53 protein-coding genes (2 of these 53 only partly in view) are annotated in these 57,465 nt (G+C 58.9%); 27 read left to right on the plus strand and 26 right to left on the minus strand.

Translation table 11 applies throughout. The features are described from left to right. A protein-coding gene (locus GRI41_RS09770; protein ID WP_160604835.1) for a DUF2306 domain-containing protein crosses the window boundary here: on the plus strand, positions 1-38 show its end. The gene continues 523 nt to the left of window position 1, outside the view; only the last 38 of its 561 coding nucleotides appear in the window; its start codon lies off the left edge, out of view; the stop codon is at positions 36-38. Between the two features lie 9 nt (positions 39-47). Here GRI41_RS09770 and purT read toward each other — a convergent pair whose 3' ends face one another. The 4 genes from purT to GRI41_RS09790 form a co-directional block, all read right to left on the minus strand. Next, the gene (purT, locus tag GRI41_RS09775; RefSeq protein WP_160604836.1) at positions 48-1,220 is read right to left on the minus strand and encodes a formate-dependent phosphoribosylglycinamide formyltransferase; all 1,173 of its coding nucleotides are present in this window, start codon (positions 1,218-1,220) and stop codon (positions 48-50) included. 10 nt (positions 1,221-1,230) lie between these two features. After that, entirely contained in the window at positions 1,231-3,009 is a 1,779-nt protein-coding gene (locus tag GRI41_RS09780) for a hypothetical protein (protein WP_160604837.1), read from the minus strand. Positions 3,010-3,089: 80 nt separating this feature from the next. Further along, positions 3,090-4,301: a cation:proton antiporter gene (locus GRI41_RS09785; RefSeq protein ID WP_202388787.1), complete on the minus strand. Its 1,212-nt coding sequence runs from the start codon at positions 4,299-4,301 to the stop codon at positions 3,090-3,092. A 21-nt stretch (positions 4,302-4,322) separates the two neighbouring features. Next, entirely contained in the window at positions 4,323-5,603 is a 1,281-nt protein-coding gene (locus GRI41_RS09790) for an aspartate kinase (protein WP_160604838.1), read from the minus strand. A 64-nt stretch (positions 5,604-5,667) separates the two neighbouring features. Between GRI41_RS09790 and ubiG the strand changes: the two genes are divergently transcribed. Continuing rightward, positions 5,668-6,438, plus strand: coding sequence for a bifunctional 2-polyprenyl-6-hydroxyphenol methylase/3-demethylubiquinol 3-O-methyltransferase UbiG (ubiG, locus tag GRI41_RS09795; protein WP_160604839.1), 771 nt, complete (start codon positions 5,668-5,670; stop codon positions 6,436-6,438). Here the strand turns inward: ubiG and GRI41_RS09800 are convergent. The 8 genes from GRI41_RS09800 to GRI41_RS09835 all read right to left on the minus strand — a co-directional run bounded on the left by GRI41_RS09800 (position 6,426) and on the right by GRI41_RS09835 (position 10,824). Then, positions 6,426-7,442, minus strand: a complete 1,017-nt coding sequence (locus GRI41_RS09800) for a glycerophosphodiester phosphodiesterase (protein ID WP_235901190.1) — start codon at positions 7,440-7,442, stop codon at positions 6,426-6,428. The two genes, ubiG and GRI41_RS09800, sit on opposite strands and share 13 nt — an antisense overlap. Before the next feature lie 26 nt (positions 7,443-7,468). Beyond that, complete coding sequence (locus GRI41_RS09805) at positions 7,469-7,816, minus strand: ArsC family reductase (RefSeq protein ID WP_160604841.1); 348 nt, start codon at positions 7,814-7,816, stop codon at positions 7,469-7,471. Positions 7,817-7,825: 9 nt separating this feature from the next. Beyond that, complete coding sequence (gene ruvC, locus GRI41_RS09810) at positions 7,826-8,299, minus strand: crossover junction endodeoxyribonuclease RuvC (RefSeq protein ID WP_160604842.1); 474 nt, start codon at positions 8,297-8,299, stop codon at positions 7,826-7,828. A gap of 125 nt (positions 8,300-8,424) precedes the next feature. After that, positions 8,425-9,177, minus strand: a complete 753-nt coding sequence (locus tag GRI41_RS09815) for a YebC/PmpR family DNA-binding transcriptional regulator (RefSeq protein WP_160604843.1) — start codon at positions 9,175-9,177, stop codon at positions 8,425-8,427. Positions 9,178-9,233: 56 nt separating this feature from the next. Continuing rightward, entirely contained in the window at positions 9,234-9,629 is a 396-nt protein-coding gene (locus GRI41_RS09820) for a hypothetical protein (protein ID WP_160604844.1), read from the minus strand. A 27-nt stretch (positions 9,630-9,656) separates the two neighbouring features. Continuing rightward, complete coding sequence (locus GRI41_RS09825; RefSeq protein ID WP_202388788.1) at positions 9,657-10,004, minus strand: heavy metal-binding domain-containing protein; 348 nt, start codon at positions 10,002-10,004, stop codon at positions 9,657-9,659. A 51-nt stretch (positions 10,005-10,055) separates the two neighbouring features. Next, entirely contained in the window at positions 10,056-10,292 is a 237-nt protein-coding gene (locus GRI41_RS09830) for a DUF2312 domain-containing protein (protein ID WP_160604845.1), read from the minus strand. 220 nt (positions 10,293-10,512) lie between these two features. Then, positions 10,513-10,824 (minus strand): DUF1244 domain-containing protein, encoded by a 312-nt coding sequence (locus GRI41_RS09835; protein WP_160604846.1) that lies wholly within the window; start codon positions 10,822-10,824, stop codon positions 10,513-10,515. 48 nt (positions 10,825-10,872) lie between these two features. Here GRI41_RS09835 and pyk point away from each other — a divergent pair, with 48 nt between their 5' ends. Beyond that, positions 10,873-12,345, plus strand: a complete 1,473-nt coding sequence (pyk, locus tag GRI41_RS09840) for a pyruvate kinase (protein WP_160604847.1) — start codon at positions 10,873-10,875, stop codon at positions 12,343-12,345. Positions 12,346-12,441: 96 nt separating this feature from the next. Here pyk and gltX read toward each other — a convergent pair whose 3' ends face one another. Then, the gene (gltX, locus tag GRI41_RS09845) at positions 12,442-13,800 is read right to left on the minus strand and encodes a glutamate--tRNA ligase (RefSeq protein WP_160604848.1); all 1,359 of its coding nucleotides are present in this window, start codon (positions 13,798-13,800) and stop codon (positions 12,442-12,444) included. Positions 13,801-13,881: 81 nt separating this feature from the next. Here gltX and GRI41_RS09850 point away from each other — a divergent pair, with 81 nt between their 5' ends. After that, complete coding sequence (locus GRI41_RS09850; protein ID WP_160604849.1) at positions 13,882-15,015, plus strand: serine hydrolase domain-containing protein; 1,134 nt, start codon at positions 13,882-13,884, stop codon at positions 15,013-15,015. Positions 15,016-15,059: 44 nt separating this feature from the next. Here the strand turns inward: GRI41_RS09850 and GRI41_RS09855 are convergent, their stop codons facing one another. From GRI41_RS09855 to rpoB, 5 genes are all read right to left on the minus strand, one after another. Further along, complete coding sequence (locus GRI41_RS09855; protein ID WP_160604850.1) at positions 15,060-15,518, minus strand: hypothetical protein; 459 nt, start codon at positions 15,516-15,518, stop codon at positions 15,060-15,062. Positions 15,519-15,686: 168 nt separating this feature from the next. Continuing rightward, positions 15,687-16,145: a hypothetical protein gene (locus GRI41_RS09860; protein ID WP_160604851.1), complete on the minus strand. Its 459-nt coding sequence runs from the start codon at positions 16,143-16,145 to the stop codon at positions 15,687-15,689. 403 nt (positions 16,146-16,548) lie between these two features. Continuing rightward, positions 16,549-17,268, minus strand: coding sequence for a hypothetical protein (locus GRI41_RS09865; RefSeq protein ID WP_160604852.1), 720 nt, complete (start codon positions 17,266-17,268; stop codon positions 16,549-16,551). Positions 17,269-17,384: 116 nt separating this feature from the next. Further along, positions 17,385-21,689 carry a DNA-directed RNA polymerase subunit beta' gene (gene rpoC, locus GRI41_RS09870; protein ID WP_160604853.1) on the minus strand — a complete coding sequence of 1,435 codons (4,305 nt, stop codon included), beginning with the start codon at positions 21,687-21,689 and terminating at the stop codon, positions 17,385-17,387. A gap of 54 nt (positions 21,690-21,743) precedes the next feature. Next, positions 21,744-25,946 (minus strand): DNA-directed RNA polymerase subunit beta, encoded by a 4,203-nt coding sequence (rpoB, locus tag GRI41_RS09875; RefSeq protein WP_160604854.1) that lies wholly within the window; start codon positions 25,944-25,946, stop codon positions 21,744-21,746. Positions 25,947-26,323: 377 nt separating this feature from the next. Here rpoB and GRI41_RS09880 point away from each other — a divergent pair, with 377 nt between their 5' ends. From GRI41_RS09880 to GRI41_RS09910, 8 genes are all read left to right on the plus strand, one after another. Further along, positions 26,324-27,355: a 50S ribosomal protein L11 methyltransferase gene (locus tag GRI41_RS09880; RefSeq protein WP_160604855.1), complete on the plus strand. Its 1,032-nt coding sequence runs from the start codon at positions 26,324-26,326 to the stop codon at positions 27,353-27,355. A 134-nt stretch (positions 27,356-27,489) separates the two neighbouring features. Beyond that, positions 27,490-27,618 carry a hypothetical protein gene (locus tag GRI41_RS14415; RefSeq protein WP_268893202.1) on the plus strand — a complete coding sequence of 43 codons (129 nt, stop codon included), beginning with the start codon at positions 27,490-27,492 and terminating at the stop codon, positions 27,616-27,618. 30 nt (positions 27,619-27,648) lie between these two features. Further along, positions 27,649-28,197, plus strand: coding sequence for a DUF2975 domain-containing protein (locus tag GRI41_RS09885; RefSeq protein WP_160604856.1), 549 nt, complete (start codon positions 27,649-27,651; stop codon positions 28,195-28,197). Further along, complete coding sequence (locus GRI41_RS09890) at positions 28,197-28,454, plus strand: helix-turn-helix domain-containing protein (RefSeq protein WP_160604857.1); 258 nt, start codon at positions 28,197-28,199, stop codon at positions 28,452-28,454. Before GRI41_RS09885 ends, GRI41_RS09890 begins: the two co-directional genes overlap by 1 nt. A gap of 36 nt (positions 28,455-28,490) precedes the next feature. Beyond that, on the plus strand, positions 28,491-28,766 hold the full coding sequence (locus GRI41_RS09895) for a hypothetical protein (protein WP_160604858.1): 276 nt from the start codon (positions 28,491-28,493) through the stop codon (positions 28,764-28,766). 423 nt (positions 28,767-29,189) lie between these two features. After that, positions 29,190-29,705, plus strand: coding sequence for a 50S ribosomal protein L10 (rplJ, locus tag GRI41_RS09900; RefSeq protein ID WP_160604859.1), 516 nt, complete (start codon positions 29,190-29,192; stop codon positions 29,703-29,705). A 104-nt stretch (positions 29,706-29,809) separates the two neighbouring features. Next, on the plus strand, positions 29,810-30,190 hold the full coding sequence (gene rplL / locus GRI41_RS09905; protein WP_160604860.1) for a 50S ribosomal protein L7/L12: 381 nt from the start codon (positions 29,810-29,812) through the stop codon (positions 30,188-30,190). Positions 30,191-30,412: 222 nt separating this feature from the next. Then, positions 30,413-32,629 carry a DUF305 domain-containing protein gene (locus tag GRI41_RS09910; RefSeq protein WP_160604861.1) on the plus strand — a complete coding sequence of 739 codons (2,217 nt, stop codon included), beginning with the start codon at positions 30,413-30,415 and terminating at the stop codon, positions 32,627-32,629. Here the strand turns inward: GRI41_RS09910 and GRI41_RS09915 are convergent. Beyond that, entirely contained in the window at positions 32,626-33,051 is a 426-nt protein-coding gene (locus GRI41_RS09915; protein ID WP_328600546.1) for a c-type cytochrome, read from the minus strand. The two genes, GRI41_RS09910 and GRI41_RS09915, sit on opposite strands and share 4 nt — an antisense overlap. Before the next feature lie 169 nt (positions 33,052-33,220). Between GRI41_RS09915 and GRI41_RS09920 the strand changes: the two genes are divergently transcribed. From GRI41_RS09920 to GRI41_RS09950, 7 genes are all read left to right on the plus strand, one after another. Next, positions 33,221-34,615: an MATE family efflux transporter gene (locus tag GRI41_RS09920; protein ID WP_160604862.1), complete on the plus strand. Its 1,395-nt coding sequence runs from the start codon at positions 33,221-33,223 to the stop codon at positions 34,613-34,615. Between the two features lie 176 nt (positions 34,616-34,791). Further along, positions 34,792-35,079 (plus strand): co-chaperone GroES, encoded by a 288-nt coding sequence (groES, locus tag GRI41_RS09925; RefSeq protein WP_160604863.1) that lies wholly within the window; start codon positions 34,792-34,794, stop codon positions 35,077-35,079. 54 nt (positions 35,080-35,133) lie between these two features. Next, positions 35,134-36,792 (plus strand): chaperonin GroEL, encoded by a 1,659-nt coding sequence (gene groL / locus GRI41_RS09930; RefSeq protein ID WP_160604864.1) that lies wholly within the window; start codon positions 35,134-35,136, stop codon positions 36,790-36,792. A 318-nt stretch (positions 36,793-37,110) separates the two neighbouring features. Continuing rightward, a complete protein-coding gene (locus GRI41_RS09935) occupies positions 37,111-37,830 on the plus strand; it encodes a hypothetical protein (protein WP_160604865.1) in 720 nt (239 codons plus the stop codon). Beyond that, positions 37,821-38,408 carry a hypothetical protein gene (locus GRI41_RS09940; RefSeq protein ID WP_160604866.1) on the plus strand — a complete coding sequence of 196 codons (588 nt, stop codon included), beginning with the start codon at positions 37,821-37,823 and terminating at the stop codon, positions 38,406-38,408. Before GRI41_RS09935 ends, GRI41_RS09940 begins: the two co-directional genes overlap by 10 nt. A 103-nt stretch (positions 38,409-38,511) precedes the next feature. Further along, positions 38,512-39,303, plus strand: a complete 792-nt coding sequence (locus tag GRI41_RS09945) for an aspartyl/asparaginyl beta-hydroxylase domain-containing protein (protein WP_160604867.1) — start codon at positions 38,512-38,514, stop codon at positions 39,301-39,303. 72 nt (positions 39,304-39,375) lie between these two features. After that, entirely contained in the window at positions 39,376-41,238 is a 1,863-nt protein-coding gene (locus tag GRI41_RS09950; RefSeq protein WP_160604868.1) for a DUF885 domain-containing protein, read from the plus strand. On the opposite strand, the gene GRI41_RS09955 is transcribed toward GRI41_RS09950, so the two are convergent. Continuing rightward, a complete protein-coding gene (locus GRI41_RS09955; protein WP_160604869.1) occupies positions 41,235-42,026 on the minus strand; it encodes a sterol desaturase family protein in 792 nt (263 codons plus the stop codon). The genes GRI41_RS09950 and GRI41_RS09955 overlap by 4 nt on opposite strands. A gap of 53 nt (positions 42,027-42,079) precedes the next feature. Between GRI41_RS09955 and GRI41_RS09960 the strand changes: the two genes are divergently transcribed. Both GRI41_RS09960 and GRI41_RS09965 read left to right on the plus strand, forming a co-directional pair. Beyond that, complete coding sequence (locus tag GRI41_RS09960; protein ID WP_160604870.1) at positions 42,080-42,658, plus strand: TIGR04282 family arsenosugar biosynthesis glycosyltransferase; 579 nt, start codon at positions 42,080-42,082, stop codon at positions 42,656-42,658. Continuing rightward, positions 42,655-43,392, plus strand: a complete 738-nt coding sequence (locus GRI41_RS09965; protein ID WP_328600547.1) for a glycosyltransferase — start codon at positions 42,655-42,657, stop codon at positions 43,390-43,392. The genes GRI41_RS09960 and GRI41_RS09965 overlap by 4 nt, the downstream gene beginning before the upstream one ends. 3 nt (positions 43,393-43,395) lie before the next feature. On the opposite strand, the gene GRI41_RS09970 is transcribed toward GRI41_RS09965, so the two are convergent. Together GRI41_RS09970 and GRI41_RS09975 are read right to left on the minus strand one after the other, a co-directional pair. After that, on the minus strand, positions 43,396-44,427 hold the full coding sequence (locus GRI41_RS09970; RefSeq protein ID WP_235901191.1) for an SDR family oxidoreductase: 1,032 nt from the start codon (positions 44,425-44,427) through the stop codon (positions 43,396-43,398). Then, entirely contained in the window at positions 44,424-45,479 is a 1,056-nt protein-coding gene (locus GRI41_RS09975) for a methyltransferase domain-containing protein (RefSeq protein ID WP_160604872.1), read from the minus strand. The genes GRI41_RS09970 and GRI41_RS09975 overlap by 4 nt, the downstream gene beginning before the upstream one ends. Positions 45,480-45,604: 125 nt before the next feature. Between GRI41_RS09975 and GRI41_RS09980 the strand changes: the two genes are divergently transcribed. After that, a complete protein-coding gene (locus GRI41_RS09980) occupies positions 45,605-47,023 on the plus strand; it encodes a dihydrolipoyl dehydrogenase family protein (protein WP_160604873.1) in 1,419 nt (472 codons plus the stop codon). Next, positions 47,020-48,021: a radical SAM protein gene (locus GRI41_RS09985; RefSeq protein WP_202388789.1), complete on the plus strand. Its 1,002-nt coding sequence runs from the start codon at positions 47,020-47,022 to the stop codon at positions 48,019-48,021. The genes GRI41_RS09980 and GRI41_RS09985 overlap by 4 nt, the downstream gene beginning before the upstream one ends. A 9-nt stretch (positions 48,022-48,030) precedes the next feature. Here GRI41_RS09985 and GRI41_RS09990 read toward each other — a convergent pair whose 3' ends face one another. Together GRI41_RS09990 and mtnP are read right to left on the minus strand one after the other, a co-directional pair. After that, positions 48,031-48,282, minus strand: coding sequence for a hypothetical protein (locus GRI41_RS09990; protein ID WP_160604874.1), 252 nt, complete (start codon positions 48,280-48,282; stop codon positions 48,031-48,033). Between the two features lie 68 nt (positions 48,283-48,350). Beyond that, complete coding sequence (gene mtnP, locus GRI41_RS09995) at positions 48,351-49,217, minus strand: S-methyl-5'-thioadenosine phosphorylase (RefSeq protein ID WP_160604875.1); 867 nt, start codon at positions 49,215-49,217, stop codon at positions 48,351-48,353. Positions 49,218-49,317: 100 nt separating this feature from the next. Between mtnP and GRI41_RS10000 the strand changes: the two genes are divergently transcribed. Continuing rightward, positions 49,318-49,725: a baeRF12 domain-containing protein gene (locus GRI41_RS10000; RefSeq protein ID WP_160604876.1), complete on the plus strand. Its 408-nt coding sequence runs from the start codon at positions 49,318-49,320 to the stop codon at positions 49,723-49,725. A 162-nt stretch (positions 49,726-49,887) separates the two neighbouring features. After that, positions 49,888-50,901: a serine hydrolase gene (locus tag GRI41_RS10005; protein WP_235901192.1), complete on the plus strand. Its 1,014-nt coding sequence runs from the start codon at positions 49,888-49,890 to the stop codon at positions 50,899-50,901. 122 nt (positions 50,902-51,023) lie between these two features. Here GRI41_RS10005 and GRI41_RS10010 read toward each other — a convergent pair whose 3' ends face one another. Continuing rightward, positions 51,024-51,275, minus strand: a complete 252-nt coding sequence (locus GRI41_RS10010) for a hypothetical protein (RefSeq protein ID WP_160604878.1) — start codon at positions 51,273-51,275, stop codon at positions 51,024-51,026. Between the two features lie 262 nt (positions 51,276-51,537). On the opposite strand from GRI41_RS10010, the gene polA reads away from it, so the two are divergent. Together polA and GRI41_RS10020 are read left to right on the plus strand one after the other, a co-directional pair. Further along, on the plus strand, positions 51,538-54,393 hold the full coding sequence (gene polA / locus GRI41_RS10015; protein ID WP_160604879.1) for a DNA polymerase I: 2,856 nt from the start codon (positions 51,538-51,540) through the stop codon (positions 54,391-54,393). Between the two features lie 83 nt (positions 54,394-54,476). Next, entirely contained in the window at positions 54,477-55,556 is a 1,080-nt protein-coding gene (locus GRI41_RS10020) for a mechanosensitive ion channel family protein (protein WP_160604880.1), read from the plus strand. Between the two features lie 22 nt (positions 55,557-55,578). On the opposite strand, the gene GRI41_RS10025 is transcribed toward GRI41_RS10020, so the two are convergent. Then, positions 55,579-57,465 carry the 3' portion of a CDC48 family AAA ATPase gene (locus tag GRI41_RS10025; protein ID WP_160605805.1) on the minus strand. It continues 429 nt past the right edge of the window, so only the last 1,887 of its 2,316 coding nucleotides appear in the window; its start codon lies beyond the right edge, outside the window — the gene reads right to left on this strand; its stop codon occupies positions 55,579-55,581.

Below are 57,465 nucleotides of genomic sequence, written 5' to 3' on the forward strand. Positions count from 1 at the left end.
TGCCGGGGCGCTTCATGTGGGCGCTGCTGTTTGGTTAGGAGGCCCGGCTACTCGCCGTAACCGATCCGCACTTTGCCCGCTGCATCTTTGGCGATGCGGCGGGCGTCGTCGGTTGATCCCGCGCAGGCCAGCGCCACGCCCATCCGGCGATAGGGCCGCGACGTAGGCTTGCCGAATATGCGTATATCCGCGCCTTGCTCCATAGCCTCTGCAAGGCCCGAATAGGTCAAATCATCGCTATCGCGGTCGGCGAGGATAACCGCCGATGCCGATGGACGCGCGCGGATCATTGCCGGAACTTGCAGCCCCATGATCGCGCGCGCATGCAAATCGAACTCGCTGAGATTTTGCGATACCGAAGTAACCATGCCCGTATCATGCGGCCGCGGGCTGAGTTCGGAAAAAATCACCTCTTCACCCTTCACGAAGAATTCCACTCCGAACAGGCCCCAGCCTTTGCCATTGCCTTGCAGCGCCTCGACCACTTTGCGCGCCATATCCTGCGCTTCACCAATCGCGGCATCGGACATTTCGGTCGGCTGCCAGCTTTCCTGGTAATCGCCGCGTTCCTGCCGGTGGCCGATAGGCGGGCAGAAACTTGTCCCGTCCCTGTGCCGGATCGTGAGCAGGGTGATCTCGTAATCGAAGTCGATAAATTGCTCGACGATCACTCGCTGGCGGTCACCGCGCATATTGGCAACGGCATAGTCCCACGCCTCTTGCAGCGCCGCCGCATCGTCCACTTTGCTTTGGCCCTTGCCCGAAGAGGACATCACCGGCTTGATCACGCAGGGGAAGCCGGTGATTTCCGCCGCCGCGCAGACTTCCTCGAAATTTTCCGCATAGCGGTAGGTCGAAGTCCTCAGGCCCAATTCCTGCGCCGCCATATCGCGGATCGCATCGCGGTTCATGGTCAGCTGGGTCGCCCGCGCGGAAGGCACGATATTGACGCCGTCCTGCTCCAATTCGGCCAGCACTTCGGTCCGGATCGCTTCAATTTCCGGCACGACATAATCGGGCGCATGCTTTGCCACCGCCTCGCGCAGTTTCGCGCCATCGAGCATGGAGAAAACTTCGCGCGCGTCGGCAAGCTGCATTGCGGGCGCATTGTCATAGGCATCGCAGGCGATGACATAGGCGCCCAGCCGTTTGGCCGAGATCACAAATTCGCGCGCCAATTCGCCCGAACCAAGGAGAAGGATTTTTGCTGTGTGCGGCATGGTCGCCCGTTTACCTGCTGGAACTGTTCGCGGCAATTATCGCCAATGCCCCCAGCGCCAAGGCGACTTTCCCCATATTCGCACCCTTGCGCGGCGGGCGGCAATCATTGCCCCACATATCCCAATATTTGATGCAATGGATGTAATCGCCGGACATGTAGACTTTGACCGATCCGGTTGATCCGTTGTTATAGGTGTAATCGACTTCGTAATAGCGGTTGGCGATTCCGCCGATCACATAGCCGCTGCGCATATTGCGCACCGTGCCCGGGTTGTAGCGGTTAATCCACCAGCTCTGGCTGTCTTGCAGGATCATCGTATCGATCGCGCGCAAAGCGGCCGCGCGTTCGGGCGATGCGCGTACCTGTTCGATCGCGGAAGCCGTCCGGTCTTTCTGGAGCCGCGCTGCTATTGCATTCCTGCGATCCCGCTCGCGCTTTTCGCGTGCCAGCCGTTGGGCACGCTCGCGCTCCGCCGTTTCGCGCGCAATGCCCGCGCGGCGATCGGCAAAATGGTACTGCTTATAGGGCGCCGTATAGGTGAAATCCGATCCCGAGAACGCCACTTGCGACACCCCGTCAGCATCGGTTTCAACGCCGTATAATGTCCCGTCTTTCGCGACGAGTCCGGTCAACCAGGTGGTCCGCGATGTGCCGATGACTTTTCCCTGAAACGCCACGTCACCATTCTTGGATCGCACATTGCTGACAAGATTGGCGAACGTGTTACAGGGCAAATTCACATTGGCTGCGTCGGCATGGATCCGCTTATATTCATTGCAGCGCGAAGCCGCAGAGGAATTGGCAAAGCGCGGCAATGTGATCGCGCTGGGCTGCTGGAATCGGTCGCGCACATAGTCTGCGGTTTCAAAATCTGTGCCGAACAGCAAGGGTGCGTAACACCCGGCCAAGCGGCCCTGGGTCAGCTCGCTGGCCAAAACCCATTCGTCATTGCCATTGGCAAAGACGCGGTAACGCTGCCCGCGGCGATTATTGGCGAGCAAAACTTCGGTCCCGTATTGGGTGAATTCCGAACGCTTCATACAGGTCGCGTCGGGATTGGCATTCAACGTTCGCGCGGCAATGGTCCGCATGATCGAATCGCCGGGCAGAGGCGGACGTTGTTCTTTCCATTTGGCGAAAATCGCTGCATCGCCATCGACCGCCGCAGTCGATACCAGCGTGCCCCGCCCGATAGTGATCGCATAATTGCCTTTCATCGGCTTGGTGACCACCGACATCGCCTCTCCGCGTTTTTCGGCGAAGAACATCCAGATAAACGGCTGGGTGAATTGTTCGCGGCCCTCGGCGCTCCAGGACCGGTTGAAAACGGCCATCGCAACGGGGCGCTTTTTGGCTTCCAACTGGCTGCGGACCAGCGCGCTCGACGTTGTGCAAGCTTGTTCCCCGTTCTGGGAATTATAGGCCGCGCAGGCACCGTCATCGCTCGAAGCCAGCGCAATGCCTTCAAGCCCCAGACGCTTGCCGCGTTTGCGGACATCGGTGCTGTGCCAGCCAAAACCCTGATGACGCAGCCGGTAACAGGTCTGCGCGGCATCGGCCGTACCATAGCCGACAAAGCTGCGCTTCTGGGGATCGCCCACATAGAGATAGCGGCGAGGAAGCGGCCCCGTGCCGCCGACTATATGATCATATTCGAGTTCGGCGAACAGCGTTCCCAGTTCGAGCACCTGATCGCGCGACATACAGCGGTCCGCGCTGATTTCATTGGCATGTGCATCAACCGTCAGAAAAAGCGCGCCGATAGCGCATAAGACAAACCGAATCATAAGCCCCCCTCTGCGCGCAGCTTAACGAGCTGAAATGATTGTTCAATATGAAGGCGGGAGGCGTTCCGGCCCGTTTTCCTTTACTTCCCGGCGGCCCCTGCGCCGTAGGCGCGAACAATCGGAAAGGCGCTTGCGCCATGAAGGACGATGCTGATCAGCACGGTCAGCACCACGCAGGCCAGCACTTCATCCATGCCGGGAATATCGTAGCTCTCCATCACCAGCAGGCCAAACAGGATCGAGGCAAGGCCGCGCGGGCCGAACCAGCCGAGAAACAGCTTGTCACGCCAGCGCAATCCGGTGCCGGTTAGCGAGAGGACCACCGGTATGATCCGCACCGCGGTCAGGAACGCAATCGCAAGCACCGCCGTCTGCCAGCTGGCATGGGCAAGGCCGGCCGGCGCGAGCACCAGTCCGAAGACAAGGAACGTCGCCATTGTCAGCAACTGCCCCTCGCTTTCCATAAATTCGGAGACAAAATGGCTCGGCGACTTGCGCAGATTGCCAAAGGTCAAGCCGCCCACAAATGCAGCGATCAACCCGTTTCCGCCGGCAAGTTCGGCAGCAACATAGCAAAGAAAGGCCGTGCTCAGAAAATAGATGCCGCGATAGGCCTCGGTCACGAAATCCCGCTCTACCGCAATGTCCATGAACTTCGCCGCTAGCGCACCAACCAGTATCCCTGCGATCGGACCCAAGGTGATCTGGGCCAAGCCGAACAGCAGCAGATTGTCGGGCCCCTCCGCCATTGCGCCACCCGCTTCCACGGCCGCAAGAGCAGCCATGATAACGACCGGCACAGCCAACCCGTCATTAAGCCCGCTTTCGACCGCAATTCCTTCGCGAAGATTTTCCGGAATCGCCTTGTCGGTCACCACGGCCTGACCCAGCGCGGCATCGGTGGGCGTCAGGATCGCGGCGACCAGCAAGGCCACAGCCCAAGGTTGATCGGGCGAAACCCAATGCGCAACCAGCGTTCCGAAAGTAATCGCCAGCGGCATTGCGACAAGCAACATCCGCGCAGGAATGCCGCCGCTCATTCGCAAATTGGCAAAGCGCACCTGCGACGCGTCGGAGAATAGCAGAAGCACCAGCGTGACTTCGGCCAGCAAATGCAGGATCTCAAACTCGGCCTCGCCGGGAAAAAGCTCTGCGCCGGCAAGAAACCCCAGATAGCCAATGGTGGTGAAGATGATCGGCATTGTGACAACCGACATCTCGAGCCGCTTGGACATCGCGGCAAAGCACAAGACCGCCATCAGCAAGAGGCCGATGGAGGATAGTGTGCTCAAAAGCTGCTTCGCTTCATTCGATCACGCCGCCTCGTCACTTGCGTCCAATCCGTAGGCTGTGTGCAGCACGCGCACGGCCAGTTCGGTTTCGTCTTCGTCGATGATCACGCTGACCTTGATTTCCGAGGTGGTAATCGCCTGGATATTGATCCCGCGATCGGCCAGCGCCTTGAACATCGTGCTCGCGACACCCGCATGGCTTTTCATGCCCACGCCGACAACGCTGATCTTGGCGATATGATCATCGGTGATGATCCGGTTGAAACCGATTTCGCTGCGCTTGTCCTCCAGCAGCGCTTGCGCGCGCGCCAGATCGGCCTGCGGCACGGTGAATGTCACGTCGGTCTCGCCCTTGTCGCGGCCCACATTCTGGATGATCATATCGACATTGATTGAGGCGCCCGCGAGCGGTTCGAAAATATGCGCCACCGCGCCCGGTTTGTCGGGCACGCGGGTCAGGATGATTTTCGCTTCATTCTTGTCATGCGCGATGCCGGTGACGTGTTGGCGTTCCATATCACTGTCCTTCAATATCTGGTCCATCTCCTCGTCGGAGACAATCAATGTGCCGGGAAATTCGTCCGCAGGCGTGGCGTCATCATCGATAAAGCTGGAAAGGACCTGCACGCGCACGCCCTCTTTCATCGCCAGACCGACCGAACGGGTCTGCAGAACCTTTGCCCCGACCGATGCAAGCTCCAGCATCTCTTCGTACGTCACCGCCTTTTGCTTGCGCGCCTTGGCAACAATCCGCGGGTCGGTGGTATAAACCCCGTCAACATCGGTGTAGATATCGCAGCGATCTGCGCCGATCGCCGCCGCCACTGCCACTGCCGACGTATCCGATCCACCGCGCCCCAGCGTCGCGATCCGGCCTTCTGCCGACACGCCTTGAAAACCGGGAATGACCGCGATTTCTCCGCGTTCGAGCGCCGCGATCATTTCGGGCGCATCGATCGATTCGACGCGCGCCTTGGAGTGCGCCTCCACCGTCTTCATCGGCATTTGCCAGCCAAGCCAGCTGCGCGCTTTGCAGCCCAGCGATTGCAGCGTCAGCGCGAGCAGGCCGGAAGTGACCTGCTCTCCGCTTGCCACCACCACGTCATATTCCGCCGGATCATACATGGCATTGGCTTCGCGGCAGAAATTGACCAGCCGGTCGGTCTCACCCGCCATCGCCGAAACGACCACCGCAACTTCATGCCCGGCGGCCTGCTGGCGGCGCACGATATTCGCGACGCGGCGAATGCGCTCGGTCCCGGCCATCGATGTGCCGCCAAATTTCATCACAATGCGTGCCAAGCGCGGGGACTCCCAAAACATACGGATACTGGTGCGAGCTTCCCCGCGCTGTTACGAAGCCTGCATGAGCGATGCAACATTTAGCCGCGAAACATCTTCTTCGGCTGCCTCAACTTCTGGAGCAACCATTCGTCCCGAAGAGGCGGCGCATTTCGGCACTCTGGCGAAGGATTGGTGGGATCCGAAGGGCTCTTCGGCGATGCTGCACAGGCTCAATCCGGTGCGGCTGCGCTTTGTCCGCGATGCGGTGGACGAACATTGGGGCGGCGATGCCCAAAGCGTGAAACCGCTATCGGGCAAGACCGCGCTTGATGTCGGCTGCGGCGCGGGGTTGCTGTGCGAGCCGCTGGCGCGGATGGGGGCGGAAGTAACCGGCGTCGATGCCGCGCCGGAAAATGCGCAAGCCGCCGCGCTCCATGCCGAAGGGTCGGGCCTCGATATCCGCTACATCGCTGGCGAAATTGGGCAGCAGGATATTGGCCGGTTCGATCTGGTCACATGCCTCGAAGTGATCGAACACGTTGCCGACAAACAAGCTTTTCTCGCCGATCTTGCTGCGAAACTCGCACCGGGCGGCTTGATGATCCTTTCCACTCCCAACCGCACAGCGGCGTCGAAACTGTTGTTGGTTGAAGGGGCCGAAACGCTGGGCATGATCCCGCGCGGCACGCATCACTGGGATGACTTTATCACGCCCGATGAATTGGCATCGCTGCTGGAGGACGTCGGCCTGACCATGGGAGAGCCCGTGGGAATTGCCTTCAGCCCTGCCAAGGGGCTGCATTTGTCGGGCGAGCTCGCGCTCAACTATATCGTCACAGCCTACGGTTCGTAATTGCCGCTTTCGCGCAGGATCACCGCGGCGCCCGGGTGATCGGTAAAAATACCATCGACTTTTGCCGCGACCAGCAAGCCCATCAGGATTGGCAGCGCACCAACACCGCGCGGGTTGTCGTTTGTGCGAAGCGGCGGCGGCATAAAAGTGTTTTCGCGGCGCAAAGTCCACGGGTGCACTTTCAGCCCAACTTCATGCGCATCGCCGACAAAGCTTTTCGCGCTGCCATCATCGTTCAGGATAAAGCCGAAATGCGGGCCGATCCCGTCAGCATATTTGGCAATCTCTGCAAGGCCCGATGGAGTCGCCATTTCGGCATAGCGCATGGCCGGCTCGTCCGCCGGGCCGCCTTCGGGTGCGATCAATTGCACCAAGCGCACATCACTTAGCTGGTTCAAACGCTGCAACGGGCCGACTTCGAAACATTGGACGAAAATCGGATCGCTGGCTTTGGTGTATCCCGCTTTCTTCAGAGCCAGCACCAGCAGATCGACGCTGTCGATCCCTTCATCCTGCAGCAGGAAATTGGGATGCTTAAGCTCGGGATAGATCCCGATCCGCTTGCCCAGTTCCGCCTCTTTGGCTTTCACCAGCGCAACGATCTCTTCGAATGTCGGCACTTGGTAGAGGCCGTCAAACTGCGCGTTCTCGGGCCGGATATAAGGGAGCCGTTCCTTCGCGCGCAGCGTTTGCAGCTCTTCCAGAGTGAAATCTTCGGCGAACCAGCCGGAAACGAGAGTCCCGTCGATGGTCTTGCTACGGCGGCGGTCGGCAAACTCCTCCCGGCTTTCAACATCGGTAGTGCCCGAAATCTCGTTTTCATGGCGCGAGACGAGCACGCCGTCCTTGGTCACCACCAGATCGGGTTCGATATAATCCGCGCCCTGATCGATCGCGCGTTCATAGGCGGCCAGCGTGTGTTCGGGCCGCTCACCGCTCGCGCCGCGATGCGCGATAATCAGCAATTCACTATCGACATTTTGAGCAATAGCGGGAGTGGTCATTGCGGCCCCCATCGAAACCAATGCACCTAAGAGAAAGCTGCGGACCATTCGTCTTCCTTAAATCCAACCAGAAGGCCGCCAGCATGTTCGACGACCGGACGTTTGATCATGCTGGGGTTCTGCGTCATCAGTGTGACAGCCTTGGCCGCATCGATGTTTTCCTTGTCTGAATCGTCGAGCTTGCGGAATGTGGTCCCGCGCTTGTTGAGCAGCACTTCCCATCCCTTGTCCGCAACCCATGCGGTCAGCTTGTCCGCATCCGCACCTTCCTTTTTGTAGTCATGGAAGGTGTAATCGACGCCGTTCGCGTCGAGCCATTTGCGCGCTTTCTTGACCGTGTCGCAATTGGGGATGCCGTAGAAATGGGTGGTCATTGTCTTTCCTTACAATCTTGGAGCCAAATGCGCATCAGCAATCGCCACCGCCAGCGCATCGGCTGCATCGGCGCCTGCTACTTTCACGCCGGGCAGCAGCACTTTGAGCATCGCCTGAACCTGCGTCTTGTCTGCTCCGCCGGTGCCGACAACTGCTTTCTTGACCTTGCGCGCCGCATGTTCGTTGACGTGCAGCCCGGCAGCACCGCACGCGGCCAAAACCGCCCCGCGCGCCTGCGCCAGCTTCAGGGTCGATTGCGGGTTCTTGTTGACGAACACTTCCTCCGCCGCCGCGCGATTAGGTGCATACTCCGCAATCACCGCGGCGAGGCCGGATTGCTGCGCCGCCAACCGATCGGCCATAGGGGCCTTGGGATCGGTTTTGATCTGGCCGTTCGCAACATGCGCAATGCGCGAACCCTCCGCCCGGATCACGCCCCAGCCCGTGCAGCTAAGCGAAGGATCAAGGCCGAGGATGATCATCTAAAGAGCTAACTTCCAGGCGTTTGAGATCGGAGCGAGAATGGTACTCATTGAGAACCGGCGCGCAGCGGACATTTGGTCCGTGAGCACCGGAAGCGGAAATGAGTGCCCTTCGCAGCCCGATATCAAGCGGCTGAGTCCAACTTCTCCATGACCTCGTCGGAGATTTCGTAATTCCCCCATACGGTCTGGACATCATCGTCATCGTCAAGCGTATCGATCAGTTTGAGCAGAACACCGGCATCTTTCTCGTCCAGATCGACAGTCAGATTGGGCTTCCACGCCAGTTTGACTTCCTTGGCTTCACCCAGAGCTTTTTCAAGATTTCCGGCCACTTCGTGCAAATCTTCCGGAGCGGTCCAGATTTCGTGCCCGTCTTCGGAGGACTGGATATCTTCAGCGCCCGCTTCCAATGCGGCTTCGAGAACCTTGTCTTCGCCGCCCGCTTCTGCGGGATATTCGACATAGCCAAGCCGTTCAAACCCGTGCGCGACCGAACCTTCGGTCCCCAGATTGCCGCCATTCTTGGCAAAGGCGGTGCGCACGGCGGTGGCGGTGCGGTTGCGGTTGTCGGTCAGCGCCTCGACAATGATCGCGCTGCCGCCGGGGCCATAGCCTTCATAGCGGACTTCTTCGTAATTCTCGTCATCGCCGGCTGTCGCCTTGTCGATCGCCCGCTGGATATTGTCCTTGGGCATCGACTGCGCCTTGGCGGTGTTGACCGCCAGCCGCAGGCGCGGGTTCATATCCGGATCGGGCGTACCCATTTTCGCCGCAACGGTAATCTCGCGGCTCAGCTTGGAAAACAGGTTGGAACGCTTTTTGTCCTGCGCACCCTTGCGGTGCATGATGTTCTTGAATTTGGAATGGCCTGCCATGGGTTCGCTCTGATTAGGGGAAATTTTCTTCCGTTTAGTCGAGTGACCCAGCAAGCTCAAGCATCACGCCGGGCAATCTCTTCGATGAGGCCCGAAGGCATCTCGCGCCGCCCATAGACCGTATTGTCGATCAGGTCTGACGGGCCGGTCAGAACCAGAGACTGATGCCTGCCTTGCCACCCGTCAAATACTGGCAAGTCGAGAAAGACCGGGAGCGAGGCCGTCACCAGTTTCTTAGTTTTCCCAAGTAACGCTTCATCAAACGAATGGGCGCTAAATCCCTGCGTAATCTGGATTTTGTAGGCTGCGGTAATTGATTCGATCACGGTATAGAACTCGAACAATTTGGTCCCGTCCGCCCGACCGATAATCAGCCGGATCTCGTGGTCGGGCCCGCCAGCATCCCATAGCGCGTATTCGCCGGTCGAATCCCGCAGACGCCTGTTATCCAATTGAAAACGCATGGCTCAGCTGGTCGCTCAGACTTTCACCGCGGTCCCGCTCGCCGAGACCATGAGCATTGAGCCGGTGTCGCCGATGACTTCGTAATCAAGGTCAACACCAACCACCGCATTGCCGCCCAACGCGCCGCATTCGGCTTGCAATTCCTCGATCGCCTGCTTGCGCGCATCGGCAAGGATGCGCTCGTAGCTGCCCGAACGGCCGCCCACGATATCGCGAATATTGGCGAACATGTCGCGGAACAGATTGGCGCCCACGATCACTTCGCCGGTGACGATGCCGAGATATTGCTGGATCGGCTGCCCTTCCAAAGTCGGGGTTGTCGATACAATAATTCCGCGCGCGTCTTTCCAGGGTCCAGCCATTCAATCCTCCGTCAATTTTGGTGTATTATATATATAATACGCAGAGGAGGCTTATTCAATACCAAGAGCGTTCCGGTAAGTGTCGAGGATCGTTTCCATCTCGACGCGATCATTGGTGTCCATCTTCCGCAAGCGGACGCATTGGCGCATGATCTTGGGATCATAACCGACCGCTTTCGCCTCTGCATAAACATCGCGAATGTCGTCGGCGATGCCTTTCTTTTCCTCTTCGAGACGCTCGATACGTTCGATCAAAAGGCGCAGGCGGTCGTCAGTGGCTTCGGCCATCGGTTAAAGCTCCAATATATGAGAATCAGTTGAACGCCTGATAGCGGGATGGCCGATGGCGGTGAAGCAAGAAGAAGGACTATCCCCTCTTCTTTAGAGGAGGGGCAACGAGACTTTGCTTTGAGCAGCAAAGCTTAGTCGCAGTGGGGTGGTTTCTGGACCAGAACGACGCTGACGCGCCACCACCACCCCCAACCCCCTCCTCTAAAGAAGAGGGGGCTTAGATTGCATTTTTTGCGACGCTTTCCTGCATGCGTTGGAGCTGTTCCTCGCTCGCGGGGGTTTGCCGCGTTGCTTTCCATTGGTCTTGCGGCATGCCGTGAATGACTTCGCGCGCAGCCGCTTTGTCGCCTTCGAACCCGGCATCGCGGATCCAGTCGGCCAGGCAATTGCGGCAAAATCCCGATAGGCCCATCAGATCAATATTCTGCGCATCATGGCGGTGCTGCAAATGGCGCACCAACCGGCGGAAAGCCGCGGCCGCAACGGCATCGGGCAGTTCGTTCAATGCGCTCTCGGCATTCATATCCATCGTTTTTCGTCCTTGAGTTGCAACAAGGCTCTGCCATAGGCGTTGTCTATGGAAAAGCGCGATCCCAAATTTCTGGACCCACGCGGCCGCAAGGTCAAAATTCTTGCCACGGTCGGCCCGTCAAGCCGCGAACCGGACATGCTGCTCAAGCTGATCAAAGCGGGCGCAGATGCCTTCCGCGTCAATATGAGCCATGGTGATCACGCCACGCATAGCGAAACGATCGACCGGATCCGCGCGATCGAGAAGGATCTGAACCGCCCGATCGCGATTTTCTGCGATTTGCAGGGGCCAAAACTGCGCGTCGGCAAGTTCAAGGATGGCAAGGCGGTGATCCGCCATTCGGGCCATTTCACGCTCGATCGCAATCCCGAACCGGGCGACGAGACTCGCGTCGAATTGCCGCACCCCGAATTGTTCGGCTTGCTCGAAAAGGGCCAAAGGCTGCTGATCAATGACGGCAAGATCCAGCTGAAAGTGATCCGCGCCGACGAAAACGAAATTCTCTGCTCTGCCGTTGTCGGCGGAGTGATTTCGGACCGCAAGGGCGTGAATATCCCCGATGCCGAAGTGCCAATCCCGGCGCTGACGCAGAAGGACCGCAAGGATTTGGCCTTTGCCATCGACAAGGGCGCGGACTGGATCGGGCTGAGCTTTGTCCAGCGCCCCGAAGACCTTGCCGAAGCGCGCAAATTGATGGGCGGCTATGGTGCGCTGTGTGCCAAGATTGAAAAGCCGATGGCGGTCAGCCGTCTCGACGAAATTATCGAGATGTCCGACGGGATCATGGTTGCGCGCGGTGATCTGGGTGTCGAATTGCACCCGGAAGAAGTCCCCCCGCTGCAGAAGAAAATCGTCAACAAATCGCGCATTGCGGGCAAGCCGGTGATCGTCGCGACACAGATGCTCGAAAGCATGATCGAAAGCCCTGCCCCGACCCGCGCCGAAGTCTCCGACGTTGCCAATGCGGTTTATGACGGGGCCGATGCCGTCATGCTCAGCGCCGAAACCGCTGCGGGCGAATGGCCCGAAGAAGCGGTGCGGATCATGGACCGGATCAGCGCGCAAGTGGAAGGGGATGACGCCTATCTCGACCGCGTCCGCTTCCTCGATACGCCGCCCGACAGAACCACCGCCGACGCATTGGCGCATAGCTGCATGACCATTGCCGATACGGTGAATATCGCGGCCATCACCGTGTTCACCGGATCGGGCTCCACCGCGAGGCGCGTGGCCCGCGAACGGCCATCGGTGCCGATGCTGGTGCTGACCCCGCGGCTCAACACCGCGCGCCGTCTCGCGCTGCTATGGGGCGCGCATGCGGTGATGACCCGCGATATCGGCAGCTTTGAAGAGATGATCGCCAAGGGAAAACGCATGGCCTTGCGCCACCGTTTCGGCGTAGCGGGCAGCAAGCTGATCGCGCTCGCGGGCGTTCCCTTTGGCACTCCGGGCAGCACCAACCTGCTGCATATTGTCACTCTGGCAGGTGACGAGTTGGAGAAGCACGGGAAAGCTTGATCCCGAATGCGTTGTCTTACCCGATGTCGATAACGAAACGATGCCCGCGCCTGCTTGCTGAGACGGCCGGCAACTTTCAGGTGGCCTCGGCGCCGCTTATCCGGCTGCTCTTTCCAAGCGGCGCCGCGCGGTGTCTTCACCCAGAACGGGGAGAAGTTCTCCCATATCGGGGCCGGAATGTTGCCCGGTCAGCGCCTGCCGCAAAGGAAGGAACAGCGCCTTGCCGTTGCGGCCGGTCTCTTGCTTGAGAGCACCCGTCAGATCACCCCACGGATTGTCGCCCCATGCCAGTGTTTCTGCCGCCAGTTTGAGATAGGCGCGATCGTCTTCTGAAAAGTCGGGCAGATCAATCGGGCCGGTGACAATTTTCCAATAATCATGCGCGCCGCTGACCGTTTCCAGATTGGGCCGGACCGCGTGCCATGCCTCCTCGCCCATCCCTTCGGGAAGGCGGTGCTTGACCTGCTCATACTCCATCTGGTGGACCAAAGCGGTGTTGATCCGGTCCAATTCGGCATCGTCGAATTTGGCCGGAGCGCGGCTGAAACTTTCGAGAGCGAATGTGTCGAGCAGAACCTGCATATCGGCAATCGGTTCGACCGGCTGCGATGTGCCCAGCCGCGCGAGCAAGGCAATGATCGCCTGCGGTTCAATGTCGCGTTCGCGAAAGGCGTCGCAGCCAAGCGAGCCGAGCCGTTTGGACAGCTTGCCTTCCTTGCCAACCAAAAGGGCTTCATGCGCGAAATGCGGGCACGCGCTCGCAATGGTGCAGTCGTCATCGTCAGCAGCCTGGAGCGCGCGGAACATCTGGACCTGCACCGCCGTGTTGGACACGTGGTCCTCCCCGCGCAGCACGTCGGTGATGCCCATCTCGATATCGTCGACCGCGCTGGGCAGCATATAGAGCCATGAACCGTCTTCGCGCCGGACCACCGGATCGGACAGCATCGCGGGATCGAATTTCTGCGGCCCGCGCACGCCGTCGTTCCAGTCGATCATCTCCGCATGATCGAGTTTGAAGCGCCAGTGCGGGCGGATGCCTTCTGCCTCTTTCGCGGCATGGTCCGCATCGGTCAGGTCCAGCCCGGCACGGTCATAGATCGGCGGCTTGCCGCGCCCGAGCAAGACCTTGCGCTTGAGATCGAGTTCCTGCGCGGTTTCATAGCAGCGATAGAGCCGCCCGGCTTCGACCAGCCGGTCAAATGCTGCCTCGTAATACGCCAGCCGCTGCGATTGCCGTTCCTCTCCATCAGGGTGCAGACCCAACCACGCCAGATCCGCGCGAATCGCCTCGACATATTCCTCTTTGCTCCGCTCGGGATCGGTATCGTCGATCCGCAGCATGAATTTGCCGCCATTCTTCTGCGCGACCATCCAATTGTGCAGCGCAGTGCGGATGTTGCCGACATGGAGGCGGCCCGTGGGAGACGGGGCGAAACGTGTAATCGTGGTCATGCGCCAGCGGTTAGCCTGTGTGGGAACGGCGGACAAGCAACATACTTCCCAAACGGCTCTGCTGTGGTTAGCGTCCGGCCCATGATGAATGACAGCACGCTCGCCAAAGCTATCGAAAAAGCCGGCCTTGCCGGTGCCTCCGCCATGATCGTCGACAAGGACGGCACCCGCTTCGAAGGCGCTTGGGGAAAAGCCAATGCCGCAACCGGCGCACCGATGAAGCTGGATACCATTTGCCAGATCGCGTCGATGACCAAGGCAGTGGTTTCGGTCGCGGCGATGCAATTGGTCGAACAGGGCAAACTGACGCTCGATGGACCGATCAGCGATGTTCTGCCCGAACTTGCGGATGCGCAGGTTCTGGACGGTTTTGCCGATGACGGCACACCGCAATTGCGCGCGGCCAAACGGCCGATCACGCTACGTCACTTGCTGACCCATACCGCCGGCTTCGGCTATCATTTTGTCCAGATCGAGATCCTGAAATATCTGCAGGCCACGGGAATGCCTGCCCCCGGATCGATGGGCAATTATACGCTGCCCTTGCTGTTCGATCCGGGCGAAAGGTGGGAATATGGGGTCGGCACCGATTGGGTCGGATTTGCCGTTGCCGCCGCCAGCGGAATGACGCTTGGCGACTATTTACAGCACCATATCTTCGCGCCTCTGGGAATGACCGATTCCGCGTTCCGCCAGACCTTACCGGCAGATGCCGCCGCGGTGCATATACGCGGTCAGGATGGCGCTTTGGATGTGCTGCCGGTCAATCTTGGCGCAGGCGAGGTCCAAAGCGGCGGAGGCGGATTGTCGTCAACCGCGCCCGATTATGCGCGTTTCCTGCGGATGATTTTGCGCGAAGGCGAATTGGACGGACAACGGATTGTCAGCGCAGAGACCATCGCCGAAATGTCGCGCAACCAGATCGGCGATATAAGGGCCGGATACATGGGCACATCGATGCCCGAACTGGCGCAGCCTTTCGACACATTCCCCGATCAACATACCGGATGGGGATTGGGCTTCCTGATCAATCCGGACGCCATCGAAGGTCGCCGTTCTGCAAACAGCCTCGCCTGGGCGGGGATCTTCAATTCTTACTACTGGATCGATCCGAGCGAAGGCGTGGCGGGCGTGTTTGTCAGCCAGCTGTCGCCCTTTGGTGATCCGGGCGCGCTGGATTGTTTCGAGACATTGGAACGGATGGCCTACGCCTGAACACCGATCGCCAACAAGCTGTTCAAGAGCGTAGGCCGCAGCGATCAGATCTCGTGATCTTCGATAATTGTGTATCCATGCGTAGAGCGTAACCAGACTCCATCGCGCTGACGCATTTGGTAGATGGCGTCATTGATCGCAGCTTGTTTCGTCTTTCCGACACCCAGCGTCCAGCGATTATAGTGGCCGCCACTGCCGTCTTTTGTGCGGCCGCTTTTGATCAACACCATGTGCCCGCCACCCGGATAGCGGTCTGAGCCCGAATCGTAGCAATAGGGCGTCGAATTGGGATACGTCTTTTTGTGATCGTCTTTGGCTGCGCGCAACGCAGTGGCGCCATCTACGTTCGGGCTTTTGCCCCAGCGAGCAAAATATTCCACATCATAGCCGTTGCCGGCGCTGTTGGTGTCTCGCTCTATGCACACAGCAGCTGCACCGGCATAGGCTGGTGCTGAAAGCGACAACGCGCCCACCACCGTAACTGCGAAGATCAATTTTTTCATGCAAACGTCCCTTCTTTGCGCGTTCAAAATTAAGTTGGTCGCTGCAGATAGACAAGTTGCTGGTCTGCACCGCGACTAAACGCAAGCCAATCGCGCAGAACGCTTGCGGCTAAATGGCCCGCCGGACGGGTCGAATGCCCGGCGGGCCTCCAGTCGGTTCAGGGCCGCCTAGATTTCGTGTTCCTCGGCCATTTCGTAACCATGGGTGCGCTCGTTCCAGTTCGGATCACGGCGGCTGAGCTGCTTCTTCGCATGGATGATTGCCTGCGTCCGGTCGATTCCGAAACCGAATGCCCATTTGTTCATATGCGCACCGTTAACATCCTTCACCCGGCCCGATTTGATCAGGACGAAGAACCCGCCATCCTTGAATTTTTCGGTACCCGTATGTTCGCAATGGGCCGTGCCGTTGGGATAGCTGTTTTTGTGGTCACGCTGCGCGGCCCGCAATGCGGTAAATCCGTCCACATTGGGACTTTTCCCGTGCCGCGTGAAATATTCTGAATCATAGGTGTTGCCCGCGACGTTCTTTTCGCGCTGGATACAGACGGCGGCGGCACCGGCATGGGCCTGCGTCGAAACTATCATAGCTGCGAGAGTTGCGGAGAATGTCAGTAGTTTTTTCATAATTCGTTCCCTGAAACGAGTGTTGCGTGGGACCCCCTCTAGATCCGGAGACCGGTTTGGCGCGTTTTGCATCCCGGGTATGTGATCTGCGTCACGGCTTGGAGAAATATCTGCTTGCTGCATGGCAACGCGGCGCCAAGTGACGCACAAGCCGCAATCGCATTTTCGACTTTCATCGATCTCAGATAGTCCCCATCGCATATGTTGCAGGCCCGCTGCAGAACGCTTCAGGCCCCAAACCTCACAAGGTGGAACCTGTTTTTTGCGAACATCCGCAATATTTACGTGATGTTGCTGCGACTCGCAAAAAACCTGCGTGAATCAATCGGCTAGGTCAAGTGACCAGCCTGAGATTTTACAAGTACCAAATGGCGAACATGATCAACGTTGCCTGCCGGCAATCCTATTTCGGACTGACCACGAAGCTGTGTTTGATATAGAGGAACACTTCGGTCTCGCTCGCCTGCTGCCAGAACAGCTCGGAATCGAGGCCGCGTATCTCAACCCCGTAATCGGAACCGAACAGCGAGGCATAGCGGCGCGATTCGGTGGCGACTGACCGGACGACATCGATCCGGTATTGATCCGGATCATCAATCGCCAAGCTGATCGATCCGGTCTGGATGAAAGAGCGGCCGGTGACGGGTATACTTTTGGCAAAGGTCTCTATCCGTTCATTGGCCAAGCTGGCCCGCGCATCATCGCCCGCAACTGGCAGCCGTGCATAGATCGTAACCTGGCTGGTGTCGGGCCTTCCCCCCGAACGAACGGTCAGTTTTTCCATATTGTCGACGGTCAGTTTGCGCAGACCGTAATCGCCCGCGATCAGGGAAATGCCCTCGCGGCCGGCCTGTTCGATGGTCGCGCGGAGCATCGAAAACAATTCGTCGCGGCGCAGATCGGCCCCGCGCGAATCCGAATTTACATAGATCGGCTTGACGAAATAATCCGCCTTGCGGGTGAAGCCGATCGCCGATTGGCTGTCATCATAATATTGGAAATTGCTCGACCGGTCGGAACGCGATCCCGTTACCACTACGACATTTTCGTCCTGCGCGAATGCGGGCATCGGCAGGGCCATAGCAATCGCGGCGCCGCCCAAAAGGAATTTGGCAAATTTCATAAGTCCCTCCTTGATTTCCAAAGTGGGACAAGTCTGTCGCTGCCACCGCGCACTGGCAAGAAAAAACCCCGCCGGAGGGATGCTCCGGCGGGGTCAATTCTGTTTCGCGGCAGAGCTTATTCGGCTTCTGGCGCTTCCGGATTTGCAGCGGCCATGGCAGCAGCCATCGCGGCTTCGTCCATCGGCGCATCCACCGGAGCATCGGTTTCCTCTTCGCTGTCGGATTCAGCCGCAAGTTTTTCCTGCTGCTTCTTCCACGCGGCGCGCAGAGCGGCATCGCGGCTGGAAGCGGTCACGCGCATCCGGTTCATGCCCGCGCCGGTACCGGCGGGGATGAGACGGCCCACGATCACGTTTTCCTTCAGACCGATCAGCGTGTCTTTCTTCCCTTCAACCGCCGCCTGCGTCAGCACGCGGGTGGTTTCCTGGAACGACGCCGCCGAAATGAACGAGCGTGTCTGCAGCGAGGCTTTGGTGATCCCCAGCAGGATCGGCTTGCCTTCGGCCTTCTCCTGCTTCTTGGTCAGCTTCGCATTGATTTCGTCCATTTCTGCACGGTCAACCTGTTCGCCAACCAGCAGAGTGGTGTCACCGCCATAGGTGATCTCAACTTTTTGCAGCATCTGGCGAACAATCGTTTCGATGTGCTTATCGTTGATTTTCACGCCTTGCAGTCGGTACACTTCCTGAATCTCGTCAACGAGATATTCGGCCAGCGGCTCGACACCCAGAACATCAAGGATGTCATGCGGGTTCGGGCTGCCCGAAATCAGGGTGTCACCCTTCTTCACGTGGTCGCCTTCCTGAACGTCGAGGACTTTCGTCTTCGCGATCAGATATTCGACGCGATCCTGATTCTCCGCCTCTGCGTCCGGAACAATCGCGATCTTGCGCTTGGCTTTATATTCGCGGACGAATTCGATTTTACCCGAAATCTTGGCGATGATCGCATTGTCTTTGGGCACGCGGGCTTCGAACAGTTCGGCAACACGCGGCAGACCGCCGGTGATGTCGCGCGTTTTCGAGGCTTCGCGCGATGCACGGGCAAGAATGTCACCCGCCTGCACTTCCTGACCGTCATCGACCGAAAGCGATGTGCCCGGTGCCAGCATATAACGCTGTGCTTCGGTTTCATCGTCTTCGAGCGATTGGCCTTCGCCAAGCAGCGTCAGACGCGGGCGAAGATCTTCCTTCTTCTTCCGGCCGGTCGCACGGTTTTCGGTGACAACACGCTGGGCAATGCCGGTTGCGTCATCGACACGTTCTTCCATGGTCGTACCATCGACGAGGTCCTGGAACTTAACCGTACCCGACGTTTCGGTGATAATCGGCAGAGTGAACGGATCCCATTCTGCCAGACGGTCGCCTTCCTTGATCTTCGCGCCATCCTTGTTGAGCAGCACCGTACCGTAAGGAACCTTGTGCATCTCACGCTCGCGGCCTTCGGAGTCGATCACCACGATTTCGCCAGAACGCGCGAGCGAGAGCATGCGGCCCTGCTTGTCGGTAATGGTCGGCATATCGCGATATTCGACTTTACCGTCAGAGATCGCTTCGAGATGGCTGGTTTCGTTAACCTGCGCCGCACCGCCGATGTGGAATGTCCGCATCGTCAGCTGCGTGCCCGGCTCACCGATCGACTGCGCGGCGATAACGCCGACAGCTTCACCGATATTCACCGGAGTGCCGCGGGCAAGGTCACGGCCATAACATTTGGCGCAAACGCCCTGTTCGGCTTCGCAAACCAGCGGCGAACGGATCTTGGCAGACTGGACTTCAGCAGCCTCGATTTCCTTGACCATCGCTTCGTCGAGCAGAGTGCCCTCTTTCACGATCACTTCGTCGGTTTTCGCATTGACGAGGTCTTCGGCAGTGGTCCGGCCCAGAATACGCTCACCGAGCGAGGCGATAACGCTACCGCCCTGGACGATGGCGCGCATTTCCAGCGCGTTCGAGGTCTTACAATCTTCCTCAACGATGACGCAGTCTTGCGACACGTCGACCAGACGGCGAGTCAAATAACCCGAGTTCGCCGTTTTGAGCGCCGTATCCGCGAGACCTTTGCGGGCACCGTGGGTCGAGTTGAAGTATTCAAGAACGGTCAGGCCTTCTTTGAAGTTCGAGATGATCGGTGTTTCGATAATCTCGCCCGACGGCTTGGCCATCAGACCGCGCATACCCGCGAGCTGCTTCATCTGCGCTGGCGAGCCACGCGCACCGGAGTGAGCCATCATGTAGATCGAGTTAATGTCAGCCTGGCGACCATCCTTGTCGATCGGCTGCGCCTTAATCTCGTCCATCATCGCGTCAGCAACGGTGTCACCGCAACGCGACCATGCGTCGATGACTTTGTTGTACTTCTCTTGCTGGGTGATCAGACCGTCCTGATATTGCTGTTCATAGTCAGCAACCAGAGCTTTCGCTTCTTCGATCATGCCGTCCTTGCTGTCCGGAATGATCATATCGTCCTTACCGAAGGAGATACCGGCCTTGAACGCGTGGCGGAAACCGAGCGACATGATCGCGTCGGCAAACAGCACGGTGTCTTTCTGGCCGGTGTGGCGATAGACTTGGTCGATCACGTCGCCGATTTCCTTCTTGGTCAGAAGGCGGTTGATGATGTCGAAAGGAACCTTGTGGTTCTTCGGCAGACATTCACCAATCAGCATGCGGCCCGGCGTCGTGATGAAACGCTGCTGGACAATCTTGCCGTCTTCATCGGCCTGCGGAACGCGGGCAATGATGCGCGAGTGATAGGTCACCGCGCCCACTTCAAGCGCCTGGTGCACTTCGGCCATATCGGCAAAGCGCGGCAGCTTCTCGATCTTCTCTCCGTTCTCTTCGACGAATTCAGGCGTTTTCTCCTGACGGTCCATCGAAAGGTAATAGAGACCCAGCACCATATCCTGCGAAGGAACGATGATCGGCTTACCATTGGCGGGTGAGAGGATGTTGTTGGTCGACATCATCAGCACGCGTGCTTCGAGCTGGGCTTCCAGCGAAAGCGGCACGTGAACGGCCATTTGGTCACCGTCAAAGTCGGCGTTAAATGCCGAGCAGACCAGCGGGTGAAGCTGGATCGCCTTACCTTCGATCAGAACCGGTTCGAACGCCTGGATACCCAGACGGTGGAGCGTCGGCGCGCGGTTGAGCATGACAGGGTGTTCGCGGATAACCTCGTCGAGGATATCCCACACTTCCTTGCGCTCTTTCTCGACCCATTTCTTCGCCTGCTTCAGAGTCATCGACAGACCCTTCGCATCGAGACGGGCATAGATGAACGGCTTGAACAGCTCGAGCGCCATCTTCTTCGGCAGACCGCATTGGTGCAGTTTGAGCTCAGGACCGGTCACGATGACCGAGCGGCCCGAATAGTCGACGCGCTTACCCAGAAGGTTCTGGCGGAAGCGGCCCTGCTTGCCTTTGAGCATGTCGGACAGCGATTTCAGCGGACGCTTGTTGGCGCCGGTGATCACGCGGCCACGGCGGCCATTGTCGAACAATGCGTCAACCGCTTCTTGCAGCATGCGCTTCTCGTTGCGCACGATGATGTCCGGCGCGCGCAGTTCGATCAGACGCTTCAAACGGTTGTTGCGGTTGATCACGCGGCGATAGAGATCGTTCAGATCCGAGGTCGCGAAACGGCCACCATCGAGCGGCACCAGCGGGCGCAGTTCGGGCGGAATAACCGGCACGACTTCGAGGATCATCCATTCCGGACGGTTGCCCGAATCGATGAAGCTTTCGACGACTTTCAGACGCTTGATGATCTTGGCTGGCTTAAGCTTGGACTTGGTGGTCCGCAGCTCTTCCATCAGATCGTCACGCTCTTGCTCAAGATCGAGATCCATGAGCATGAACTTGACCGCTTCCGCGCCGATACCGGCAGAGAAAGCGTCTTCGCCATATTCGTCTTGCGCTTCGAGAAGCTCGTCCTCGGTCAGCAGCTGGAATTTCTCCAGCGGGGTCAGGCCCGGCTCGGTGACGATGTAGCTTTCGAAATACAGCACACGCTCAAGCTGTTTGAGCTGCATGTCCAGAAGCAAACCGATGCGCGATGGCAACGATTTGAGGAACCAGATATGCGCAACCGGTGCGGCCAGTTCGATATGGCCCATCCGCTCGCGGCGGACTTTGGTCACGGTTACTTCAACGCCGCACTTCTCGCAGACGACGCCCTTGTACTTCATGCGCTTGTACTTGCCGCACAGGCACTCGTAATCCTTCACAGGACCGAAGATGCGCGCGCAGAACAAGCCGTCACGCTCTGGCTTGAAGGTGCGGTAATTGATCGTTTCCGGCTTCTTGATTTCGCCGAAAGACCAGCTGCGGATACGCTCTGGCGAGGCCAGACCGATCTGGATCTGGTCGAAGGTTTCCGGCTTAGCCAGCTGGTTGGTGAATTTGGTTAGGTCATTCATAATCTAGCTCCGTTTCCCTCGCTCGGGAGGGTCAGGGTCAATCCTTCGGTCGGCTTATTCGGCGGCGATCTGCATATCGTCGTCACCCTCTTCTCCATCGGAGAGCGAGGACAATTCGACATTGAGACCCAGGCTGCGCATTTCCTTGACGAGAACGTTGAAGCTCTCCGGAATGCCCGCTTCGAAAGTATCGTCGCCTTTGACGATCGCTTCGTAAACCTTGGTCCGTCCGATCACATCGTCCGACTTCACAGTGAGCATTTCCTGCAGCGTATACGCCGCACCGTAGGCCTGGAGCGCCCAGACCTCCATCTCACCGAAGCGCTGGCCACCGAACTGCGCCTTACCACCCAGCGGCTGCTGCGTGACGAGGCTGTAGGGGCCAATCGAACGGGCGTGGATCTTGTCATCGACCAGGTGGTGCAGTTTGAGCATGTAGATATAGCCCACGGTCACCTGCCGGTCGAACGCGTCACCGGTGCGGCCATCATACAATGTCACCTGACCCGAACCGGGCAGATTGGCCCGTTCCAGCATCGTGGTCACATCGCCTTCAACCGCGCCATCGAACACTGGCGTACCCATCGGCACACCATTGGTCAGATTGCCCGCCAATTCGACGATTTCCGCGGTTGAACGCGCGTCGATCTCGCCGTGGTAATCTTCACCGTAAGCGTTCTTCAGGCGGTCGATCACAGCTTCCGGCGGTTTGGCCTTTGCGTAATCTTCTGCCGCATTCGGATTGGCGCGTTTCCACTCTTCCAGAGCAGCAGTCACCTGATGCCCCAGACCGCGTGCGGCCATGCCGAGATGGGTTTCAAAGATTTGCCCGACATTCATACGCGACGGCACGCCCAGCGGGTTGAGGACGATATCAACCGGCGAACCGTCTTCGAGGAACGGCATGTCTTCTTCGGGAAGAATCCGCGAGATAACACCCTTGTTCCCGTGACGGCCGGCCATCTTGTCACCCGGTTGCAGTTTTCTTTTCACCGCAACGAAGACTTTGACCATCTTGAGAACGCCCGGCATCAATTCGTCGCCGCGCTCCAGCTTCTCTTTGCGGTCTTCGAACTTGTCGTCGATGCCCTTGATCGCTTCGTCATACTGGCTCTTGATCGCTTCGAGCTGCTGCTGACGATTGTCGTCGGCAACCGCGAATTTGAACCATTCGTGCTTCTCGACACCTTCGAGCAGAGCTTCGTCGATCTTCGATCCCTTCTTCACACCTTTCGGCGCAGCAGAAGCGGTTTGACCGGTCAGCATGTCGCGCAGGCGGTTATAGGTCGCCCGGTTGAGAATGCTGCGTTCGTCGGCGCTGTCTTTGCGCAGACGCTCGATCTCTTCCTGCTGGATCGCACGCGTACGGTCATCGACTTCGATACCGTGGCGGTTGAACACACGCACTTCGACCACGGTCCCAGCCACACCGGGCGGCAGACGCAGCGAGGTGTCGCGAACGTCAGAAGCTTTCTCGCCAAAGATCGCGCGGAGGAGTTTCTCTTCCGGCGTCATCGGGCTTTCGCCCTTTGGCGTGATCTTACCGGCGAGAATGTCACCGGGGTGAACTTCCGCACCGATATAGACAATGCCCGCTTCGTCGAGGTTGCGCAGAGCTTCCTCGCCGACATTCGGTATATCGCGGGTGATGTCTTCGGGGCCAAGCTTGGTATCGCGGGCCATGACTTCGAATTCCTCGATATGGATCGAGGTGAAGACGTCATCCTTCACGATGCGTTCGCTGATGAGGATCGAGTCCTCATAGTTATAACCATTCCACGGCATGAAGGCGACGAGGCTGTTTTTGCCCAGCGCCAATTCGCCCAGATCGGTCGAAGGGCCGTCAGCGATAATATCGCCCGCTTCAATCGTTTCACCCACTTTCACCAGCGGACGCTGGTTGATGCAGGTGTTCTGGTTGGAACGTTGGAATTTCTGCAGCGTATAGATGTCGACGCCCGATTGGCCGGGTTCGACATCACCGATAGCGCGGATCACGATTCGGGTTGCGTCAACCTGGTCGACGATGCCGCCGCGCGTGGCGGAAATCGCCGCGCCCGAATCGCGGGCCACGGTTTCTTCCATGCCGGTTCCGACAAACGGTGCTTCGGCTTTCACCAAAGGCACAGCCTGACGTTGCATGTTCGAACCCATCAATGCGCGGTTCGCGTCATCGTTTTCGAGGAACGGAATGAGCGAAGCAGCGACCGAAACCAGCTGTTTGGGCGAAACGTCCATCAGCGTGATCTGCTCGCGCGGGAGCATCACGAACTCGCCAGCCTGACGGGCAGAGACAAGCTCTTCCACGAAAGTGCCGTCATCGTTGAGCTCCGCCGATGCTTGCGCAACCGCGTGCTTTTGTTCTTCCATTGCTGAAAGATAGGCAACCTCGCCGGTTACCTTGCCGTCTTTGACCGCACGATATGGCGTTTCGATAAAGCCGTATTTGTTGACGCGGCTGAACGAAGCGAGGCTGTTGATCAGACCGATGTTCGGGCCTTCGGGCGTTTCAATCGGGCAGATACGGCCATAGTGGGTCGGGTGAACGTCGCGAACTTCGAAGCCAGCGCGTTCACGCGTCAGACCGCCGGGGCCAAGCGCCGAAACGCGGCGCTTATGCGTCACTTCGGACAGCGGGTTGGTCTGGTCCATGAACTGCGAAAGTTGGCTTGAGCCGAAGAATTCGCGAACCGCAGCAACCGCTGGCTTCGCATTGATCAGGTCGTTCGGCATCACCACCGAAACATCGACACTGCTCATGCGTTCTTTGACCGCGCGTTCCATGCGCAGCAGGCCGACGCGGTACTGGTTTTCCAGCAATTCGCCGACCGAACGGACACGGCGGTTGCCGAGGTTATCGATATCATCGACCTCGCCCTTACCGTCTTTCAGATCGACCATTTCCTTCACCACCGCGAGGATATCTTCCTTGCGCAAAGTCGTGACGGTGTCTTCCGCGTCGAGATCGAGACGCATGTTGAGCTTCACGCGGCCAACAGCCGACAGGTCATAGCGCTCGCCATCGAAGAACAGGCCTTCGAACAGCGCTTCTGCGGTTTCCTTGGTTGGCGGTTCACCCGGGCGCATGACTTTGTAAATCGCTTCGAGGCCTTCGTCGCGATTTTCAGCCTTGTCGACCGCCAGCGTGTTGCGGATCCATGGGCCGGTGTTGATTTCGTCAATGTCGAGCAGCTCGAGCTTGTCGACACCGGCAGCGTCGAGCACTTCGAGGTTTTCGGCAGAGACTTCGTCGCCCGCTTCGATATAGATGCGGCCGGTTTTCTCGTCGATCAGATCGCGCGCCGAATAGCGTGCGAAGACTTCCTCTGTCGGGATCAGCAGATCCTTGAGGCCGTCTTTTGCGGCTTTGTTGGCAGCGCGTGGGCTGATTTTCTGGTTGGCGGGGAAAATTTCCTCGCCGGTTTTGGCGTCGACCAGCGCGAAGGCAGGCTTGGCATTACGCCAAGCATTGGGGTCGAATGGCATTTTCCAGCCATCGCCCTTCTTACCGGAAACGCGTTCCCAGGTGACAGTGTCATAGAAGTGATCGAGAATGCCTTCGTGATCGAGACCCAGCGCGAACAGCAGGCTGGTTACCGGCAGCTTGCGCTTGCGGTCGATACGGACATTGACGATGTCTTTGGCGTCGAATTCGAAATCGAGCCACGAACCGCGATAAGGAATGACGCGTGCAGCGAACAGCAGCTTGCCCGAAGAGTGGGTTTTGCCGCGGTCATGGTCAAACAAAACACCCGGCGAACGGTGCATCTGGCTGACGATAACGCGCTCTGTACCGTTGATGATGAACGTGCCGTTCCCGGTCATCAGCGGCATGTCGCCCATGTAAACGTCCTGCTCCTTGATATCGAGAACAGAGCGGGTTTCGGTTTCCTGATCGACTTCGAATACGATCAAACGCAGAGTCACCTTCATCGGTGCTGCGTAGGTAATGCCGCGCTGGCGGCATTCGGTGGTGTCGTATTTTGGCGGCTCAAGCTCGTAATGGACGAAGTCGAGTTCGGCAGTGCCCGCAAAATCGCGGATCGGGAAAACGCTGCGCAGCGTCTTTTCCAGACCGGACACATAATCGATCGAAGGGTCAGAGCGGAGGAACTGTTCGTAGCTCTCACGCTGGACTTCGATCAGATTGGGCATCTGGGTGACTTCGTGAACGTCACCGAAAATCTTGCGGATACGCTTCTTCGCGGTACCGGTGTTGGCACCGGCTTTACGAGTAGCTTTGGTCTTGGTCGCCATGGAGGGTTTTGCCTCTTCATATTGCGCCGGCCCTTACGCGTGAGCCAGCATCATCAATGTGTCTGCGCGGGAACACGTCCAAAGCCCGAGGCATGAGGCCAAACGCAAAAAAGGCCACAGCAAATGCCACCCGATCCGGGTGCTGCTGCAGCTTCAAAAGCGTCGCGGGCTATGGAAAGCCACTTCCGTTCCTGGACATGCCACCGCGCAATGGCATCTCTCGCTCGAAGTGGCGGTTGACGGCCATATAAGAACGCCGTCCGCGCGTGTCAAACAAGTTCGCGAGTGGCCAGCGGCGAACCGGTTGTCCGAGCGATTGACCCGTCCCGCCATAGGCGATAGCGCGCGTTGTCTTACAAGGGGGAGAAACACGGAAAATGGCGCAATCGGGCAAGTCTATCTTCGACGCACCGGCCGACTTTCTCGGCATGGCAATGTCGCTGAAGGAAAGCGGGGCCGCTGACCAAGCGGTCAAGATGGCAAAGGCCGCACTGGCCGAGCGCCCCGACGATCCCGAATTGCGCGCCGTTGCGCGGGCGATCCTGTCCGATGGCGTGCACACCTATCATCAGGTCATGCTGGCCGATATCCCGCGCAATGTTGCCTATCGCCGCGCGATTGACCGGTTTGCCAAAGGCAAGACCATCCTGGATATCGGCACCGGCACCGGATTGCTGGCGATGATGGCGGTGCGCGCCGGGGCTAAGCACGTCTATGCGGTGGACCGCAATGCGACCAAAGCCGATCTGGCGCGCGATATCATCTCCGCCAACGGCATGTCGGACAAGATCACCGTGATCACCAAAATGTCGCTCGATCTGGACCGCGAGGCGGATCTGGGGGGCGGTGTCGACATGGTCATTTCAGAACTGTTCTCTGCCAATGTCGTGGGCGAAACACTGATGCAGGCGCTGGCTCACGCGGCGGAAGAATTGACCAATCCGGGCGCGACCTTTGTCCCCGAACGATGCGCGATCATGGGCGCGCTGGCCGAATGCAAGGCGCGCCCCGAAGTGACCGATGTCGAAGGGTTTGATCTTTCGCTGCTCAACGAACGGCTGAAGAAAGACACGATGGTCAGCGTGCCGCGCGGCGACAAGTTCCAGCGCGGACCGGCACAATCGCTGTATGATTGCGTGTTCGAACCGGACAAGCCCGCGCCTGTGAAGGACAAGGCATTCACCCAGCTTGTTTCCGATGGCGGCACAGTAAACGGGGTGATGCAATGGCTGCGGATCCACTTTGCCGACGACATCATCTACGAAAACCCCCCGGGCGGCGACCCGCTCTGCCATTGGGGTATCCGTTTCGAGCCTTTCGACGAACCACGCGAAACCAGCCAAGGCGATCGGATCAATGTCGGATGTATGCAGGCCAATGGAGAGCTGGTGATCTGGGAGGATAGCTAGCCGCAAAGCCTGCACTCGCCCTCGGCACATAACGAAAAACGATGCGGCACATATCGTTTTTCAATATTATTGATTGACAGTAAATCGAATCATCCTTATTGATTTTCGATATCAACCATATTGGAGATCAACAAATGACAAATTTTGCCCAACATTTCGCAGCTGCGGTGGCCGCTATCACCATCGCAACTCTTACCATCGTCCCGGTTGTGACCGTCCCCGCGGCACAAGCTGCGACCGTGATCGTTCCGGCTCTGGCTTAAGCGGCACTTTACACAGAAAGGGACCAATAGATGTCAAACTTCCGCGCAAACGATCCGCTTCTGCTGGCGGGCAAGATCATTACTCTTATCGCTCAGGGTGCTTGCGTCCTCGGCGGGCTCGTGCTCGCCGCCCTCATTCCCGTCATGCTGTTTATGCAGGATACGATCTCTGCTGAAGTTGCCGCAAAATATGGCGAGGCGGCAGGCGCATTTCCGGGCTTGGCATTCGCCGGCGTGTTCTTGATCGGGCTCACCATACTTGCTCTGGCTTTTATGTTTTTCGGTAAGCTGCGCAGAATCATCGGCACTGTTGGAGAGGGTGATCCATTCGCACCGGCCAACGCTAAACGACTGAATAACATGGCGTGGCTGATGCTCGGGGTGCAAATCCTGATGATTCCTGCAGGCGCGCTTGGCTTCTATCTGGCGCAATGGGCGGACGAGATTGAAACCGCCAACATCAACATTGATGGCGGAGTGGACGGAACCGGCATCCTGATGGTGATTGTCCTCTTCATCCTCGCCCGCGTATTCCGCCACGGCACCGCGATGCGCGAAGATCTGGAAGGAACCGTCTGATGCCTCCAGCCCAAAACAGTGAAACCGCCAACGGGAGCATTACCGTGAAACTTGACGACCTTCTCCACGAGCGCCGGATGACTTTGACCGAACTGGCAGAGCGCGTGGGCCTTACTCTCGCCAACCTGTCGATCCTCAAGACGGGCAAAGCCAAAGCGATCCGGTTCAGCACATTGGAGGCGATTTGCCGCGAGCTGGAGTGCCAGCCGGGCGATTTGCTCGCCTATGAAGATTTTTCGGAACCATCCGCCGGGTAGCCCATTGTCTAGGCAGATCACGAAGAGGAAAATCTAATGAAAAAGCTGACACTTATTGCCCTTCCTGCCGCATTTGCACTGACCGCTTGCGGCGGACCTGCGGAAGAAGCCGGGGAGCAGCAGGACGATATCATGGAAGCCGAAGGCGACATGATTGACGAACAGGCTGACGTGGCCGAAGCGCAAGCCGACATGGTCGAGGAACAGGCCGACGCGGCCACCGGCAGTGTCGAAAAGGCAGAGCTTGAACAAAAAGCTGAAGAGCTGGAAGAAAAAGCCGACGCGCTAGAGGACAAAGCCGACGGAATGTAATTCCCGCGCATTTGTTACAGCGAGGGGCCTGCCACGAAAGTGGCGGGCCCTTTGTTTTTCCGGGTGGCTAATTACAGAGGAGCCGTGCGCCTGCGGCCCGCCCACGCCTGCCAATTCCGGTTGACTCCTGACGACTTTGCGCTAGTAGGCCGCTCGTTCGCTGGGCTGACGGGTCCAGTGAACATCCGTCCGAGACAGTTGGTGACCGGAATTTGCCGGTCTTAATTTCCAGCCTAGACGGGGATTAGAGATTTCACCATGCGGGCCCGATCCTATCGGGCGGCATGCGTATCGCGGAATGCCCCTGCGGCTCCGCATCCTCCTTCCCCATCAATGGACAGATTCCTTGCCGGTTTGCGGCAGGAATGAATGTGAGCCGGTCGCCGGGCAGATTGCCCTGCGGCCATAGTGAAGGAGTAAGACATGGATCGTTCGCAAAAAGCCGACTCGGTCGCCAGTCTGAACGCAACTTTCAACGAGAGCGGCGTGGTCGTTGTGACCCGCAATCTCGGCCTTTCGGTGGCTGATTCCACCGAATTGCGCGGAAAGATGCGGGAAGCGGGTGCATCGTACAAGGTTGCGAAAAACCGTCTTGCCAAACTCGCCCTGAAAGACACGGATTATGACGGCCTTGGTGAATTGCTCACCGGCCCGACTGCTCTGGCAACATCAAGCGACCCTGTCGCTGCTGCCAAGGCTGCCGTGGAATTCGCCAAATCGAACGACAAGCTCGAAATCGTTGGCGGATCGATGGGTGGACAGATGCTCGATGTTGCTGGCGTAAAGGCACTTGCCTCCATGCCAAGCCTCGACGAGCTTCGCGGCACCCTTGTTGGTCTGCTTAACGCGCCTGCGACGAAAATCGCCCAGGTTGTTAATGCGCCTGCCAACAAGCTTGCCCGTGTCTTCGGTGCCCAAGGCGCCAAGGAAGCGGCATAAACGGTTAATTGCACGAATTTTTCGGGACGGAACCCAATCCGGGGCCCAATCCGGGGCCCAATCACGGGACGTCCTGCCAAGTCATTTATTTGGAGTATTGAGTCATGGCAGATGTAGCCAAACTTGTTGAAGAACTTTCGAAACTGACTGTCCTCGAGGCAGCTGAACTGGCCAAAGCACTGGAAGAAGAGTGGGGCGTTAGCGCCGCTGCTGCAGTTGCTGTTGCTGCACCGGGTGCCGGTGGTGGCGACGCTGGTGGCGCTGCAGAAGAGAAAGACGAATTCGACGTCATTCTTACCGGCGACGGCGGCAAGAAAATCCAGGTCATCAAAGAAGTCCGCGCCATCACCGGCCTGGGCCTGACCGAAGCCAAAGGCCTCGTCGAAAGCGCGCCAAAGCCGCTCAAGGAAGGCGCTTCGAAAGCAGAAGCCGAAGAAATCAAAGGCAAGATCGAAGCAGCTGGCGGTACCGTCGAGCTCAAATAAGCCCCGTCCCCGCAATTGCGGGGATCAGCTTATCCTTCGATCTCTCCCGAGAGATCACAAGAAAGGGTGGTACCGCAAGGTGCCGCCCTTTTTCTTTGCCCGCCGCCCATGTTGATGCGGTCCACACAAAGATCGCGCCCCACCGGCCCGTTCCGGCTTGGGCTTCACATCGCCCCAATTCTGCGGCACCACTTCCCCAATAACAAAACGGGGATTCGCCGCATGATTATCAAGAACCGCCTGCTGGCCACAGCAGCATCAGCTCCGCTTCTATTCGCCGCCACGCTCGCCAACGCGCAGGATGCGCGCATTGTCCAACCCGGCGCGCCGGGCCAGCCGACCAAGCAGCTGACCGCCGATCAGGCCGTGGCGCTGGCCGACAATTCCTATGCCCATGCCGATGTGATGTTCATGCAGGGGATGATCGTCCACCACCAGCAAGCGGTCGACATGGCGGCTCTGGTCGCAGAGCGCACCAATACCGACGAAATTGTTGCGCTGGCGGGCCGGATTGATGCGAGTCAGGAAGACGAGATCAAATTCATGACCGATTGGCTCACCGAAAAGGGTGAACCGCTGAAAATGGAAGGGATGGGCCACGCGGCGCATATGGGCATGATGGGGATGGCCACCCCCGCCCAGATGGAACAGCTTGCGGGTGCACGCGGGACCAATTTCGACCGGCTGTTTCTGGAGTTGATGATCCGCCACCATCGGGGCGCGGTCGAAATGGTCGAAGATCTGATCGATCAGCCCGGCACCGCATCCGATCCCGCCTTCCTTGAATTTACCGATGAAGTGAAGAATGATCAGGAAAGCGAAATCGAGCGGATGAACGCCGTGCTCGCCAGCCTGTCGAGCGATCCGCGAACTTCACTGCGGGCCGGCCTGACCGATGCCGGACAAGCGATCAGCAATTTGCGGCTGGTTACTGCGCTGCCCAAACCCACCGGCTTTTTCGATCCGGCCAATCCCGGCGGATTGCGCCCGCGGCTTCCCGGCAAGGACGGCGAAGTAAAAAGCGAAGAGGAAGAAACCGGCGAAGTTCTGGCCGCGATGATCGATGGCGAACAGGCAGCCGAACCCGAAAAGCCCAAATTCGCCAAGCGCAGCCCGCTGCTGAGCTTTGCCAATACCGATATGGCGTTCAGCGGCGATATTCTGGTCGCGGGCAATTATCACGGTTTCAACGCCTACCGGCTTGGCGATGACGGAATGCCCGAACTGGTCAGTTCCACCGTTTGCCCGGGCGGTCAGGGCGATGTCTCGATCGTCGGCGACTTGCTGCTGATGAGCGTGCAGGACACCCGCGCCCGCGTCGATTGCGGCCTTCAGGGTGTCAGCGGCAAAGTCAGCGCCGAACGTTTCCGCGGCCTGCGGATTTTTGACGTTTCCGATTGGAGCAACCCGGTGCAGGTCGGGCAGGTCCAGACCTGCCGCGGGTCGCACACCCATTCGGTTGTGGCGGAAACTGATACGTCACTGATCGTCTATAATTCGGGCACTTCGCGCATTCGCGAGGAGGAAGAGCTTGCCGGATGTATCGGCGATGTTCCGGGCGATGACCGGACCGCATTGTTCCGTATCGATGTGATCGAAATTCCGCTGGCCGACCCTTCGCAATCGAAGATCGTCGATAGCCCCGCAGTCTTTGCCGATCCTGAGACCGGGCGTCTCGCGGGCCTGTGGCAAGGGGGCGATCATGGCGAAGATACGCAGGATACCAACTCCACAAATCATTGCCACGACATCACCGTTTTCCCCTCGCTCAATCTCGCAGCGGGGGCCTGTTCGGGCAACGGGATTATCTTCGACATCACCGATCCGCGCGCACCCAAACGGATCGACGAAGTGGTCGACAAGGGCTTTGCCTATTGGCATTCGGCAACATTCAACAATGACGGCACAAAAGTACTGTTTACCGACGAATGGGGCGGCGGCGGACGTCCGCGCTGCCAGGCATCCGATCCGCGCAATTGGGGCGCCAATGCGATTTACGAGATTGTCGACGGCAAGCTTGAATTCCGCAGCACGTATAAATTGCCCGCACCGCAAGGCGACAAGGAAAATTGCGTCGCGCATAACGGCTCGATCATCCCCGTCCCCGGGCGCGATATCTTTGTGCAGGCATGGTATCAGGGCGGTATCTCGGTGATCGATTTCACCGATGCGGCGAACCCTTTTGAAATCGCCTATTTCGACCGTGGGCCGGTGGACAAGGACCAGCTTACCACCGGCGGTTACTGGTCAGCCTATTGGTACAAGGGCCGGATCTACGGGACCGAAATTACGCGCGGTCTGGATGTCTTCGCGCTGGAGCCGAGCGAGTTCCTGACGGCCGAAGAGATTGCCGCCGCCGAAGCTGCCAATATGGGTGAAGTCTTCAATCCGCAGACTCAGTTTCCGGTAACATGGCCGGAAAATGTTGCCTCACCCTAAAGCGTTTTGAGATACTCGATCAGTTCGGCGCGCTTTGCCGCGTCGCGCATGCCCGAATAGCTCATCTTGGTGCCCGGCACGGTTGCGGCCGGGTTCTCAAGATAGCGGCTGAGCGTTTCATCGTCCCATGTCAGGCCGGATTCGCGCATGGCCGTGCTGTAGGCGAAATCGTCAATATGCCCCGCATTCGCGCCGTAAACACCCGCCAATGTCGGCCCGATAATGCTCTTGCCCGGTTGGGGGCTGTGGCAGGCGGAACATTGGGCGAAGCTCGCCGGTGGTCCGCCATTGGCCATTCCCCCGTCCGCGGCGGGCGCGGATGTTTCGCTTTGGCCGACTTCGGAACCGGCTACAGTGCCGGACTGGCCGCAAGCCGACAGCACAAGCGCCATCAGCGGGATGGGAAGAAAAACACGCCGCACTACACAACCTCCTGAATGGTCGCGGCCTTGTGACGCCGCAGATCATTCAGGGCAAGCTTGTTCTATCGCCCGATCTGTGGCGCGATAGACGCGGCGCGGTTTGAAATCGCGCAGCATCGCGAGTTTCCCCTTTGCCGAACCGGACCGCGCGCCTATCCGGGACGGCTTTATGTCGCAGACACGGGCCCTTCCCGCCGGGCAATCGCCTTGGCGCACCGAGCTGGCAGCTACTCTCAAGCTGTCCTGGCCGCTGGCGCTCGCCAATCTTCTGCAGATGCTGACTTATGCCGTCGATGTAATCTTCATCGCGCGTCTGGGCGAAGCGCCGCTGGCGGCATCGGCATTGGCGGTTTCGTGGTTCGGCCTGCTGCTGTGGGCGCTGTCCTCGCTCATCGGGGCGGTTGCGCCGATAATCGCCGCAGAGCTGGGCGAGCGCGGGCCTGCGCTTCGTCCGGTGCGCCGCGCCACACGCATGGCGCTGTGGCTGGCGGTCATCGTGGGTGTCGCGGCAATGGCGGCCTGCATGGCGATTGTTCCCATTGCCCGCGCCACCGGCCAGCAGCCGGAGATTATCGCGCTCGCAGGCGAGTATATGACCGTCATCATATGGTCGATGGTTCCGATGCTGCTGGCCGCCGTGCTGCGCAATTTCGTGTCGACATTGGGGCGGCCGATCTTCGCAACCGCAATTTCGGCGCTTGGGATCGTGGTCAACTCGCTGGCCAATTACGCATTTATCTTCGGCAATTTCGGCGCCCCCGAACTGGGATTGAAAGGCGCGGCCATCGCGACCATCATCACCTCGCTGGTTACGCTGGGTAGCTATGTCATCGCGATCCGGCTCGACCGGAATATGCACCGCTATCACATTTTCGGACGCTGGTGGTCGCCCGACTGGCCGCGCTTCTGGTCGATCGTGAAAATCGGAACGCCGATTGCCCTGACGGTTTCTGCTGAGGCCGGAATTTTCGGCGCAGCGGCGTTCCTGATGGGCAATATCGGCACACCGCAGCTCGCCGCGCATACGGTGGCGCTGCAAATCGCCGCATTGGCGTTTCAGGTTCCCTTCGGTGTCAGCCAGGCGGCAACGATCCGCGTGGGCTATTTCTATGGCGCGAGGGACAAGGACGGGATGAAGCGCGCAGGCTGGTCTGCGGTGATGGTGGGCACCGGGTTCATGGCCATTTCCTGTTCGGCGATGGTGCTGATGCCGCGCACGCTGCTGCAAATATATCTCGACCCCGATGCGGCGAAGAATGCGGTTCTGGTCGGCTTTGCTTTGCAATATCTGGTGATCGCCGCCGCGTTCCAATTGGTCGACGGCCTGCAAGCCGTGGCCGCGGGCGCGCTGCGCGGATTGCAGGACACACGCGTCCCGATGTGGATCGCGATTTTCGCCTATTGGGTGCCCGGTTTTGGCGTTGCCATGTGGCTTGGCTTTGGCACTCCGCTCGCCGGTGTCGGTGTGTGGATCGGGCTCGCAACCGGATTGGCGGTCGCCGCTCTGCTGCTGTCATGGCGCTGGGTCCGGCGCGAGAATTTGGGCCTGACCGTGCGCGATTGATCAAGGTGGTCCGGGCGCCCGATCGATGAGCCCGATTTCCCCGCAGCCGCCACGAAATTTTTTCCGTGCGCAGCCGTTGACTCTTCCCCGCCGGATACACATATGCGCCCCGCTGGCACTCTCCACCAGAGAGTGCCAAGCTCAGTTTCATTCACTCTAACGAAGAGGTCATCATCATGGCATTTCGTCCGCTTCACGACCGCGTGCTCGTTCGCCGCATCGAAGCCGATCAAAAAACTGCTGGCGGGATCATCATCCCTGACAGCGCTCAGGAAAAGCCCAGCGAAGGCGAAGTTGTTTCGGTTGGCAATGGCGCCAAAGCCGATGACGGCACCGTCACTCCGCTCGACGTCAAAGCCGGCGACCGCGTGCTGTTCGGCAAATGGGGCGGCACCGAAGTCAAGATCGACGGCGAAGACCTGCTGATCATGAAGGAAAGCGACATTATGGGCGTGATCGGCTGATAGCCGGGCGACCACCGCATTTTCTTCAACGAACTCAATTAAAGGAATTTTATCATGGCAGCTAAGGACGTAAAGTTCGGCCGCGAAGCCCGCGAAGGCATCCTGAAGGGCGTCGATACGCTCGCAAACGCAGTCAAAGTGACGCTCGGCCCGAAAGGCCGCAATGTCGTAATCGACAAGAGCTTTGGCGCACCGCGCATCACCAAGGACGGCGTTTCTGTCGCCAAGGAAATCGAACTAGCAGACAAGTTCGAAAATATGGGCGCGCAAATGCTCAAGGAAGTTGCGTCGAAGACCAACGACCTTGCCGGTGACGGCACAACCACTGCGACCGTTCTGGGCCAGGCGATTGTTCGCGAAGGCATGAAATCGGTTGCTGCGGGCATGAACCCGATGGATCTGAAACGCGGCATCGATACTGCTGTTGCGGCGGTTGTTGCTGATCTTGTGAAACGTTCGAAGGACGTGGCCGGCACAGAGGAAATCGCTCAGGTTGGCGTAATCTCTGCCAATGGCGACAAGGAAGTCGGCGAGAAGATCGCAGAAGCGATGGAAAAAGTCGGCAAAGAAGGCGTCATCACTGTCGAGGAAGCCAAAGGCCTCGAATTCGAGCTGGACGTTGTCGAAGGCATGCAGTTCGACCGTGGTTACCTGTCGCCTTACTTCATTACCAATCCTGACAAGATGACCGTGGAACTCGAAAATCCATACATCCTGATCAACGAAGGCAAGCTGTCCAACCTCAAAGACATGCTGCCGATCCTCGAAGCGGCAATGCAATCGGGCCGTCCTCTGCTGATTATCGCAGAAGACATCGAAGGCGAAGCGCTGGCCACTCTGGTGGTCAACAAGCTGCGCGGCGGCCTGAAAGTGGCTGCGGTCAAGGCACCTGGCTTCGGCGATCGCCGCAAAGCGATGCTGCAGGACATTTCGATCCTGACAAAGGGCGAAATGGTCAGCGACGAGCTGGGCATCAAGCTGGACAGCGTAACGCTGAACATGCTTGGTGAAGCCAAGCGCGTTACCATCGACAAGGACAACACCACCATCGTCGACGGTGCCGGCAGCGAAGCTGACATCAAGGCCCGCGTTGGTGAAATCCACGCGCAGATCGAAACAACAACCAGCGATTACGACAAAGAAAAACTGCAAGAACGCCTGGCCAAACTCGCTGGCGGTGTTGCGGTGATCAAAGTCGGCGGCGCTTCGGAAGTTGAAGTGAAAGAACGCAAAGACCGCGTTGATGACGCGCTGCACGCAACCCGCGCTGCGGTTGAAGAAGGCATCGTCCCTGGCGGCGGTACCGCGCTTCTCTACGGTACCAAAGCACTTGCTGGCCTGAAGGGTGACAATGATGACCAAACGCGCGGTATCGATATCGTGCGCCGCGCCATTGTTGCACCGGTTCGCCAGATTGCAGAGAATGCCGGCCATGACGGTGCGGTAATCTCTGGCAATTTGCTGCGCGAAGATGACGAAACGCAAGGTTTCAACGCCGCAACCGACACTTACGAAAACCTCGTAAAGGCCGGTGTGATCGACCCGACCAAGGTTGTTCGCGTTGCGCTGCAGGATGCGGCATCGGTCGCTGGTCTGCTGATCACGACCGAAGCAGCCATTGCTGACGCGCCAGAAAAAGAAGGCGCCGGCGGCGCTGGCGGCATGCCCGATATGGGCGGCATGGGCGGCATGGGCGGCGGAATGGGCTTCTAACGAACCCGTATTCGCCATTGCCCCGGGCACAATCCAGGGCACGTGCCGCTTGGTCAAGCCAAGCAAAAAAGAAAGGCCCGGGGGAGTAATTCCCCGGGCCTTTTCTATGGCTGTTCATTGCCGCTCGCACCTCTTGTCAGCAGCGCGCAAGAGTAGCGGCGAAAATCTTCGCGCTATCTTGCCAATTATTGGATTTGTAACAAACCAATTGTCTCTGCTAGTCAGGATGCGCGGGCGATACCGGCTGTGACAAAAATCACGCGAACAGCGCTGTTTATCCGGTATCGCGCAGGGGGAAAATCAGGAGGGAATTGACCAGTGAAACCGGCGCTCGGAATGTATCTCATACCCGTTGCGGGCTGTCTGCTCGCGCTGCCAGCACAGGTGCAGGCACAGGCACAGGGGCAAACAGCCGGTGAACCGGCCGCCGAAATTTCAGCGGACTCTTTCCCCACCATTGAAGCCGAACCGGAACCTGCGCCGGAACCCATTATCGTAGAACCGGACACGCCCGATGCCCCCGAACAGGTTATCGAGCCGCCCGCGCCTGATCCGGCACCGGCGGCACCCATCCCGGTTCCCGCGCCCGCCCCGACACTGCCGGTTGAACCTGTTTTGGCCCCGCCGGTCACCTCGGTCATAACATCTGCCTCTGCAAGCTTGGCGCTGGTCGAACCAGCCGCCGATTGCCGCCCTTCGCCGCGCCCATGCGTGCAGATCAGCGGGCTTCCCGGCCTGTCATTCTACATCGTCAATCGGGACCGGTTCAGGCATTGGGCAACGCGCGGCGGCCGGTTGAGCTTTGACGCCGGGCGCGGCATTGATCGGATGATTTCGATCGGGAGCAATTTTGAACGGATGCCGCGATCAGGGGCGCATATCCAGCAGCTGGGCCAGCTGGGCAAAGATTACTGGATCATTCCCTGGTGCGCGCGCGAAATTGACGGGAGAGAAGTCTTCAAAGCCAGCTGGCAGACTCGCGAGAAAATCGTGATGCATGACGAAATCATCGCCGAGGCCGCAATCGCATGTCAGTAATCGCCAAGCTCAAATCCACCGAAGCGATCATCGCTGCGATTGTCAGCCTTGTCGCGGTTGTGGCAAAATATACCGCGGTTTCAAACCTTCTGGATTTGCCCGACGGCGTCGATGGTGTGGGCCCGCATCTGGCAACAGCGGTGGTGATCATTGCCATTCTGCTGATCGTTTACTGGTCTGAGAATATTCTGGATCAGAAGCCCATGCTGATCGGTTTGGGCGTGGCGGTGATGGCGGCTGCAGGGGTTTATCTGGCTTCCAACTTTGCATCCGACATCAGAAGCCAGACGGTCGAAGTGCAATGCGTCGATTTTCCCAGGACGACAATTCTCCGCCCGAATGAACCGAGCGAAAGGCTGGCCACGCTGATCGACGATGGGGGCGGGCTGGAAACCGCCTGGTGCGAGGAAGAAAAAGTCAAAGTCAGAAGCATGGTGCGCAGCGAAAACTCGGGGCAGGTATTCTCGCTGAACCTGTGGCTGATTCTGGCAGAATCGCTGCTTGCCATTGCCGTGACTTTGCTCGCGTGGCTGATCGCCAACAGGCCGGGCGGAAGCGATGACACGGCAGGCGATTGAGCGGAATCCCGACCGCATGCGGTGACAGCAGCCTGTCGAAGGCTCCGTTCAATTCGTCGGAATTATACAAAGGCGCGCACGCAATCTATGTTACATTCTGCCCATGAACGACGCGCCTCATACCCGCGAAACGGCACAATCACCTTCCCCGCCCGATAAAGCGGAAGGGCCCCCTGTTTACTCAAAGCCCAAACAAACCTGCGCTGTTCGCCTGGGCAAAAAACTGCGCGATCCGGTCAACGGTTTCCTCGCAAAACAATCCTTGATCGGCGACACGCCGATACTCGATCCCGCCGATGTCCCCGGGCTCAATGTGGTGGCTGGGCGATGGGAGGAGTTTCGCGACGAAATCCAGCCGCTGATGCGCGAGCGGGAAAATATTCCGCCGCTGGGCGAAATTTCCCCCGATCATCGCCGGATTGCATCCACGCCTGCGTGGAAGAGCTTTTTCTTCGCCGGCTATGGCTATGAGGCGAAAGCCAATCAGGCGCGCTGCCCGAAACTGGTAGAGGCGATCAATTCGATACCCGGCGTGGTGGTGGCATTTCTATCGATTATGGAGCCGGGAACGCATGTTCCGCTGCACCGCGGTCTGACCAAATCATGGCTCAATTGCCATTTGCCGCTGATGATCCCCGATGACGGGAAGCGCTGCGAAATCGCGATCAATGGAGAGATCCATCAATGGCGATATGGCGAATGGCTGGTGTTTGACGAAACCTTTCCGCACGAAGTTTGGAACGAATCCGACCAGCCGCGCGTGATGCTGTTGCTGCAAGTGCAGCGGCGGATGCGGTGGCCGGGGCGATTGATTACCCGCGGGATTTATCACGGCGTGCGCAATTCCAGCTTCGTCGATGACGTGAAAGCCGCCATCGGCGCGAGCAAAAGCTAGCCGCCCTTCCCTTTCCGGCGAAGCTGGCGCATGAAGCATGCCATCACACGCATTGAGAGAGGATCACCCATTATGCACCGTTTGCCGACCCGGAATCTCGCCGCGCTTTTGCTGGCTTCGACAGCTGTTGCGAGCTGCGGCGGATTGACCGAACCCGTGGTGGCGAGCGTCGAGTGCAATCAAACCCAAACCGAATGCATCAATGCGTGGTTTGACGAGAAATTCGAAGAATTGCTGGCTTTCAGCCCGATGCAGCAAACCGCGCTGGGCCTGAAAACGGATTACGACAAGATCGACGATCTGAGCGTCGAAGCCGAGCAAGCGCAGCTCGAATGGTGGCAGAACACCACCGCCGAAATGGAAGCCAATTTCGATTACGACGAATTGTCCGATGATGCGAAACTGTCTTGGGATATGTGGCAGTTCCGCAAGGATCAGGCGCAAAACGCCGCCGGTTTCCGCAACCAGCAATATATCCTGCACCAGATGAATGGCACGCATTCCGCGCTGCCGAGCTTTCTGATCAGCCAGCACAAGGTCGAAAGCGAAAGCGATATGACCGCCTTCATCGCGCGCATCGGCGGGATTGGCACGGCGATGGATCAATTGCTGGTCCGTGCGCAAGCCAATGCCGAAGCGGGAACCCGCCCGCCAAGCTGGTCCTATGACGCGGTGATCGCGGAATCGAAGAAGATCACCAGCGGCGCGCCCTTCGATGATGCGGAGGACGCCGAACCTTCTGCATTGTGGACCGCAAGCGAAGGCCATCTCGCCAAGCTGGTTGAGGATGAAGTGATCACAGAAGATCGCGCCGGGGAACTGCGCGAGGAAGCGCGCCTCGCGCTCACCCAGAAAATGGCGCCCGCCTATGGCCGGGTGATCGACTGGTTCACCCAAGACCAGCCCAATGCGGACAAGGAAGCGCGGGGGGTCAGCGCGCTGAGCGATGGCGGGGATTTCTACAAATACCGGCTGGGGGCGATGACCACGACCGATCTGACCGCCGACGAGATCCACGATATCGGGCTGTCCGAAGTCGCGCGGATTCGCAGCGAGATGGAAGAGATCAAGGATCAGGTCGAATTTGACGGCGATCTGCAAGCCTTCTTCGCGTTCATGCGCGAGGATGACCAATTCTATTTCCCCGACAATGATGCCGGCGCGCAAATGTATATCGACGCGGCGAAGAAACATCTGGCGTTCATCGATACCAAGCTGCCCGAATATTTCGGCATACTGCCCAAGGCCCCGCTCGAAGTCCGCCGGGTCGAGCCGTTCCGCGAACAGGATGGCGCGGCGCAGCATTACCGCACCGGCACGCCCGATGGTTCGCGCCCGGGAATTTACTACGCGCATTTGTCCGACATGCGGGCCATGCCGATCCCGTCGCTGGAAGTGATTGCCTATCACGAAGGCAATCCCGGGCATCACATGCAACTGTCGATCGCGCAGGAATTGACCGGCATTCCCAAATTCCGCTCGCAGGGATTTTACCTCTCTGCATTCGGCGAAGGCTGGGCGCTTTATTCGGAGAAACTGGCGAAGGAAATGGGCGCCTATCAGGATCCCTATTCGGACTTTGGCCGCCTAACCACCGAGATGTGGCGCGCGATCCGGCTGGTGGTCGATACCGGAATTCATTCGAAAGGATGGAGCGAGCAGCAGGCGGTTGATTACTTCCTTGCCAATTCGCCCATTCCCGAAGCCGCGGTGAAATCGGAAGTCCGCCGCTATATCGTGATGCCGGGGCAGGCCACAGCGTACAAGATCGGGATGATCCGCATTCAGGAACTGCGCGCCAAGGCGGAAAAAGAGCTGGGCGACAAATTCGATATTCGCGGTTTCCACGACACCGTTCTGGGCGGCGGATCGGTGCCGCTCGACTTGCTGGAGAAGCGCGTCGATCAATGGGTGGCTGCGCAGAAAGCTGCCTAGCCCTGCTGCGCGGGTGTGTCGCGGAAGGGTGCGCCTAGCGCGCGGTCCAGCGGCACATCATCGCCCGCCAGCGGATCATACACGCCGATATCCAGCTCATCCTGCGGCACATCGTCACGATAGGTGCCGTGCAGCCTGTCCCAGAAACTGAGGCCGCTGGTAAAATTGCTGTCGCGTTCTGATTTGATGCTCGAATGATGGATGCCGTGCATTTTCGGTGTGGTGACACCGCGCGCGAGCAGATCATCGACTTGCCCGGGTAGCTTCAGATTCGCATGGTGAAACAGGATCGAGAAATTGAAGAAGCGCCGCCACCAGCGCAGCGATTTGGGGCTAACGCCTGACAGGCGGACCTGCACCAAGCGCCACGGCAAGGAAACCAGCATATCGAGCGGGTGAAAACGCACGGCGGTGCTCGCATCCATATCGGGATCGACATGATGCACGCGGTGGAAACGCCACAGGAGGGGGACCTTGTGCGTCGCCACGTGCCACCAGTAAAACCCGTAATCCATCGCCGCGATCCCGCCGAGCAGGCGCAAGGGACGGGGCAATTTCTGCGCAAATCCGCGCCTGTGCTGGAGGTTGTTCTTGGCAATCGCCTGGGTCAGCGGCTCTTCCACCGCCGCCACAATCACCACGCACCCTGCCCCCAACGCCGCATTGCGGACATTCCGCGGGATGGCGGGGCTCTTGGCTTCGCGCAGCGGCCTTTTCCGCTCGGCCAGCAAGATGCCGCCGACCACTGCGCCCGCTGCCGCCATCATTGCAATCTTGCCAAGCTTCATGCCGCATCAATGCCCCATGGCGCAGCCGCAGTCGAGCGGTTAGAGCAGCGCATGTGAGCGAACCGATGATCTCGATATTCTGCCGCTGGCCCGAACCCGGCGAGGCCAAGACACGGCTGATACCCGGCTTCGGCCCCGAAGGCGCGGCCGCGATCTATGCCAAACTGCTGGCGCATACAATGGAGGTTTGCCGGGCAAGCGGGATTGCTTTCGAATTGCGCGTTACCGGAGCACCGGTGGATCGCTTCAAAGCCAGGTTCGGCGCGGATTTGCAGGTAGTCGAGCAAGGCGGTGGCGATCTCACCGACAAACTGTCACGCGTCCCCGCCCCCGCAATCGTGATCGGCAGCGACTGCCCCGGCCTGACCCCGCAAGTCTTGAAAGACGCGCGCGATACGCTCTCCACAAAACCGGCAGTGATCGGCCCGGCCAGCGATGGCGGCTATTACCTGCTTGGCTATAACGAGCCTGCAGATTTTGCTTTCGCCGATATGGAATGGAGCACCGACAGCGTGTTTGCCGAAACGCTGAAACGGTTTGCAGCGCGCGGCATCCACCCGGCGGTCCTGCCCGAATTGAGCGATGTGGACACCGCCGCTGACCTTGACGATTGGCCGGAATTTCTCCCGTGAGCCCAAAGGCAAGCAGCGTTGGCATCGTGCTGCCCGTTCTCAATGAAGAGCGCGCGCTTGCGGCAATGTTCGAAGTGCTTTCGCGGCTCGATCCCAAGCCCGCCGATATCCTGTTTGTCGATGGCGGCAGCGATGATGCGAGCTGCGAATTGATCCGCGATGCGGGCTACCGGCTGCTCGAAACCGCAAAGGGCCGCGCTATCCAGATCAATGCGGGGGTGGAAGCGGTTGGGACCGAGTACGTCTGCGTTCTCCATGCCGATACCATTCCGCCAGCCGATATGGTTTCGGTGATCACCGAAACACTCGCCGACCCGAAGATCGCGCTGGCCAGCTTTACCCCGCTGATCAAGGGGCCGGAAAAGACCCGCTGGTTCACCACTTTCCATAATTGGATCAAGACCTGGTACGCGCCGATCATCACCCGCCCGCATCTGTTTGTGCGCGGAGTGCGGCTGCTGTTCGGCGACCACGCGATGTTTTTCCGCCGCGCGCAATTCCTTGAAATCGGCGGCTGCACGCCCAGCGATGCAGTGATGGAAGAAGCCGATCTCTGCGTGAAATTTGCGCGGCTGGGCAAGATCAGGCTGGTCCGCCGCTGGGTCGAAACATCGGACCGGCGGATCGCCGCATGGGGTCCGATCAAAGCCAACTGGATCTATTTCAAAGTCGGCATTCTATGGGCCGTCGGCGCGCGCAGCCGGATGGCGAAGGATTATCCGGATGTGCGGTAAGCGCTACTCCGCCGGAACTTCTTCACCCTTCAAGAACCCGGTTTCGATGCAATGCCCGATCAAACGCTGGAGATATTCCAGACCCGTCGGTGGGCACACCAGCCCGGTCATTTCCTGCGCCGCGCGGTCATCGAATTCGGGATTGCGCTGGAAATAGCTGGCGTAAAGCCCGGCCACGCGCTTGTAGAGCCGCCGCTCCAGAGCGGGCAAAACCGCCGGGTCGAAATCATCGGGTTCGACCAGCTGGGGCCGGTGGAACTGCGCGAAGCTGGCGATCGCATCGGTAAACAGCCCGACCGGAACCGGACGCGCTGAAACGAGGTGATATGCGCCGCCATTGGCCCGCCGCATATTCCCGGCGAGCGCCACAATTCCCGCCGCAACATGGTCAAGCGGGACAAAATCCAGCGTTGCATCGCGGCGCGCGGGCATATGCCGCACGCGGCCCTCCGCGATCAGTTTGAACGCGGCATAGGTGGTGTCGAACTGGCGGATTCTGCCGCCCTCGCTTTCGCCCACGACAATGCTGGGCCGCGCGATTGCGAAGGGTACGTCGCTGGACCTGACCAGTTTTTCAGCGGCCGCCTTGCTCGCTTCATATCCATTGGCAAAACCGCTGTCGGGCACACGGTCAGCCTCCAGAATTGGTCCGTTGCGGGTTCCGCAAACATAGGCGGTGCTGACATGCAGAATGGGCATATCGCCCGATCGCGCAAATTCCACTGCGTTGGCTGCCCCGCCGGTATTGACCGCGCGATAGGTTTCATCATCAAGATCAAAACGGACGGTCGCGGCACAATGGATCAAAAGATCATGGCTGGCGGTCAGCCGGTCCCACTCAGCCTTCTCCCAGCCAAATAGCGGCTTTGAAACATCGCCCGCCACAATCGCTGCCGGTGCCACTGGTGAGCCATCATTGGCGAGGATATCGCGGTTATTATGGACCAGCGCGGTCACGCTGTGCCCCGCCGCAATCAGGCGCGCAGCGACTTCGCCGCCGATCAAACCGGCGGCTCCGGTCAGGAATATATTCAACAGCAGGCGGCCGGGGCTTCGGGCGTGCCGTCGGCGCTATCCGCAAACGGGATCGCCACACCGCAATCGGGAAACACGCCGTAATGCGTGCTGAAATCGCCGAAGAAATCGAAATGTTCGGCAAAACGCGTATCAGCGAGCATCTTCCAGCTATTGCCGCAAATCGGGAATATCCGCCCCGCTTCGATATGGTGGTGATCGTCGAGCTCGAACACGCGTTCCTGGCCCTTCACGGTGCCTTTGTAGATCACCGCCTGGCCATAATCTTCGCACTGCATTTCCAGATCGGGCAGTTTGAACAGGCGGAAAGTGGCGGAGAAGAAACTGATCCCGTCGAGCTTTGCCGCGACTTCTGCATCGCCAATGCCCAGCGGACGGCTGGAAACCAGCCGCGGATCAAGAAAGCCCGCCTTCTTGGCATGGTCGATAAAGTCGCCCCAATAGAGCGCGCCCGATAGGCATTCACCGTGCAGCACCGGATCATTGTGCAGCGCGGCAGGTACTCTGCGGTCCGAATAGACGTCGGAAAAATAGAGCTCCCCGCCCGGCTTGAGCAGGCGATAAGCGGCAGAGAACACCGCCTGCTTGTCCGCCACCAGATTGATCACGCAATTCGATACGATCACGTCAAAGTGGTTTTCGGGCAGATCAAGCGCATCGAGCTTCTCGATATCGCCTTCGACAAACATCACATTCGATTTGGCGTAGCCGAATTTTGCGCGGTGCCATTCGAGATGATCGTTCGCCACTGCCAGCTGTTCGGGCGTGGTATCGACGCCGGTGACGCTACCCTGCTCACCGACAATCTGCGCCAGAATATAGGCATCCTGACCGCTACCCGATCCCAGATCCAGAATATGCGCGCCTTCGATGGCCTGCGGCGAGACCAGACCGCATCCGTAATAGCGCGCGCGCACTTCCTCATGCACATTGCGCATGGCTTCGAGAACCGCAGCGGGCGGGGCTTCTGTGGTGCAGCAGGCATCGGTTTTGAGATCGTCCGACCCGCTGAGCACTTTGCCGTAATAATCGCGGCTGTTTTCGATATTCATGTAACTTCGCGTCCCCTTTGGCCGAATGGCAGGCCAGGCTATCAATCCAGGCCTTAAGTGCTTGGCATAAATGAGTTCGCCTTGCAGCATCAATTCGTTACAGTCGGAAAAAACCGGGGACTTCGATGAAATTCACACATGATGCCATCGTGATTGGCGGTGGGGCGGCCGGCCTGACCGCTGCGGGTGGCTGCGCGCTGTTCGGGCTGAAAGTCGCGCTGATCGAAGGTCACAAGATGGGCGGCGAATGCCTCAACAATGGCTGCGTCCCGTCTAAGGCGATCATCACCGCGGCCAAACGGGCGCAGGAAGCGCGCGAGGAAAAACGTTACGGCGTCCAACTGGCCGCGCCCAAAGTCGATTGGGGCGGCGTTCACAAACATATTCACGATGCCATCGCGCATATCGAACCGCACGATTCGAAAGAGACATTCGAAGAAATGGGCTGCGAAGTGATTCTCGCTTATGCGCGGATCACGGGCAAACATACGGTCGAAGTCGGCGGGCGAACGCTGAAGGCGCCGCGCATTGTCATCGCCACCGGATCGCAGCCCTTTGTCCCCCCGATCGACGGGCTGGACAGCGTGCCCTACCTGACCAACGAGAACCTGTTCGACCTGACCGAGCAGCCTCAACATCTGGTGATCATTGGCGGCGGGGTGATCGGGATGGAAATGGCGCAAAGTTTCCGCCGCTTGGGCAGCGACGTGACCGTGATCGAACCGGGCGAACCGATGGCGCGCGATGATCGCGAGTCGGTTCAGGTGGTCGTCGAGGTGATGAAAGAGGAAGGCGTCCGTTTCGTCACCGGCAAAGCCGAACGGGTTGAAGGCAGCGCGGGCAAGATCACCGTCCATACCGACAGCGGCGAAGCGATCAGCGGATCGCATTTGTTGATCGCGGTCGGGCGCAAGGCGCGTGTGTCAGGCTATGGGCTGGAAGAGCTGGGCGTTGCGCTGGGTAAGAACGGTATTGCTGTCGATGCGCGGCGCCGCACGTCGGTAAAAAGCATCTATGCGATCGGCGATTGCCGCGAAGGGCCGCGCCTCACCCATGTTTCTGGCTATGAAGGGTCTAACGTCGCGCTCGAAATCGTCACCGGTATCCCCACCAAAGTCGATTGGAAGGCCTTGCCGTGGTGCACCTATACCGAGCCCGAAGTCGCGCAGATCGGGATGACCGAACAGGACGCGAAGGAAAAATTCGGCGACAGGATTACCGTGATCAAGGAAGGGTTCGACCACAATGAACGCGCCATTGCAGAAGGATCAACCAAGGGGCATCTGAAGGTTATCCTGAAAGGCAAAAAGATCATCGGCGCGAGCATTTGCGGCAAGAATGCGGGCGAGTTGCTGCTGCCCTTCACCCAATCGATCACCGGCAAAAGCAGCAGCTTTGCCCTGGGGTCGGCGGTCATATCCTACCCGACCCGAAGCGAGATTTTGAAAGCGGCGGCATTTTCTGCGTGGGAGCCGACCGTGTTCGGATCGCTGCCCAAGAAATATGCCGCTTTCGTCGCCAAAATGCGCAGGACATTCAATTGAGCACCACCAGGAACCGCAGCGCATCGCGCAATGCGCCCACCGGCGCGTCCCCCTTTCAAGTGGAGGCCGATGCGCTTCCGCAGGAGAAATTCTCCGATCCGCTATGGACAGCCAAGGGCGAACGCCGCGCCTCGGTGCCGCTGGCGCGGCTTGAAACATTGTGGTTCAACACCGGCACGCTGTGCAATCTTGCCTGCGTCAATTGTTATATTGAAAGCAGCCCGACCAATGATGCGCTGGTCTATATCAGCCGCGATCATGTGCTGCGCTATCTAAGCGAGATCGCGGACAAAGCCATCGCCACACGGGAGATCGGCTTTACCGGCGGCGAGCCCTTTATGAATCCCGAATTCGTGCCCATGCTCACCGACACTCTGGAACGCGGTTTCGAGGCATTGGTGCTGAGCAATGCGATGAAGCCGATGCGGCGGCACGAGGCGGCGCTGCTCGAATTGAAGGAGCGTTTCGGGAACAAGCTGACCATTCGCGTCAGCCTCGATCACTACACCGAAAAAGCGCATGAGGCGGAACGCGGCGCGCGCAGCTGGGGGCCGGGCACAGACGGGCTGAAATGGCTGTCCGACAACAATTTCTCAATTGCGGTGGCCGGGCGGATGCTGCCGGGCGAAACCATGGAACAGGCCCGCGCGGGCTATGCCGGACTGTTTGCCGCGATGAATATCCGGATCGATGCAAGCGATCCGATGCAGCTGGTGCTTTTTCCCGAAATGGACGAGCACAAAGACATCGCCGAAATTACCACCGAATGCTGGGGCATTCTGGACAAGAACCCTGCCGATATCATGTGCGCCACCAGCCGCATGGTGGTGCATCGCAAAGGCGAAGAAAGCCCGCGCGTCGCGGCCTGTACGCTAATCCCCTATGATGACGGTTTCGATATGGGCGCGACGCTGGAAGAGGCGTCACGCGACGTGGCGCTCAATCACCCGCATTGCGCGCGGTTCTGCGTGCTCGGCGGGGCGAGCTGTTCGGCTTAGCAACTGCTATCATTCGGCCCCTGCAACAGCGATGACGAGCAAGAGGCTGGCAAGCAAGGAAGTTACACTTAGAAACCTGATTATGCGCACATTCCGCGAAACTTCGGGGTCGTCCAATAGCTTGTAATTGTTGCCGAACAGGAAAAGCCAATGGTTGTCGAGGTTGCCTTCAATCTCGTAAAACGTATCCGGGTGATGGTGCATTAGTCTCGCATTTAAGCTCCCTTGAAACCACATCACACCAAAGAAGCAGACAGCCATGATTACTACCGGTATCAAAACAGGAAGTTGCACAAGAGCTCCTTAGAAAGCTTCATTTGCCGGCCTGCTCACAAAACCCGCCCCGCCACGGCATCGAGCCTGGCAAGCATCGCCGGGTCGCGCGCATCCTCGCTGGTGATCAAGGCATAGTCGAGCACCGTGTCGAGCGGTGACGCTTTGCGCGTTTTCGGCAGCGCTTTGACAAATTCTTCGACCGTTTTGCGCGCAATTTCGCCATTGGCATTCATCTGCGCAATCACTTCGCTCACTTCGACGAAGGCGGCGTCTTCGCGCCAGCAATCATAATCTGTAACCATGCCGACCAGCGCGTAGGGCAGCTCTGCCTCGCGCGCCAATTTTGCCTCGGGCATTGCGGTCATCCCGATCACATTCGCGCCCCATTGGCGATAGAGATGGCTTTCCGCGCGGGTCGAGAATTGCGGGCCTTCCATCGCCAGATAAGTCCCCCCCTTGGTCACTTTACCGCCGGCTTTCTTCACCGCTTTCGCCGCCATTTCGGACATGCGATCGCACACCGGCTCTGCCATGGAGACATGCGCGACCATGCCGGTGCCGAAAAAGCTGGAAGCGCGCGTTTTGGTGCGGTCGATAAACTGGTCGACGGCGACAAAATGCCCCGGAGGCAATTCTTCCTGCAAGCTGCCGACCGACGATATGGCGAGCAAATCGGTACATCCAGCGCGTTTGAGCGCATCGATATTGGCGCGCGCATTCACCTCGCTGGGCGGGATGGCATGGCCGCGGCCATGGCGAGGAAGGAAGCGGACCTGCACATCGCCAATCCGGCCGCATAAAATCTCGTCAGAGGCTTCGCCAAAGGGAGAGTTCACCCTGATCCATTGCGCGTCTTCCAACGCATCGATCTGGTACAGGCCCGAGCCGCCGATAATTCCGAGAATCCATTTTTCCGTCATGAAGCGGTTCTAACATCAGTTGGATGGAGTGGAAATCACTTTGGCCGTGCAACGAATTGCGCGCTCATGCGTTGGTCTGCATGTAACTCGGGAGAATGCTATGAGATTGCCCCACAAGGCGCATATTGCCGTGGTAGACGGCGCAAATTTTGTCCTGATGCGGAATGAAGGAAAGCCCTTCGAGCCGCAGCTGAAACAGGTGGCCAAGCCGGAATTGACCGCCACCAATTTCAGCGCGGGGGTAAAGCATCAGGATGATGTCGGGCAAAGGAAAGGCGCGACCGATCTGGGCGAACTGGCCCATGCCGCTGCCGCAACCGAATGGCTCAACAGCAAAGCGATCGCAGGCTCAATCGATGAATTGCTGGTGATCGCAGACCCCAAAACGCTTGGTGAAATGCGCCGCCACTATCACTCCGAACTGGAAAAATGCGTGGTCGGAGAGATCGCCAAAACCATGACCGGCGAAACAACCAATCGCATCGAAAGTGTGATTATGGACGCCTAACGCAAGATTTGGTCGCCCCAGCGACACTTTTCATCGTTATTGTGCTTGCGCGCGCGAATCGCAGCCCGTTAAGGTTATCCAAACCATAATCGGGGTATTGCAGCGCATATGCGATTGAGATTCAGACATTTGGCGCGGCTTGGTGCCGCCTTGGCACCCGCAATGGCTATCGGCTTGGCAGCGGCCCAGCCCGTCCATGCGCAAACATCGGAATTCGAAGCATCCTTCGATGCTACATTTGGCACCCAAGCGCGGGCGCCCGACGATTTTGATGCGGTTTACGAAACCGGCAGCGAGCGCCGGATTGCGATGGCGGCCGATGGCGATATGGGCCGCATCGGTGTTGCCGCGATTGACCTTTCCACCGGCGACCGGATTTCGGTGCTGGGTGACCAGCGTTTTCCGATGGCAAGCACGAGCAAAGTCGCCATTGCCGCAACATTTCTTGCAGGGGTCGATCAGGGGCGGTGGAGCTTGACCAGCGAATATCCGCTGCTCATCCCGGTTCGCTCTGCCAAATATTCCACCCGCGTGGCACCGGTCCGCCACGGGAATTACATCACCGCGCAAAACCATCTGGAATTGATGATCAGCAAAAGCTGCAACGCCTGCACCGATGCGCTGCTGAAAGTCGTTGGCGGGCCCAGCGCGGTCAACGCATTCATGCGCAATGCCGGAATCCACGATTTCCAGCTGACCCGCGATATTGCCACGCTGGTGCGCGATGACGGCGAATTTGATCCAGTGGTCACAATCGATACGCGCGATAGCGCCAGCCCGAACGCGATGGTGAAACTGCTGGCCGATATTTATCAGGGCCGCTTGCTGAGCCCGCAAAGCCGCGCGATTTTGATGGATGCGATGCGCGGTACGACCACCGGGAAATACCGGATGCGTTCGTCGCTGCCATCTTCCGCCAATCTCGCGCATAAAACGGGCACTCTGACCCGCACTGCGAGCGATATCGGGATCTTCCACACACCCGATGGCCGGGCGATAGCCATTGCGATTTATGTGACCGGCCAGAGCAAGAATCTCGCCGACGAGTCGGCCAATAAGCGCCAGTCGCGGCGGCTTCGCGATGACCGGATTTCGACGATTGCGCGTGAGGTCTACAACGCCTTTTCCCGCCGCGGCCAGAACTGGACCAATTCGCAATACGGAACGGGTGGCTAATCTAATCCGGCAACAAGCGCGGCCCATTTGCGCGCGCTGGCCCTTGGCCATTTCATCCGGACAAAAAGAAAGGGCGGCACCTTGCGGTACCGCCCTTCTTTAATTCGCTAAGCGCGAAGAGCTTATTCAGCAGCTTCTTCAGCTTCTGCAGTTGCTTCTTCAGCAGCTTCTTCAACAGCTTCAACGCCTTCTTCAGCAGTTTCAGCAACAGCTTCGGTGCCTTCTTCAGCAGTTTCAGCAACAGCTTCCATGTTTGCTTCAGCGTCTGCAGCTACTGCGTCTGCAGTTTCGTCAACAGTTTCAGCAGTTTCCGAGCAAGCAGCCAGAGTCAGAGCGGCGCCGGCAGCTGCGGCAGCAAGTACGATCTTACGCATAATATTAATTCCTTAAACAGCGAGTGAATGTCGCAAGTCCCGAGAGGTTCCTGCGCGAAATCTCCCCCCTAGGACAGACTTCGTGATGCCTAAATAATGGCGGAAATGTGACCGCGCAAGAGGATTTGTGAAATATTTGCCTTTTTTTCGCCATATTTGGCCATGAATCGCAGAATTCCGCCATTTCGGGGTGTGAATAGAGCGGGGGATGGCGACCAATATCTAAGCTGACCGGACCGCTTGGCGCTGCTAAATGCGCCCTATGGCCGACAAAAACCACCTCTATCTCGTCGATGGCTCCGCCTATATCTTCCGCGCCTATCATCGGTTGCCGCCGCTAACCGATCCCGAAGGGACCCCGGTGGGCGCGGTTTATGGTTATACAACAATGCTTTGGAAACTGGCGGACGATCTCGACGCGGCGGAGGGTCCGACTCACCTTGCAGTGATTCTCGACAAGTCGGGGCGCTCTTTCCGCAATGATATCTATCCGGAATATAAGGCGAATCGTCCCCCTGCCCCCGAGGATCTGGTTCCCCAATTTCCGCTGATTCGCGATGCGACTCGCGCTTTCAGCCTCGAATGTATCGAGGAAGAAGGGCTGGAGGCCGATGATCTGATCGCCTCCTATGCGCGCAAGGCCGCTGCCGATGGGTGGGATGTGACCATTGTCTCTTCCGACAAGGATCTGATGCAGCTGGTCAGCGAAGGCGACGATAGCACCGGCCGTATCGACATGCTCGATACGATGAAGAACCAGCGCATTTCGATTCCCGAAGTGGAGGAAAAATTCGGCGTCGGTCCCGAACTGGTGGGCGATGTTCTGGCGCTGATGGGCGATACGGCGGACAATATTCCGGGCATTTTCGGTGTCGGGCCGAAGACGGCAACCAAGCTGATCCAGGAACACGGCAACCTGACCGCGGCGCTCGATTCGGCGCCCGACATGAAAAAGTCCAAGCTCAAAGAGAGGCTGCTTGAACATCGCGCCGATGCCGAACTCAGCCGCGTGCTGGTGACGCTCAAGGAAGATTGCGATTTGCCGGTCGCGCTGGAGGATTTCAAACTGGACGGCGTGCCGCCAGAACCGCTCGCGGCGTTTCTCCAGAAGCACGGGTTTACCAGCCTGCTGCGCCGTCTTGATGCGGGCAGCGGCAGCCCCGAACGCCCGACAAATCTGAATCCGGCCAAGCCGGTAACCGCCGGGGTTGCTGGCGACGAACATGGCAACCGGCAGGATGTGCCCGAAATGCCTGCGGTTGATCGTTCAGCCTATGAATGCGTGCAGGATCGCGCCGCGCTCGATCGCTGGATCGAAAAATGCCTCGCCGCGCGGATCGTTGCGGTCGACACCGAAACCAGCGGGCTCGATGCGATGCAGGCGGAATTGGTGGGGATCAGTCTGGCCACCGGGCCGAATGAAGCATGCTATATCCCGCTCGCACATCACAATGAAGGCGGCGGCGGCAGCGATATGTTTGCCGAGAAACCAAAGCAGATCGATCGCGATGAAGCGCTGGAGGCATTGCGAGCGATGCTGGCGAGCGATTCGGTGATCAAGATCGGGCAGAACATCAAATATGATCTCAATGTTCTGGCGCGCTATGGTGTCGAGGTCACGCCCATCGATGACACGATGATTATCAGCTTCGCGCTCGATGCCGGGCGCGGCGAAGCCGGCATCGGGGGCGGCCACGGGATGGATGAATTGTCCGTCCGCCATCTCGGCCACACGCCGCTATCGTTCAAGGAGATTTGCGGCACCGGCAAGAAAGCGATCCCGTTTGGCGAAGTCGCGCTGGACCGCGCAACCGAATATGCCGCCGAAGATGCCGACGTTACCTGGCGCCTGCACAAACATTTGAAACCGCGTCTGGCGATTGAAGGCGGGAGCAAAGTCTATGAGCGCGTTGATCGCCCGTTGATCCCCGTTGTTGCGCAGATGGAGCGGCACGGGATCAAAGTTGATCACGCGCAGCTGGCCAAATTGTCCGGCGATTTCGCCACCGAAATAGGCAAGCTGGAAACGCAGATCCATCAGGATGCGGGCGAAGAGTTTACCATTGGCAGCCCCAAACAGCTGGGCACGATCCTGTTCGAAAAGCTCGGCCATAAGGGCGGGCGCAAGGGCAAGAGCGGGCAATATTCGACCGACCAGTCGGTGCTGGAAAAGCTCGCCGGTGACGGCGCGGAAATTGCCACGCGGGTGCTCGAATGGCGCCAGCTGAGCAAGCTCAAATCCACCTATACCGATGCGCTGCAAGCCGCGATCAATCCCGAAACGGGCCGCGTGCACACCAGTTACAGCCTGGTCGGTGCGCAAACCGGGCGGCTGTCATCGACCGACCCGAACTTGCAGAATATCCCGATCCGCACAGAGATCGGGCGGCAAATCCGCGAAGCGTTTGTGGCCGAGCCGGGCAATGTCCTGCTGGCTGCCGACTATTCGCAGATCGAATTGCGTCTGGCCGCGCATATGGCCGATGTCCCCTCGCTCAAAGAAGCGTTCAAAGAGGGGGAGGACATTCACGCGCGCACCGCCAAGGAAATGTATGGCGAAGTTGACCGTGACACGCGCGCCAAAGCCAAGACCATCAATTTCGCGATCCTCTATGGCATTTCGCGCTGGGGCCTTGCGGGGCGGCTGGGCGTTGAACCGGACGAGGCGCAGGAAGTGATCGACACCTATTTCGCGCGCTTTCCCGGTATCCAGAATTACATTTCCGAAACGCTGATGGCGGTAAAGGAACGCGGCTATTCGGAAACGCTGTTCGGGCGCAAAACATGGTTCCCGCGGATCAATTCAAAGAACCAGGCCGAACGCCAGGGCAGCGAACGCGCGGCGATCAATGCGCCGATCCAGGGCACCAGCGCCGATATCATCAAGCGCGCCATGGCCCGGATGATGCCCACGCTGGACGATGCCGGTTTGGGCCATGTGAAAATGCTGCTGCAAGTGCATGACGAACTGGTCTTCGAATTGCCCGAAGGCGATGTCGAAGCCGCCAGCACGGTGATCGAGAAAGTGATGGCAGAGGCGGCCGAACCCGCGGTGAAACTGTCCGTTCCGCTGGGTATCGACATCGGTTCGGGAAACAGTTGGGGCGCCGCGCATTAGGATAGTATGCCCCCACCAACGCGCACGCTGACGTGCCCGTTTGATAACCCCCTTTAACCGCTGACACCGAAACGAGCGCATTTATGTTTGATCGATTCCACCCTTCCAACTGGACCATCGCATGGGACGAGGTCACGATAGCCGCGATTGCCCTGACCATTGCGGTGATCGTCGCCTATCTGTTGTACCGGGTGGTTTTCACGATTTTGGGCCGCGTAACCAGAATGTCCGAAACAACATCGGACGAGCTGGTGTTGGAACGCATCCGGCGGCCGATCAAATGGTCGCTGATCGCCATTGCAATTACCGTGGTGGCGCAAGGCAATGACTCGCTCGCCTTTGTGTGGGAGCCGGTGGCGCGGTTCGTCCGCCCCGCTCTGCTCGGGTGGATCGTCTATACGCTGGTCAAAGCGTTCACCGCGGCGATGGAAATCAGGTTGGAGGCATCGGACGATCCGGTTGCCGTGCGCAGCCGCCGCACGCGCATTTCGATCCTGTCGCGCACCGCGACTTTCGCGATTGTCTTCATCACCGTCGGCCTGATGCTGTTCAGTATTCCCAGCGTGCAAAGCATCGGGACCACTCTTCTCGCCTCTGCCGGTCTCGCCGCATTGGCAGTGGGCGCAGCAGCGCAGCCCACGCTCAAATCGCTGATCGGCGGTTTGCAGATTGCGCTGACAGAGCCGCTGCGGATCGGAGATCTGGTGGTGATCGATGGCCATACCGGCCGCGTCGAAGAAATCCGCATGAGCTTTCTGACAGTGCGGACATGGGATGAACGCGCGATCATCGTCCCCACCGGCAGCGTGCTCGATTCCACCTTTGAAAACTGGTCGCGCAAAAGCGAGAAGCTGACCGGCCCGGTCATGCTGCATCTGGACCCGGCCACGCAGATCGAACCGATCCGCAAGGAGTTCCTGCGCTTCATCGACACGCAAGAGGAATGGGACCAGCGCACTGCGGCCCTGCTGATGACCGAAGCCTATCCCGAAAGCATCGAACTGCGCCTTTCAATGAGCGCGCGGACCATCGCCGATCTGTTCGCGTTGCGCTGCGCCGTGCGCGAACATATGATCGAGTGGCTGCGCGAGGAATTGCCCGACGCGCTGATCCGTCACCGGCTTGAAGTGCCCAACGGCCATCCCAAGGCGGGCGAGCCCTAGGGCCAGAGCATCACGCCGCTGGCTACTCCACCCCGCCGTGTTTTTTATCGCGCGTCGGTTCGATCATCCCGTCATGGACAAAGCCAATCGGATTGACCTGCGCCGCGCGCTTTTTCAGCTCGCCGCGCATCTTCTTGTATTCCGTTTCCATCTGGTTGGTCACGGTCGCGCGTGAATCCTTGAGAGCTTCGGCGAAATCGCCGGCATTCACTTCTTTCACGTCGCTCCCGGCCCGGCGCAGGGCGTTGAGGCCGGCGCGGCGAACCACATCTTCCAGATCGGCGCCGGTGAAGCGATCGGTTTTCGCGGCGATGTCCGCCAGGCTCACATCATCGGCAAGCGGCATATCCTGCGCATGGATGCCCAATATCTGCTCGCGGCCCGGCTTGTCGGGCGTGCCGACATAGACCAGTTCGTCGAACCTTCCCGGGCGCAGAAGTGCCGGATCGACCAGAGTCGGACGATTGGTTGCACCGATGACAATCACCGATTGCAGTTCTTCCAGCCCGTCCATTTCGGCAAGGATCGTATTGACCACGCGCCCTGTGACTTGCGGTTCGCCCTGCCCGCTGCCGCGCGCGGGGACGAGACTGTCAATCTCGTCAATGAACACGACGCAGGGCGCGACGGAGCGGGCACGCTGGAACATGCGGGCGATTTGCTGTTCGCTTTCGCCGTACCACTTGCTCAAAAGGTCAGAGCTTTTCATCGAAATGAAATTGGCTTCGCCTTCCTTGGCAACCGCTTTGGCGAGCAAGGTCTTGCCGGTACCGGGCGGGCCATAGAGCAGAAAGCCCTTGGCCGCGCGGATGCCCAGGCGTTCGAATGCATCGGGGTTCTTGAGCGGCAGCTCGATACCCTCTTGCAGCTTCTCGATTGCGTCATCGACGCCGCCAATATTGTCCCACCCGACATTGGGCACTTGCACCATAACTTCACGCATCGCCGAAGGCTGCACGCGTTTGAGCGCTTCGAAGAAATCTTCGCGGGTGACACATAATTCGTCGAGCACATCTTGCGGAACGGTGCGCGCATCCAGATCAAGCTTGGGCATGATCCGGCGAACCGCCTCTATCGCGGCTTCGCGCGCCAGAGCGGCAATATCGGCCCCGACAAATCCATGCGTGGTCTTGGCCAGTTCGGTCAGATTGACTTTATCACCCAAAGGCATGCCGCGCGTATGGATGGCCAGAATTTCGCGGCGGCCCTTCTCGTCGGGCACACCGATCACGATCTCGCGATCGAAGCGGCCGGGGCGGCGCAGCGCCTCGTCCATCGCATCGGGGCGATTGGTGGCTGCGATCACGACAAGGTTCGAACGCGCTTCCAGCCCGTCCATCAAAGTCAGCAATTGCGCGACCAGCCGCTTTTCCGCTTCGCCGGGGGTCTGCGTGCGTTTGGGCGCGATCGAGTCGATCTCGTCGATAAAGATTATTGCAGGGGCAACGCGGGTTGCCTCTTCGAAGACTTCGCGCAGTTTCTTTTCGCTTTCGCCATAGCCCGATCCCATGATCTCGGGGCCGTTAATGGTGAAGAACTCTGCATCGCTTTCATTGGCCACCGCTTGCGCCAGCCGGGTTTTGCCCGTTCCCGGCGGACCGTGGAGGAGAACGCCCTTTGGCGGATCGACACCAAGCCGGGTGAACAATTCGGGATAGCGCAGCGGCAATTCGACCATTTCGCGCAATTGCTTGATCGTATCGCCAATGCCGCCAACATCGTCATAATTCACGCCCGCACGCGCATCGCGCGGCTCTTCAAATTCGGCGCGCAATTCGACTTCGGTTTCTTCGTCGATATGGACGATACCCTTGGGCACGGTCGAAACCACGCTGAGGCGGATCTGGGTCAGCGCATAGGCAGGCGCGTTGAACATGCGCTGCACATCCGCGGGCATGTTCTGCACCGG

It is taken from the genome of Pontixanthobacter aquaemixtae (genome assembly GCF_009827395.1).
Classification (GTDB): domain Bacteria; phylum Pseudomonadota; class Alphaproteobacteria; order Sphingomonadales; family Sphingomonadaceae; genus Pontixanthobacter; species Pontixanthobacter aquaemixtae.

What these genes read in the sequence shown, in the direction of transcription:
- groL (WP_160604864.1), top strand. Translation starts at nt 35,134, where the DNA reads ATGGCAGCTAAGGACGTAAAGTTCGGCCGCGAAGCCCGCGAAGGCATC.
- groES (WP_160604863.1), top strand. Translation starts at nt 34,792, where the DNA reads ATGGCATTTCGTCCGCTTCACGACCGCGTGCTCGTTCGCCGCATCGAA.
- GRI41_RS09860 (WP_160604851.1), bottom strand. Translation starts at nt 16,145, where the DNA reads ATGAAAAAACTACTGACATTCTCCGCAACTCTCGCAGCTATGATAGTT.
- GRI41_RS09800 (WP_235901190.1), bottom strand. Translation starts at nt 7,442, where the DNA reads ATGACCACTCCCGCTATTGCTCAAAATGTCGATAGTGAATTGCTGATT.
- GRI41_RS09975 (WP_160604872.1), bottom strand. Translation starts at nt 45,479, where the DNA reads ATGAATATCGAAAACAGCCGCGATTATTACGGCAAAGTGCTCAGCGGG.
- GRI41_RS09815 (WP_160604843.1), bottom strand. Translation starts at nt 9,177, where the DNA reads ATGGCAGGCCATTCCAAATTCAAGAACATCATGCACCGCAAGGGTGCG.
- gltX (WP_160604848.1), bottom strand. Translation starts at nt 13,800, where the DNA reads ATGACCACGATTACACGTTTCGCCCCGTCTCCCACGGGCCGCCTCCAT.
- GRI41_RS09830 (WP_160604845.1), bottom strand. Translation starts at nt 10,292, where the DNA reads ATGGCCGAAGCCACTGACGACCGCCTGCGCCTTTTGATCGAACGTATC.
- mtnP (WP_160604875.1), bottom strand. Translation starts at nt 49,217, where the DNA reads ATGACGGAAAAATGGATTCTCGGAATTATCGGCGGCTCGGGCCTGTAC.
- GRI41_RS09855 (WP_160604850.1), bottom strand. Translation starts at nt 15,518, where the DNA reads ATGAAAAAATTGATCTTCGCAGTTACGGTGGTGGGCGCGTTGTCGCTT.
- GRI41_RS10005 (WP_235901192.1), top strand. Translation starts at nt 49,888, where the DNA reads ATGGCTATCGGCTTGGCAGCGGCCCAGCCCGTCCATGCGCAAACATCG.
- rplJ (WP_160604859.1), top strand. Translation starts at nt 29,190, where the DNA reads ATGGATCGTTCGCAAAAAGCCGACTCGGTCGCCAGTCTGAACGCAACT.
- GRI41_RS10010 (WP_160604878.1), bottom strand. Translation starts at nt 51,275, where the DNA reads ATGCGTAAGATCGTACTTGCTGCCGCAGCTGCCGGCGCCGCTCTGACT.
- GRI41_RS09955 (WP_160604869.1), bottom strand. Translation starts at nt 42,026, where the DNA reads ATGAAGCTTGGCAAGATTGCAATGATGGCGGCAGCGGGCGCAGTGGTC.
- GRI41_RS09825 (WP_202388788.1), bottom strand. Translation starts at nt 10,004, where the DNA reads ATGGCTGGACCCTGGAAAGACGCGCGCGGAATTATTGTATCGACAACC.
- GRI41_RS09780 (WP_160604837.1), bottom strand. Translation starts at nt 3,009, where the DNA reads ATGATTCGGTTTGTCTTATGCGCTATCGGCGCGCTTTTTCTGACGGTT.
- GRI41_RS09920 (WP_160604862.1), top strand. Translation starts at nt 33,221, where the DNA reads ATGTCGCAGACACGGGCCCTTCCCGCCGGGCAATCGCCTTGGCGCACC.
- ubiG (WP_160604839.1), top strand. Translation starts at nt 5,668, where the DNA reads ATGAGCGATGCAACATTTAGCCGCGAAACATCTTCTTCGGCTGCCTCA.
- purT (WP_160604836.1), bottom strand. Translation starts at nt 1,220, where the DNA reads ATGCCGCACACAGCAAAAATCCTTCTCCTTGGTTCGGGCGAATTGGCG.
- GRI41_RS09865 (WP_160604852.1), bottom strand. Translation starts at nt 17,268, where the DNA reads ATGAAATTTGCCAAATTCCTTTTGGGCGGCGCCGCGATTGCTATGGCC.
- GRI41_RS09805 (WP_160604841.1), bottom strand. Translation starts at nt 7,816, where the DNA reads ATGACCACCCATTTCTACGGCATCCCCAATTGCGACACGGTCAAGAAA.
- GRI41_RS09940 (WP_160604866.1), top strand. Translation starts at nt 37,821, where the DNA reads ATGTCAGTAATCGCCAAGCTCAAATCCACCGAAGCGATCATCGCTGCG.
- polA (WP_160604879.1), top strand. Translation starts at nt 51,538, where the DNA reads ATGGCCGACAAAAACCACCTCTATCTCGTCGATGGCTCCGCCTATATC.
- GRI41_RS14415 (WP_268893202.1), top strand. Translation starts at nt 27,490, where the DNA reads ATGACAAATTTTGCCCAACATTTCGCAGCTGCGGTGGCCGCTATCACC.
- GRI41_RS10020 (WP_160604880.1), top strand. Translation starts at nt 54,477, where the DNA reads ATGTTTGATCGATTCCACCCTTCCAACTGGACCATCGCATGGGACGAG.
- GRI41_RS09835 (WP_160604846.1), bottom strand. Translation starts at nt 10,824, where the DNA reads ATGGATATGAATGCCGAGAGCGCATTGAACGAACTGCCCGATGCCGTT.
- GRI41_RS09950 (WP_160604868.1), top strand. Translation starts at nt 39,376, where the DNA reads ATGCACCGTTTGCCGACCCGGAATCTCGCCGCGCTTTTGCTGGCTTCG.
- GRI41_RS09945 (WP_160604867.1), top strand. Translation starts at nt 38,512, where the DNA reads ATGAACGACGCGCCTCATACCCGCGAAACGGCACAATCACCTTCCCCG.
- GRI41_RS09910 (WP_160604861.1), top strand. Translation starts at nt 30,413, where the DNA reads ATGATTATCAAGAACCGCCTGCTGGCCACAGCAGCATCAGCTCCGCTT.
- rplL (WP_160604860.1), top strand. Translation starts at nt 29,810, where the DNA reads ATGGCAGATGTAGCCAAACTTGTTGAAGAACTTTCGAAACTGACTGTC.
- GRI41_RS09880 (WP_160604855.1), top strand. Translation starts at nt 26,324, where the DNA reads ATGGCGCAATCGGGCAAGTCTATCTTCGACGCACCGGCCGACTTTCTC.
- GRI41_RS09885 (WP_160604856.1), top strand. Translation starts at nt 27,649, where the DNA reads ATGTCAAACTTCCGCGCAAACGATCCGCTTCTGCTGGCGGGCAAGATC.
- GRI41_RS09850 (WP_160604849.1), top strand. Translation starts at nt 13,882, where the DNA reads ATGATGAATGACAGCACGCTCGCCAAAGCTATCGAAAAAGCCGGCCTT.
- rpoB (WP_160604854.1), bottom strand. Translation starts at nt 25,946, where the DNA reads ATGGCGACCAAGACCAAAGCTACTCGTAAAGCCGGTGCCAACACCGGT.
- rpoC (WP_160604853.1), bottom strand. Translation starts at nt 21,689, where the DNA reads ATGAATGACCTAACCAAATTCACCAACCAGCTGGCTAAGCCGGAAACC.
- GRI41_RS09890 (WP_160604857.1), top strand. Translation starts at nt 28,197, where the DNA reads ATGCCTCCAGCCCAAAACAGTGAAACCGCCAACGGGAGCATTACCGTG.
- GRI41_RS09895 (WP_160604858.1), top strand. Translation starts at nt 28,491, where the DNA reads ATGAAAAAGCTGACACTTATTGCCCTTCCTGCCGCATTTGCACTGACC.
- GRI41_RS09990 (WP_160604874.1), bottom strand. Translation starts at nt 48,282, where the DNA reads ATGGCTGTCTGCTTCTTTGGTGTGATGTGGTTTCAAGGGAGCTTAAAT.
- ruvC (WP_160604842.1), bottom strand. Translation starts at nt 8,299, where the DNA reads ATGATCATCCTCGGCCTTGATCCTTCGCTTAGCTGCACGGGCTGGGGC.
- GRI41_RS09980 (WP_160604873.1), top strand. Translation starts at nt 45,605, where the DNA reads ATGAAATTCACACATGATGCCATCGTGATTGGCGGTGGGGCGGCCGGC.
- GRI41_RS10000 (WP_160604876.1), top strand. Translation starts at nt 49,318, where the DNA reads ATGAGATTGCCCCACAAGGCGCATATTGCCGTGGTAGACGGCGCAAAT.
- pyk (WP_160604847.1), top strand. Translation starts at nt 10,873, where the DNA reads ATGGAAAAGCGCGATCCCAAATTTCTGGACCCACGCGGCCGCAAGGTC.